The organism is Pseudomonas sp. EU05-FHT14B02 (genome assembly GCF_058791055.1).
This window is the reverse complement of the sequence record NZ_JBYTDD010000025.1, coordinates 57,672-114,044: the sequence shown is the minus strand read 5'-3', so window position 1 is coordinate 114,044 and position 56,373 is coordinate 57,672. Positions and strand designations below refer to the sequence as shown.

Annotated in this window: 49 protein-coding genes (1 of these 49 cut by a window edge); 36 read left to right on the top strand and 13 right to left on the bottom strand. The window is 60.2% G+C overall.

From position 1 onward, the window contains the following. Positions 1 to 109: 109 nt before the first annotated feature. The 5 genes from AC3WTM_RS21810 to AC3WTM_RS21790 all read right to left on the bottom strand — a co-directional run bounded on the left by AC3WTM_RS21810 (position 110) and on the right by AC3WTM_RS21790 (position 5,367). Positions 110 to 1,207 (bottom strand): polyamine ABC transporter substrate-binding protein, encoded by a 1,098-nt coding sequence (locus tag AC3WTM_RS21810; protein WP_102672779.1) that lies wholly within the window; start codon positions 1,205 to 1,207, stop codon positions 110 to 112. A gap of 183 nt (positions 1,208 to 1,390) precedes the next feature. Continuing rightward, positions 1,391 to 2,275 (bottom strand): ABC transporter permease subunit, encoded by an 885-nt coding sequence (locus tag AC3WTM_RS21805; RefSeq protein WP_102672778.1) that lies wholly within the window; start codon positions 2,273 to 2,275, stop codon positions 1,391 to 1,393. Continuing rightward, a complete protein-coding gene (locus AC3WTM_RS21800) occupies positions 2,272 to 3,186 on the bottom strand; it encodes an ABC transporter permease subunit (protein ID WP_090456173.1) in 915 nt (304 codons plus the stop codon). Before AC3WTM_RS21800 ends, AC3WTM_RS21805 begins: the two co-directional genes overlap by 4 nt. After that, positions 3,183 to 4,325 carry a polyamine ABC transporter ATP-binding protein gene (gene potA, locus AC3WTM_RS21795; protein ID WP_102672777.1) on the bottom strand — a complete coding sequence of 381 codons (1,143 nt, stop codon included), beginning with the start codon at positions 4,323 to 4,325 and terminating at the stop codon, positions 3,183 to 3,185. Before potA ends, AC3WTM_RS21800 begins: the two co-directional genes overlap by 4 nt. Positions 4,326 to 4,605: 280 nt before the next feature. After that, positions 4,606 to 5,367, bottom strand: coding sequence for a gamma-glutamyl-gamma-aminobutyrate hydrolase family protein (locus tag AC3WTM_RS21790; RefSeq protein WP_102672776.1), 762 nt, complete (start codon positions 5,365 to 5,367; stop codon positions 4,606 to 4,608). 283 nt (positions 5,368 to 5,650) lie between these two features. Here AC3WTM_RS21790 and AC3WTM_RS21785 point away from each other — a divergent pair, with 283 nt between their 5' ends. The 4 genes from AC3WTM_RS21785 to AC3WTM_RS21770 all read left to right on the top strand — a co-directional run bounded on the left by AC3WTM_RS21785 (position 5,651) and on the right by AC3WTM_RS21770 (position 10,936). Beyond that, positions 5,651 to 7,027: a glutamine synthetase family protein gene (locus AC3WTM_RS21785; RefSeq protein ID WP_008019695.1), complete on the top strand. Its 1,377-nt coding sequence runs from the start codon at positions 5,651 to 5,653 to the stop codon at positions 7,025 to 7,027. A 184-nt stretch (positions 7,028 to 7,211) separates the two neighbouring features. Then, on the top strand, positions 7,212 to 8,702 hold the full coding sequence (locus AC3WTM_RS21780) for an aldehyde dehydrogenase (RefSeq protein WP_102672775.1): 1,491 nt from the start codon (positions 7,212 to 7,214) through the stop codon (positions 8,700 to 8,702). Positions 8,703 to 8,754: 52 nt separating this feature from the next. Further along, complete coding sequence (locus AC3WTM_RS21775; RefSeq protein ID WP_102672774.1) at positions 8,755 to 10,038, top strand: NAD(P)/FAD-dependent oxidoreductase; 1,284 nt, start codon at positions 8,755 to 8,757, stop codon at positions 10,036 to 10,038. A 349-nt stretch (positions 10,039 to 10,387) separates the two neighbouring features. Next, complete coding sequence (locus AC3WTM_RS21770; protein ID WP_007975263.1) at positions 10,388 to 10,936, top strand: cupin domain-containing protein; 549 nt, start codon at positions 10,388 to 10,390, stop codon at positions 10,934 to 10,936. Between the two features lie 128 nt (positions 10,937 to 11,064). Here the strand turns inward: AC3WTM_RS21770 and AC3WTM_RS21765 are convergent, their stop codons facing one another. Both AC3WTM_RS21765 and AC3WTM_RS21760 read right to left on the bottom strand, forming a co-directional pair. After that, positions 11,065 to 11,772, bottom strand: a complete 708-nt coding sequence (locus tag AC3WTM_RS21765) for a CatB-related O-acetyltransferase (RefSeq protein WP_158247462.1) — start codon at positions 11,770 to 11,772, stop codon at positions 11,065 to 11,067. A 210-nt stretch (positions 11,773 to 11,982) separates the two neighbouring features. Next, the gene (locus AC3WTM_RS21760) at positions 11,983 to 12,276 is read right to left on the bottom strand and encodes a fructose-bisphosphate aldolase (RefSeq protein ID WP_102672773.1); all 294 of its coding nucleotides are present in this window, start codon (positions 12,274 to 12,276) and stop codon (positions 11,983 to 11,985) included. 648 nt (positions 12,277 to 12,924) lie between these two features. Here AC3WTM_RS21760 and AC3WTM_RS21755 point away from each other — a divergent pair. Beyond that, complete coding sequence (locus tag AC3WTM_RS21755) at positions 12,925 to 13,728, top strand: hypothetical protein (RefSeq protein WP_102672772.1); 804 nt, start codon at positions 12,925 to 12,927, stop codon at positions 13,726 to 13,728. A gap of 33 nt (positions 13,729 to 13,761) precedes the next feature. Here AC3WTM_RS21755 and AC3WTM_RS21750 read toward each other — a convergent pair whose 3' ends face one another. Both AC3WTM_RS21750 and AC3WTM_RS21745 read right to left on the bottom strand, forming a co-directional pair. Beyond that, complete coding sequence (locus tag AC3WTM_RS21750; RefSeq protein WP_102672771.1) at positions 13,762 to 14,505, bottom strand: hypothetical protein; 744 nt, start codon at positions 14,503 to 14,505, stop codon at positions 13,762 to 13,764. Between the two features lie 189 nt (positions 14,506 to 14,694). Continuing rightward, on the bottom strand, positions 14,695 to 14,931 hold the full coding sequence (locus AC3WTM_RS21745; protein WP_007982133.1) for a hypothetical protein: 237 nt from the start codon (positions 14,929 to 14,931) through the stop codon (positions 14,695 to 14,697). A gap of 341 nt (positions 14,932 to 15,272) precedes the next feature. Between AC3WTM_RS21745 and AC3WTM_RS21740 the strand changes: the two genes are divergently transcribed. The 3 genes from AC3WTM_RS21740 to AC3WTM_RS21730 all read left to right on the top strand — a co-directional run bounded on the left by AC3WTM_RS21740 (position 15,273) and on the right by AC3WTM_RS21730 (position 18,529). Next, entirely contained in the window at positions 15,273 to 15,719 is a 447-nt protein-coding gene (locus AC3WTM_RS21740; RefSeq protein ID WP_102672770.1) for an anti-virulence regulator CigR family protein, read from the top strand. Between the two features lie 120 nt (positions 15,720 to 15,839). Beyond that, positions 15,840 to 16,337 carry a hypothetical protein gene (locus AC3WTM_RS21735; protein WP_492587650.1) on the top strand — a complete coding sequence of 166 codons (498 nt, stop codon included), beginning with the start codon at positions 15,840 to 15,842 and terminating at the stop codon, positions 16,335 to 16,337. Between the two features lie 272 nt (positions 16,338 to 16,609). Then, complete coding sequence (locus tag AC3WTM_RS21730; RefSeq protein ID WP_102672768.1) at positions 16,610 to 18,529, top strand: tyrosine-protein phosphatase; 1,920 nt, start codon at positions 16,610 to 16,612, stop codon at positions 18,527 to 18,529. A 49-nt stretch (positions 18,530 to 18,578) separates the two neighbouring features. Here AC3WTM_RS21730 and AC3WTM_RS21725 read toward each other — a convergent pair whose 3' ends face one another. Then, positions 18,579 to 19,526, bottom strand: a complete 948-nt coding sequence (locus AC3WTM_RS21725; RefSeq protein WP_219736711.1) for an AraC family transcriptional regulator — start codon at positions 19,524 to 19,526, stop codon at positions 18,579 to 18,581. Positions 19,527 to 19,806: 280 nt separating this feature from the next. After that, positions 19,807 to 20,259, bottom strand: coding sequence for a hypothetical protein (locus tag AC3WTM_RS21720; protein ID WP_102672766.1), 453 nt, complete (start codon positions 20,257 to 20,259; stop codon positions 19,807 to 19,809). A gap of 382 nt (positions 20,260 to 20,641) precedes the next feature. Here AC3WTM_RS21720 and AC3WTM_RS21715 point away from each other — a divergent pair, with 382 nt between their 5' ends. The 27 genes from AC3WTM_RS21715 to AC3WTM_RS21585 all read left to right on the top strand — a co-directional run bounded on the left by AC3WTM_RS21715 (position 20,642) and on the right by AC3WTM_RS21585 (position 52,366). Then, positions 20,642 to 22,399: a SulP family inorganic anion transporter gene (locus AC3WTM_RS21715; protein ID WP_102672765.1), complete on the top strand. Its 1,758-nt coding sequence runs from the start codon at positions 20,642 to 20,644 to the stop codon at positions 22,397 to 22,399. A gap of 22 nt (positions 22,400 to 22,421) precedes the next feature. Beyond that, entirely contained in the window at positions 22,422 to 23,240 is an 819-nt protein-coding gene (gene ppk2, locus AC3WTM_RS21710; RefSeq protein WP_102672764.1) for a polyphosphate kinase 2, read from the top strand. Positions 23,241 to 23,712: 472 nt separating this feature from the next. Beyond that, the gene (gene tssB / locus AC3WTM_RS21705) at positions 23,713 to 24,216 is read left to right on the top strand and encodes a type VI secretion system contractile sheath small subunit (protein WP_102672763.1); all 504 of its coding nucleotides are present in this window, start codon (positions 23,713 to 23,715) and stop codon (positions 24,214 to 24,216) included. A gap of 33 nt (positions 24,217 to 24,249) precedes the next feature. Beyond that, on the top strand, positions 24,250 to 25,788 hold the full coding sequence (gene tssC, locus AC3WTM_RS21700; protein ID WP_102672762.1) for a type VI secretion system contractile sheath large subunit: 1,539 nt from the start codon (positions 24,250 to 24,252) through the stop codon (positions 25,786 to 25,788). 41 nt (positions 25,789 to 25,829) lie between these two features. Beyond that, positions 25,830 to 27,185: a type VI secretion system baseplate subunit TssK gene (gene tssK, locus AC3WTM_RS21695; protein ID WP_102672761.1), complete on the top strand. Its 1,356-nt coding sequence runs from the start codon at positions 25,830 to 25,832 to the stop codon at positions 27,183 to 27,185. Next, positions 27,182 to 27,865 (top strand): type VI secretion system protein TssL, short form, encoded by a 684-nt coding sequence (tssL, locus tag AC3WTM_RS21690; RefSeq protein ID WP_102672760.1) that lies wholly within the window; start codon positions 27,182 to 27,184, stop codon positions 27,863 to 27,865. The genes tssK and tssL overlap by 4 nt, the downstream gene beginning before the upstream one ends. Before the next feature lie 10 nt (positions 27,866 to 27,875). Then, positions 27,876 to 29,654, top strand: a complete 1,779-nt coding sequence (locus tag AC3WTM_RS21685) for an OmpA family protein (protein WP_102672759.1) — start codon at positions 27,876 to 27,878, stop codon at positions 29,652 to 29,654. Continuing rightward, entirely contained in the window at positions 29,620 to 30,111 is a 492-nt protein-coding gene (tssD, locus tag AC3WTM_RS21680) for a type VI secretion system tube protein TssD (RefSeq protein ID WP_102672758.1), read from the top strand. Before AC3WTM_RS21685 ends, tssD begins: the two co-directional genes overlap by 35 nt. Before the next feature lie 149 nt (positions 30,112 to 30,260). Next, positions 30,261 to 32,915: a type VI secretion system ATPase TssH gene (tssH, locus tag AC3WTM_RS21675; protein ID WP_102672757.1), complete on the top strand. Its 2,655-nt coding sequence runs from the start codon at positions 30,261 to 30,263 to the stop codon at positions 32,913 to 32,915. Between the two features lie 2 nt (positions 32,916 to 32,917). Then, positions 32,918 to 35,332, top strand: coding sequence for a type VI secretion system Vgr family protein (locus AC3WTM_RS21670; RefSeq protein ID WP_492587648.1), 2,415 nt, complete (start codon positions 32,918 to 32,920; stop codon positions 35,330 to 35,332). Positions 35,333 to 35,348: 16 nt separating this feature from the next. After that, complete coding sequence (gene tla1, locus AC3WTM_RS21665) at positions 35,349 to 36,119, top strand: toxin Tle1 chaperone Tla1 (protein WP_102672901.1); 771 nt, start codon at positions 35,349 to 35,351, stop codon at positions 36,117 to 36,119. Positions 36,120 to 36,167: 48 nt separating this feature from the next. Continuing rightward, on the top strand, positions 36,168 to 36,599 hold the full coding sequence (locus AC3WTM_RS21660; RefSeq protein WP_102672900.1) for a YceK/YidQ family lipoprotein: 432 nt from the start codon (positions 36,168 to 36,170) through the stop codon (positions 36,597 to 36,599). A gap of 54 nt (positions 36,600 to 36,653) precedes the next feature. Next, entirely contained in the window at positions 36,654 to 37,175 is a 522-nt protein-coding gene (gene tli1a, locus AC3WTM_RS21655; protein ID WP_102672899.1) for a Tli1a family immunity protein, read from the top strand. A gap of 22 nt (positions 37,176 to 37,197) precedes the next feature. Beyond that, a complete protein-coding gene (locus tag AC3WTM_RS21650; RefSeq protein ID WP_173677986.1) occupies positions 37,198 to 37,431 on the top strand; it encodes a hypothetical protein in 234 nt (77 codons plus the stop codon). Continuing rightward, complete coding sequence (gene tli1a / locus AC3WTM_RS21645; protein ID WP_102672898.1) at positions 37,355 to 37,858, top strand: Tli1a family immunity protein; 504 nt, start codon at positions 37,355 to 37,357, stop codon at positions 37,856 to 37,858. The genes AC3WTM_RS21650 and tli1a (AC3WTM_RS21645) overlap by 77 nt, the downstream gene beginning before the upstream one ends. Further along, positions 37,846 to 38,157, top strand: a complete 312-nt coding sequence (locus AC3WTM_RS21640; RefSeq protein ID WP_178081867.1) for a hypothetical protein — start codon at positions 37,846 to 37,848, stop codon at positions 38,155 to 38,157. The genes tli1a (AC3WTM_RS21645) and AC3WTM_RS21640 overlap by 13 nt, the downstream gene beginning before the upstream one ends. Positions 38,158 to 38,183: 26 nt before the next feature. Further along, positions 38,184 to 38,687, top strand: coding sequence for a Tli1a family immunity protein (tli1a, locus tag AC3WTM_RS21635; RefSeq protein WP_492574109.1), 504 nt, complete (start codon positions 38,184 to 38,186; stop codon positions 38,685 to 38,687). Then, positions 38,675 to 41,032: a T6SS phospholipase effector Tle1-like catalytic domain-containing protein gene (locus tag AC3WTM_RS21630; RefSeq protein ID WP_492574108.1), complete on the top strand. Its 2,358-nt coding sequence runs from the start codon at positions 38,675 to 38,677 to the stop codon at positions 41,030 to 41,032. The genes tli1a (AC3WTM_RS21635) and AC3WTM_RS21630 overlap by 13 nt, the downstream gene beginning before the upstream one ends. After that, positions 41,032 to 41,295 (top strand): PAAR domain-containing protein, encoded by a 264-nt coding sequence (locus AC3WTM_RS21625; protein ID WP_102672356.1) that lies wholly within the window; start codon positions 41,032 to 41,034, stop codon positions 41,293 to 41,295. Before AC3WTM_RS21630 ends, AC3WTM_RS21625 begins: the two co-directional genes overlap by 1 nt. A 140-nt stretch (positions 41,296 to 41,435) precedes the next feature. Further along, positions 41,436 to 42,428, top strand: coding sequence for a hypothetical protein (locus AC3WTM_RS21620; RefSeq protein ID WP_173677979.1), 993 nt, complete (start codon positions 41,436 to 41,438; stop codon positions 42,426 to 42,428). Continuing rightward, a complete protein-coding gene (locus AC3WTM_RS21615) occupies positions 42,415 to 45,798 on the top strand; it encodes an ImcF-related family protein (protein ID WP_102672354.1) in 3,384 nt (1,127 codons plus the stop codon). Before AC3WTM_RS21620 ends, AC3WTM_RS21615 begins: the two co-directional genes overlap by 14 nt. Continuing rightward, the gene (tssA, locus tag AC3WTM_RS21610) at positions 45,795 to 47,381 is read left to right on the top strand and encodes a type VI secretion system protein TssA (RefSeq protein WP_102672353.1); all 1,587 of its coding nucleotides are present in this window, start codon (positions 45,795 to 45,797) and stop codon (positions 47,379 to 47,381) included. The genes AC3WTM_RS21615 and tssA overlap by 4 nt, the downstream gene beginning before the upstream one ends. 28 nt (positions 47,382 to 47,409) lie before the next feature. Then, positions 47,410 to 49,173: a type VI secretion system baseplate subunit TssF gene (gene tssF / locus AC3WTM_RS21605; protein ID WP_102672352.1), complete on the top strand. Its 1,764-nt coding sequence runs from the start codon at positions 47,410 to 47,412 to the stop codon at positions 49,171 to 49,173. Continuing rightward, positions 49,137 to 50,234, top strand: coding sequence for a type VI secretion system baseplate subunit TssG (gene tssG / locus AC3WTM_RS21600; protein WP_102672351.1), 1,098 nt, complete (start codon positions 49,137 to 49,139; stop codon positions 50,232 to 50,234). Before tssF ends, tssG begins: the two co-directional genes overlap by 37 nt. Further along, entirely contained in the window at positions 50,215 to 50,751 is a 537-nt protein-coding gene (gene tssJ / locus AC3WTM_RS21595) for a type VI secretion system lipoprotein TssJ (protein ID WP_102672350.1), read from the top strand. The genes tssG and tssJ overlap by 20 nt, the downstream gene beginning before the upstream one ends. Positions 50,752 to 50,754: 3 nt before the next feature. Continuing rightward, positions 50,755 to 51,189, top strand: a complete 435-nt coding sequence (gene tssE, locus AC3WTM_RS21590; protein WP_102672349.1) for a type VI secretion system baseplate subunit TssE — start codon at positions 50,755 to 50,757, stop codon at positions 51,187 to 51,189. Between the two features lie 43 nt (positions 51,190 to 51,232). Further along, complete coding sequence (locus tag AC3WTM_RS21585) at positions 51,233 to 52,366, top strand: OmpA family protein (protein WP_256586124.1); 1,134 nt, start codon at positions 51,233 to 51,235, stop codon at positions 52,364 to 52,366. A gap of 66 nt (positions 52,367 to 52,432) precedes the next feature. Here the strand turns inward: AC3WTM_RS21585 and speF are convergent, their stop codons facing one another. Beyond that, the gene (gene speF, locus AC3WTM_RS21580) at positions 52,433 to 54,616 is read right to left on the bottom strand and encodes an ornithine decarboxylase SpeF (protein ID WP_102672347.1); all 2,184 of its coding nucleotides are present in this window, start codon (positions 54,614 to 54,616) and stop codon (positions 52,433 to 52,435) included. Between the two features lie 440 nt (positions 54,617 to 55,056). Between speF and AC3WTM_RS21575 the strand changes: the two genes are divergently transcribed. Further along, positions 55,057 to 55,845: a DeoR/GlpR family DNA-binding transcription regulator gene (locus tag AC3WTM_RS21575; RefSeq protein WP_102672346.1), complete on the top strand. Its 789-nt coding sequence runs from the start codon at positions 55,057 to 55,059 to the stop codon at positions 55,843 to 55,845. 104 nt (positions 55,846 to 55,949) lie between these two features. Here AC3WTM_RS21575 and AC3WTM_RS21570 read toward each other — a convergent pair whose 3' ends face one another. Further along, a protein-coding gene (locus AC3WTM_RS21570; protein WP_102672345.1) for an NAD(P)/FAD-dependent oxidoreductase crosses the window boundary here: on the bottom strand, positions 55,950 to 56,373 show its end. Its footprint extends 860 nt past the window's final position; 424 of the gene's 1,284 nt are visible here — the last part of the coding sequence; the start codon falls outside the window, past its right edge; it ends in the stop codon at positions 55,950 to 55,952.

Sequence of the window (56,373 nt, the reverse complement as noted above, 5' to 3'; positions counted from 1 at the left end):
AAGCCAAACACGCATCAAAACCAGTATTGCAGAAATGGGGGGATCCATAGATGTGGGAGCGAGCTTGCTCGCGATGGCAATGTCAGGCTCAGCAGATCAATTGAGTGAATTACTGGCCCAACTTCACCTTGGTCCAGCCACGGGTCATGATCCGCTGGACGGCAATCGGCTGGTCCGGCACGGCATAGAGCGTGGCCATCACCGCTTCCGGTGGGTAGGAGCCCGGATCGTTGCGGATCGCTTCATCGACCAGTGGCGTGGCCGCCGCGTTCGCGTTGCTGTAGCCGATGTTGTTGGTGATGTCGGCAATCACGTCGGGGCGCATCAGAAAGTTCATGAACAGGTACGCGTTCTCGACGTTGGCGGCATCGCGCGGGATGGCGAGCATGTCGTAGAAACTGGCGGCGCCTTCCTTCGGGATGCTGTAGTCGATCTTCACCTTGTCCCCGGCTTCCTGGGCGCGGGCCTTGGCCTGCAGCACGTCGCCGGAGTAACCGACGGCCACGCAGATGTTGCCGTTGGCCAGGTCCGAGATGTATTTCGACGAATGGAAGTACGCCACGTTCGGGCGAATCTTCATGAACAGCGCCTCGGCTTCGGCGATGTGCTGTTTGTCCCGATCATTCACCGGGTAGCCCAGGTAGTGCAGGGCGGTCGGGATCATTTCAGTCGGCGAATCGAGGAAACTGATGCCGCAGGCTTTTAGCTTCTCGGCGTTTTCCGGTTTGAACAGCAGATCCCAGGAGTTGGTCGGGGCGTTGGCGCCGAGCACTTCCTTGACCTTCTGCGGGTTGAAGCCGATGCCGATTGAACCCCACATGTACGGGATGGCGTGGGCGTTGTCGGGATCGCTCGCGGAGGCGTTTTTCAGCAGCACCGGGTTGAGGTTTTTCCAGTTCGACAGCTTCGACTTGTCCAGTTCCTGATAGACACCGGCCTTGATCTGCTTGGCCAGGAAGCTGTTGGACGGCACGACGATGTCGTAGCCGGATTTGCCCGCCAGCAGGCGTGCCTCAAGGGTTTCGTTGCTGTCGAAAACATCGTAGGTCACCTGGATGCCAGTCTCTTCCTCGAACTTCTTGACGGTATCCGGGCCTATGTAATCCGACCAGTTATAGACGCGCAGAACCTTGTCATTGGCCTGGGCGCCGGTGGCGATTGCGCCCAATAAGGACAGTGTCAGCAGAGTCCTGCCAAACATTTTCATCGGTACAACTCCATTTCTTTTTTATTCAAATACACATAGCAAACATTTGTCGCTGGAACGCTTGCGCGCTCCTTTGTAGGAGCGAGCTCGCTCGCGAAAAACTCAAGGACGCCGCGTTAATTCAGGTAGCCTGCGTCATCGTTGACGTCCATCGCGAGCGAGCTCGCTCCTACAGGGGCGGCCTCAGGCCGTCGCTTCTACCATTTGCTTTTTCGGTTGCTGCCAGGATTCGCTGGCGGTCTGGTCCATGGCTTCCTGGATTGCGCGCTTGCGGCTTTCTTCGGCACGGCGGCTGAAGTACCAGACCATGAAGGTCACGATCGACACTGCCAACAGGATCAGGCTGGCCACGGCGTTGATCTCGGGTTTGACCCCCAGACGGACCGCCGAGAACACTTCCATCGGCAGGGTCGTGGAACCCGGGCCGGACACGAAGCTCGCCAGCACCAGGTCATCCAGCGACAGGGCGAACGACATCATGCCGCCGGCCGCCAGTGACGGCGCGATCATCGGAATGGTGATCAGGAAAAACACCTTGAACGGCTTCGCACCCAGGTCCATGGCCGCTTCTTCAATGGACAGGTCCAGTTCGCGAAGGCGGGCGGAGACTACCACCGCCACATAGGCGGCACAAAACGTGGTGTGGGCGATCCAGATGGTGACGATGCCTCGCTCCATCGGCCAGCCGATCAACTGCGCCATGGCCACGAACAGCAGCAACAGCGACAGGCCGGTGATCACTTCAGGCATCACCAGCGGCGCGGTGACCAGGCCACCGAAAAGCGTGCGGCCCTTGAAGCGTGTGACGCGGGTCAGGACGAACGCCGCCAGCGTCCCTAGTGCGACTGCTGCAATTGCGGTGTAGCAGGCGATTTCCAGCGAGCGCACCACCGAGCCCATCAACTGGCTGTTGTCGAGCAAACCGGCGTACCACTTGATCGACCAGCCACCCCACACCGTCACCAGCTTGGAGGCGTTGAACGAGTAGATCACCAGAATCAGCATCGGCAAGTAGATAAACGACAGGCCGAAAATCAGCATGAACTTTGAAAATCCGAAGCGTTTCATCCCCGTGCCTCCATCTCTTTGGCCTGGCTGCGGTTGAACAGCAGAATCGGCACAATCAGGATCAACAGCATTACCACCGCCAGGGCGGACGCCACTGGCCAGTCGCGGTTGTTGAAGAACTCTTGCCACAACACACGGCCGATCATCAGGGTTTCCGGGCCGCCCAGCAGTTCCGGAATCACGAACTCACCGACCACCGGAATGAACACCAGCATGCAACCGGCGATGATGCCGTTCTTGGCCAAAGGCACAGTGATTTTCCAGAAGCTGTTGAAGGTGCTCGAACCCAGGTCCGATGCGGCTTCCAGCAGGCTTTGGTCGTGCTTGACCAGGTTGGCGTACAGCGGCAGTACCATGAACGGCAGGTACGCATACACCACGCCGATGTAGACGGCGGTGTTGGTGTTGAGGATCTCGATCGGGTGCGACGTCAGCCCGGTCCACATCAGGAACCCGTTGAGCAGGCCGTTGTTGCTGAGGATGCCCATCCACGCATAAACGCGGATCAGGATCGCGGTCCAGGTCGGCATCATGATCAGCAGCATCAGCACGTTCTGCGCTTCCTTGCTGGCCTTGGTGATGGCGTAGGCCATCGGGAAACCGATCACCAGGCACATCACGGTGCTGAAAAACGCCACCTTCAACGAACCCAGGTAGGCGGACAGGTACAGCTCATCCTCGCCCAGCAGGGTGTAGTTGCCGATGTTGAGCAACAGCTGGAATTTCTGCTCGGCGAAGGTGTAGATCTCCGAGTAGGGTGGAATGGCCAGGGCCGCTTCCGAGAAGCTGATCTTCATCACCAGGAAGAACGGCAACATGAAGAACAGGAACAGCCAGATGAACGGAATCCCGATGACGAACTTGCGCCCGCTGGGGACCCACCTCAGGAATTGCTGATTGAAGGTTTTCATGCGCGCAGTACCACGCCGCTGTCGTCTTCCCACCACACGTAGACCTGATCGTCCCAGGTCGGACGCGCACCACGGCGTTCGGCGTTGGCCATGAACGACTGGACGATCTTGCCCCCAGGCAGCTCGACGTAGAACACCGAGTGCCCGCCCAGGTAGGCGATGTCATGCACTTTGCCCGCGGACCAGTTGTAGCGGTTATCCGGCTTGACGGTGCTGACCAGCAGTTTTTCCGGGCGGATCGCGTAGGTGATCGACTTGTCCTGCACCGAAGTGCTGACGCCGTGACCGACGTAGATCTTCTGCTCCAGATCCGGGCTGTGGATGATCGCGTGACCTTCCAGGTCCTCGACCACGGTGCCGTCGAAGGCGTTCACGTTGCCGATGAATTCGCAGACCATGCGGCTGACCGGTGCTTCATAAATGTCCACCGGGCTGCCGATCTGGGCGATCCAGCCCAGGTGCATGATCGCGATACGCTGGGCCATGGTCATGGCCTCTTCCTGGTCGTGGGTCACCATCACGCAGGTCACGCCCACGCGCTCGATGATCTCCACCAGCTCCAATTGCATCTGCGAACGCAGCTTTTTATCCAGTGCGCCCATCGGTTCGTCGAGCAGCAGCAGCTTCGGACGCTTGGCCAGGGAACGGGCCAGGGCCACGCGCTGACGCTGGCCGCCGGACAGTTGGTGCGGCTTGCGCTTGGCGTACTGGGTCATGTGCACCAGGCGCAGCATCTCCTGCACCCGGGCGTCGATTTCGGCCGCTGGCAAACGGTCCTGCTTGAGGCCGAAGGCGATGTTCTGCGCTACCGTCATGTGCGGGAACAGCGCGTAGGACTGGAACATCATGTTGATCGGTCGTTCGTACGGCGGCATGTCGGTGATGTCGACACCGTCGAGCAGAATCCGGCCTTCGGTCGGGCGCTCGAAACCGGCGAGCATGCGCAGCAGGGTCGATTTGCCGGAACCGGAACCACCGAGCAGGGCGAAGATTTCACCCTGGTGGATCTCCAGGGACACATCGTCCACAGCGATGGTTTCGTCGAACTTCTTGGTGACGCGATCGATTTTCACCAACACCTTTTTCGGTGCCTGGTGACCCTCAAGAGCCTTCCTGTAGATGCTGGAGGCGTTTGCCATGTGAAACTCCCAACAGGTTTCAGTCGCCCGGCCAACACGGCCCGGCTTAATAGTGGATTGCAAACCCGTGAAGCCGGTTCGCGCTGGCCCCTTGTAGGAGCGAGCCTGCTCGCTCCTACAAAGATCTGCGCTCTCCCGTTCGGGTTTATTCGGCGCCGCCATCCTGGCTGCCTGGTCGTACTTGTTGTTATTGCAGTGTGTTGTTTTCGCGAGCAGGGCACGCACAAGCGCCTGCCCGCTCGCGTTGGGCAGTCAATCGTTGAATGTGGGTATCAGGTCGTCAGCTCGAGTGACGCAGCGCCGCCCGTTGTCGGCAGGCTTCGCCGAACGCCTGGAAAATACTCAAATAAGGAGGGTTGTTCAGGACCTGCCACTCCGGGTGCCATTGCACGCCGAGGGCAAAGGCCTTGCTGTGCTCGACGGAGATCGCCTCGATCAGGCCATCGGGTGCGACGGCTTCGGTGCGCAGGCCGGGCGCGAGGCGGTCGATGCCCTGGCTGTGAATCGAGTTCACCTGGAACACCGCAGGCAGCTCCAGCGCTTCGAACACACCGCCGGGCTGCACATTCACCTCATGGGCGGGTGCGTATTGCACGGCCAGGTCCGGATGGTTGGCCTCGCGATGGTCGAGCAAGCCAGGCAGTTCATGGACCTTCTGATGCAGGCTGCCACCGAACGCCACGTTCATTTCCTGGAAACCACGGCAGATACCGAGTACCGGTACGCCCGCTGCAATAGCGGCGCGGATCAGGGGAAGGGTGGTGGCATCCCGCGCCGGATCATGATCCGTGCCGGGGGCGCTGTCGGGGCCTTGATAGTGGAAGGGTTCCACGTTCGACGGCGAGCCGGTCAGCAACAGACCGTCGAGCTGCGGCAGCAGGTCATCGATTTCGGTCAGGTCGCCTAAGGAAGGAATAACGACAGGCAGCCCCAGCGCCGCAGAGCTGACAGCACGCAAGTACTTGTCGCCGCTGATGTGGTAGGGGTGCAGGCCAATCTGTTTGACGCACGCAGTAACGCCGATCAATGGCTTGAGTGCCATTTTTATCACCTCGAAGTTTCACACTTGAACGAGCTTTTCCGGAGCTTAGCCTTGTTGATTTTAATTAACAACTCTCATGTAAAAAATTCTAAACGCCGCACGTCCGATCTTCAGGGTTTGCGCGCGTTTGAGGGTGTATTTGGCACTCTCGTCCCCCTGAGAGGCCCGAAAATAAACGTTGAAAGGCCAGGTGTTCGCTATTGACTTCACTTTGCCTTTCGGATTGACTGGGCTCGTGAAAGGGCGGTGAACATAATAATTAACAGTAAAAAATAGGTGCATCATGTCGGTCCCTCTGCGTGCCGTTCAACTCAACGAAGCAAACGCATTCCTTAAGAAACATCCTGAGGTTTTGTACGTCGACCTTCTGATTGCGGATATGAACGGTGTGGTGCGCGGCAAGCGCATCGAGCGCACCAGTCTTCATAAGGTTTACGAGAAAGGCATCAACCTGCCGGCGTCTCTGTTTGCTCTGGACATCAATGGTTCCACGGTGGAAAGCACCGGCCTGGGTCTGGACATCGGCGACTCCGACCGGATCTGCTACCCAATCCCGGGCACCCTGAGCATCGAACCCTGGCAGAAGCGCCCGACCGCGCAACTGCTGATGACCATGCACGAACTCGAAGGCGAGCCATTCTTCGCCGACCCGCGGGAAGTGCTGGCCAATATCGTGCGCAAGTTCGACGACATGGGCCTGACCATCTGCGCCGCGTTCGAACTGGAGTTCTACCTGATCGACCAGGACAACGTGAACGGTCGTCCACAATCGCCACGTTCGCCGGTGTCCGGCAAGCGCCCGATGTCGACCCAGGTGTACCTGATCGACGACCTCGACGAATACGTCGATTGCCTGCAAGACATCCTCGAAGGCGCGAAAGAGCAGGGCATCCCGGCGGACGCCATCGTCAAGGAAAGTGCCCCGGCGCAATTCGAAGTCAACCTGCACCACGTGGCTGACCCGATCAAGGCGTGCGACTACGCGGTTCTGCTCAAGCGTCTGGTGAAAAACATCGCCTACGACCACGAGATGGACACCACCTTCATGGCCAAGCCGTATCCGGGCCAGGCAGGTAACGGTCTGCACGTGCACATTTCGATTCTCGACAAAGAAGGCAACAACATCTTTGCCAGCGAGGATCCCGAGCAGAACGCCGCGCTGCGACACGCGATCGGCGGTGTGCTCGAGACCCTGCCGGCGCAGATGGCGTTCCTTTGCCCGAACGTCAACTCGTACCGTCGTTTCGGCGCACAGTTCTATGTACCGAACTCGCCGAGCTGGGGCATCGATAACCGCACCGTGGCCGTGCGTGTACCGACCGGCTCCAAGGACGCCGTGCGCATTGAACACCGCGTGGCCGGTGCCGATGCCAACCCGTACCTGCTGATGGCATCGGTATTGGCCGGTGTTCACCACGGCCTGACCAACCAGATCGAACCGGGCGCCCCGGTGGAAGGCAACAGCTACGAGCAGAACGAGCAGAGCCTGCCGAACAACCTGCGCGACGCACTGCGCGAGCTGGACGACAGCGAAGTCATGGCGCGCTACATCGACCCGATGTACATCGACGTGTTCGTGGCGTGCAAGGAAAGCGAGCTGGCCGAGTTCGAGAACTCCATCTCCGACCTTGAGTACAACTGGTACCTGCACACCGTCTGACGGCGTTGGCGGCACACACAAAACCTGTATGTGCCGCCAGATCCTGTGGGAGCGAGCTTGCTCGCGATGAGGCCATCACATTCAACATGGATGGTGTCTGACCCACCGCTATCGCGAGCAAGCTCGCTCCCACAGGGATTGCGGTTCTTTTCAGATTCTTATTCCCCTGCGTCGAGTCACAACCATGACAAACACTCGCAGCGATTGGGAGCAGCGCTTCCAGTCCCTAACTATCGAAGGTCGCGCATTCATTGACGGCCAATACTGCGCGGCCGCCGGCGGCGCGACATTCGAATGCATCAGCCCCGTGGACGGTCGTTTCCTGGCGAACGTCGCCAGCACCGACGAAGCCGATGCCAATGCGGCGGTCGCCGTGGCGCGCCGCACGTTCGAATCCGGCGTATGGGCCAACCTGGCCCCGGCCGAGCGCAAGCGCATCCTGATCCGTTTCGCCGACCTGATTCTGGCGAACCAGGAAGAACTGGCCCTGCTCGAAACCCTCGACATGGGCAAGCCGATCAGCGACTCCATGAGCATCGACATTCCGGCGACCGCCAACGCGATCCGCTGGACCGCCGAAGCCATCGACAAGATCTACGACGAAGTCGCCGCCACGCCCCAGGATCAACTGGGCCTGGTGACCCGCGAAGCGGCCGGCGTGGTCGCGGCCATCGTGCCGTGGAACTTCCCGTTGATCATGGCCAGCTGGAAATTCGCCCCGGCCCTGGCGATGGGCAACTCGTTCATCCTCAAGCCTTCGGAAAAGTCCCCGCTGACCGCGATCCGCATCGCGCAACTGGCGCTGGATGCCGGCATCCCGAAAGGCGTGTTCAACGTTTTGCCGGGCTACGGCCACACCGTTGGCAAGGCGCTCGCGTTGCACATGGACGTCGACGTGCTGGCCTTCACCGGCTCCACGGCGATTGCCAAGCAGCTGATGGTTTACGCCGGGCAGAGCAACATGAAACGCGTCTGGGCCGAAGCCGGGGGCAAGAGCCCGAACGTGGTGTTCGCCGACGCGCCGGATCTGCGCGCGGCAGCACAGGCGGCGGCCAGTGGCATCGCCTTCAACCAGGGGGAAGTCTGCACTGCCGGTTCTCGCTTGCTGGTGGAGCGTTCGATTCGTGAGCAGTTCATTCCATTGTTGGTCGAAGCCCTTCAAGCCTGGAAACCGGGCCACGCCCTCGACCCTGCGACCACCGTCGGCGCGGTCGTCGACCAGCGTCAACTGGACAACGTACTGCGCTACATCGGCATCGGCAAAGAGCAGGGCGCCGAACTGATCGCCGGCGGCAGCCGCACCCTCGAAGACACCGGTGGCCTGTACGTGGAACCGGCGATTTTCGACGGCGTGACCAACGCCATGACCATCGCCCGGGAAGAAATCTTTGGCCCGGTGCTGTCGGTCATCACCTTCGACACCTTCGATGAAGCCCTGGCGATTGCCAACGACAGCATCTTCGGCCTGGCCGCCGGTGTATGGACCAGCAACCTGAGCAAGGCCCACACCTTCGCCCGTGGCCTGCGTGCCGGCAGTGTCTGGGTCAACCAGTACGACGGCGGCGACATGACCGCGCCGTTCGGCGGGTTCAAGCAGTCGGGTAACGGTCGGGACAAATCGCTGCACGCGTTCGACAAGTACACCGAACTCAAGGCGACGTGGATCAAGCTTTAACACCTTTTAAACGGCGGTCGCCAGCTCTCTGCGGCGGCCATCGGAGAACTGTATGAAACAAGCACATGTAAACAGCTACTACGCCGCCACCCGCAACTTCACCGGTGATTTCCCGGTGCTGGAAGGGGCGGTGGACTGCGACGTCTGCGTGATCGGCGCCGGCTACACCGGCCTGTCCTCGGCCCTGTTCCTCGCCGAAGCGGGCTACAGCGTGACCGTGCTCGAAGCGGCCAAAGTCGGTTTTGGCGCCAGCGGTCGCAACGGCGGCCAACTGGTCAACTCCTATAGCCGCGACGTCGATGTCATCGAAGAGCGCTACGGCGACAAGACTGCCGAAGTCCTTGGCAGCATGATCTTCGAAGGCGCCGACATCATCCGTCAGCGCATACAGCACTACGACATCCAGTGCGACTACCGCCCCGGCGGCATCTTCGCGGCGATGAACAAAAAACAACTCAAGGGCCTGGCCGAACAGAAGAAGAGCTGGGAACGTTACGGCAACAAGAACCTGAAAATGCTCGACGCGGCCGACATCAAGCGCGAAGTGGGTTCCGACGCCTACGTCGGTGGCCTGCTGGACATGCAGGGCGGCCACATTCACCCGCTGAACCTGGCCCTCGGCGAAGCCTCGGCCATCATCGGCCTGGGCGGCAAGATCTACGAGCAATCGGCGGCGGTGGAAATCACCTACGGCCAGCCCATCACCGTGCGCACCGCCAAAGGCGTGGTGAAGGCCAAGTACCTGCTGATCGCCGGTAACGCCTACCTGCCGCAGGGCCTGGACAACCGCGTGACCAGCAAGAGCATGCCGTGCGGTTCGCAGATCGTCGTCACCGAGCCGTTGTCGGAAAAACAGGCCCGAAGCCTGATCACCAACAACTACTGCGTGGAAGACTGCAACTACCTGCTCGATTACTACCGCCTGACCGCCGACAACCGCCTGCTGTACGGCGGCGGCGTGGTCTACGGTGCACGCGAGCCGGACGACATCGAACAACTGATCCGCCCGAAGATCCTCAAGACCTTCCCGCAATTGAAGGACGTGAAGATCGACTACCGCTGGACCGGCAACTTCCTGCTGACCATGTCGCGCATGCCGCAATTCGGCCGTATCGAGAAAAACGCTTATTACATGCAGGGCTACAGCGGCCACGGCGTCACCTGTTCGCACCTGGCCGGCAAACTGATCTCGGAAATGATCCGTGGCGACGCCGAGCGCTTCGATGCGTTTGCCTCGCTGCCGCACATGCCGATGATCGGCGGGCGTACCTTCTCGGCGCCGTTGACCGCCCTCGGCGCGGTGTACTACTCGCTGCGTGACCGTTTCGGGATCTAGGCTTTACCTCGCCGGCGGCATCTCCCCAAAGGGTGCCGCCGGCTTTTTAATACCAGAAACACCAAATCCCCTGTGGGAGCGAGCTTGCTCGCGATAGCGGTCTGATATTCGACATTGATGTTGACTGACCCACCACCATCGCGAGCAAGCTCGCTCCCACAGGTCTTGTGTCTTGACCCAGAATTATCATCAACAGGTTCTTTTTTTCAGCCGTTTATCGAACCTGCTGAGCATTACGAACAAACGTGATTTAATAGCCGCCTTTCACGTTTCCGGGACCGGAAAACGGCGTGATTCGCGCCTGCTCTCCACCCCCATTACCCTTAAGCGGTACGCACATAAGGCTGTCATGGACACGGGCTCACGACTCAAATTAGTACGCGAAAGCTACAAACTGTCCCAGCGCGAGCTGGCCCGGCGTAGCGGCGTCACCAATGCAACCATCTCCCTGATCGAACAGAATCGGGTCAGTCCCTCCGTCAGCTCCCTGAAAAAGTTGCTGGAGGGCATTCCCATGTCCCTTGCCGACTTCTTCACCTTCGATCAGCCGCCGCGCGAACACCAGTACGTCTTCCGCGCCAACGAACAGCCCGACCTCGGCCGCCATGGCCTGCGCCTGCTGCTGATCGGCGCGTCCGTGCCAAGCCGGCAGATGCGCTTGCTGCGCGAGCAATACGCGCCGGGCGCAAGCTCGGGCGAAGAGCCGATCGTGCATTCCGAAGGCGAGGAATGTGGGTTGGTGACACGGGGTACCGTGGAGTTGACCGTGGATGGCCAGGTGAGTGTGCTCAACGCCGGGGATGGCTATTACTTCCCGACGACGTTGCCGCACCGGTTTCGCAATATCGGGGCGGATGAGGCGGAAATCATCAGCGCCAACACGCCGGCGAACTTCTGATAACCGCTTTGCGGGCAGGGTTCATCAACAGCCAGCCGTTAAAACCCGCCTCTGATGCGGGTTTTTTATTATTCGGATTTGGTTATGGCCTGGCATCTTGACTGTGCAATGGTGGCCATTCCCGCTGTTCAAGACGAAATACTGCACCCTTTGCGGGTTATTTCGATCTGTTGGTAGTCGGCACGCGTTTCTTTCTGCAGGGTGGCCAACAGAGATAAAGTGGCTTGCGGATCATTGAGCGGTAATGTCTTGAGTACCTCGACATCAACATCCCACCACTTGCTGTTGATCAGCGCCTCAATCAATTCGGGTGTATGCCGATACTTGACAACTTTTGCCGGGGTGCCGGCAACAATGGCGTACGGTGGCACGTCATGGGCAACCAGGGCGCGGGTTGCGATGACAGCGCCGGTGCCTATGGTCACGCCTTCCAGGATCATCGCGCTATGGCCGATCCAGACGTCATGCCCAATCGTGATGTCCGCAACCTCCGGGTCGTAAACCAGCGCAGTGTCGGTATATTGAAAGGGATGTGAACTGAGCCAGTCCAACGGATGCGAGCTCTTTTGTTGGCCGATAAAACAGCTGCTGCCAATGGAGCAAAACCTGCCAATGGATGAGACCGCCGAAAGGACGCAGTCACTACGGATATAAGTATGCGCACCAATTTCCAGCTTTCTTGACTCTATGACCACATGCCCAAGCGTCACGCCTTCTTCTATGGTCACTGTCGATCTTTTGTGCAGCGACAATAAACCGCCCGCCACTTTGCATTTGTGTTTGCGGATCCATCTTTTCCAGTAACTATTTCGCAAATAACTAATTATTGTTTTCATGAACAGCTGTCTTGGATATGCGTTATAGGGCATGGCCTGGCCCCATGGGCCAACGACCGAGTCTAAATGAATCGGCTGGGGAGATGGATTTTTTAGACGTTACTCAAAAACGGTTTTTGTGCGTCTCAGTCTGCTGATGGCTGCTGTAGACAACTGAACGGTGGCCATTGAAAACCCGCAGAAATGCGGGTTTTTTGTGCTTGAACAATGTCACTGCTTCTTCGGCCCCTCAAATCCCCGCTGCTCAATCACGCCAAACACATCCCGCACATCCTGAAGCAGGATCCGCGAAATGTTGGTGACGGTGTTGATGTCGTTTTCGGCGTAGTCGGGGAGGCTGGTGCAGGCCATGAGGTTGAGGTATTGCAGGACGGCGTTGAGGCGTTCGGCGGCGCAGTTGTGGAGTTCGCGCAGCGGGGCGTCGCTGTCGATGAGGAGGACGGGGTAGCTGGTAGCGATTTGTTTCATGGGGGTGAAGCGGGGATCCGGACTGTTAGTCGTCATAAGTAAAACTTCCTCGTATCTGTAAGAAGAGCTACTCCCGGTCGCTGCGATTCGAAAGGGGTGGTAGCTATGTGCGGGTTCGCAGACCGAGGATACGAGGAACCCGGCAGACCCGAAGATCTCCCACACACAGCCACCATAAAGCGACATGCGGGCGCAGATGCGACCGTCATCGGCTTGATTGACTGCAAGGTTACTACACGTATCTACAGGGCTGCGAAACCCTGTCGCCAACTCAAGTCAGCGACGGGCGCACATTAGGTGTCGATCTCCTGCGCTGCAACCGGCCTGTAGGACGCCAAATGACCCCTGTGGCGAGGGAGCTTGCTCCCGTTCGGCGGCTCTGCCGCTGTAAAAACGGGCACTGCGGTGCATCTGAGGAAATGAGTTGCAAAGGATCAGGGCCGCTTCGCAGCCCAGCGGGAGCGAGCTCCCTCGCCACAAAGGGACAAGTCCTACAAATTTTCCAGACGTCAAGATTGAACGTTCGTCGGATGGCGGGTTGCTACCATCGCAATTGCCTGCCGATATCAACACGGCTGCTACGCTTGGTCGTTGCAGTGCCCGAGTTCCATTCCTGCTCACGCTGCAAGGGTAATCACGGAGTGCGACATCCATTCCTGTCGGCAACCTGCACGGAGGCAGGCGATGGTGATCAAAAGCATGGCCGATTCGACTGCGGCGGGGAGTCCCGTGCCGCTCGATCGGGAAGAAATCGAGCGGGTGCTGGCGCTGTTGCTGGTCAGCCCGTTGTTTGCCAAGTCCAGGCGCATGGGCAGTCTGTTGCGCTTTCTGGTCGAGCACGACCTTCAGGCTTGCAATGCGCCGCTGACAGAGCACGCCATCGGCATCGCGGTGTTTCGTCGTGACCCGGCGGTGTATTGCACGGGCGACGATCCGGTGGTGCGAGTGCAGGTGGGGCGCTTGCGGCGCAAGCTCGCAGCGCATTACGCCGGCAACGGCCAGCAGGACCCGGTGCGCTTGAGCATTCCACCCGGGTGTTATCGCTTGACCTATCAGCGGCTGCGGCCCAAGAGCGTCGGCACTCGCCATCCTGTGGTCCAGATCCAGCCGTTTACCTGCCTCACCCGCGATGGCGATGACTTTACCCGGGGCTTGTGCGAGGAGTTGAGCTGTCGACTGTTCGAGTCGTTCGAGCAGGCGCAGACCGGGACCAATCATGTGTTGATGCGGGTGGCACGCAACAGCGAGCCGGTACCGGACTTCAAGCGTGGCGGGCGTTACAGCTATTGCCTGGAGGGCAGTGTGCGGGTCGAGCCTTCGCGGGTGCGAGCGTCATTGCGTCTGGTGGATGTGGCGCAGGGGCGGATTCGCTGGTCGGCGCAGTTCGATCGTGATCGACCCCATGGCATTGCCACCCAGGAGGACCTTGCGCAGTCGATCTGTCGCTCGCTGACGGGCTACTTCGCCACGGCGGGCAAAGATGAGTGAAGGGGCAACCGCAAGGTTGCCCCGGCATGACGGTTACACGGTTTTCCACTGACCGCCTTCGTAAAGGCGACCTGCGGTGTTATCGAACGTCAGGTCGATTTCGATCGCCTTGGAGCGTGAGGTACTGAACATGGTGCTGGTCTGTACGTTCTGTTCGAACCACACGAGGATGGTTTCCACCGGCGTCAGTACGGTATTGCCGGTGACCACCTGGTTTACGGCCACGTAGATCGGCGTACTGACCTGGTTGCCATCGATGCCGGTGGACAACTGGTTGACCCCCGGATGAATCGGCGCGTAGTCGTTCACGAAAGTCAGGGAAATGTCCGGGCCACCGGTTACCGCCGGGCTCAGCAGACCGCTTTCATCGAGTGTCGAGGTTTGCCCCAGGCCAATGTTGACGATGTTGGTTGAGACTTTGACTTGCACGTTTTCCTTGAACACGTTGGAGGCAAACAGCTGATACTGCGGCGTCCAGCTGAACTCGTTATTGCTCAGGTAAGCGTCATAGGACTGCCAGACCACGTTGTAGTCGGCGTCACCCACCTTCTTGGCAAAGCACAGCTTGTAGCCCGACTTCTTCAGCAGCGTCAGGTCACCGGCGGCGATTTCGATGGTGACGGTTTTTTGCGAAGCCGCCAGGGCCGACCTCAATACCCGGCCGTAATCCGACGCCTTCAGTTGCGTTGGTGTTGCACCCATGATCGACTTGACGGCTTCTTGCACATCATTGTGAAGCTGCTGGCTCTGTTGGCTGACAGCGATTGATTTGCTCATGGTTTCCCTCTTCCTTGGTGGTGTGTTGGGCAATCAATGGGTTGCTGGCGCCTGGCGCTGCAGTCCATTGACGGCTTCACTCTAGGGGCGAGGGGCAGGGCGGCTAAGTGTCTTGGTGTTACAAGCGGGTATCGAGGGTGTATCAGGGCCGAGTCAGCGGGGCAGCCGATCGGCCGCCCCGCTTTGACCTCAGGCGGCCTTGGCATCGGCCCAGACGAAGTTCCAGCTGGTGCGTTTGCCCTTGGCGATCTCGATCAGCTTGTTCTCGTACACCGTATGATTGACCACGCCGGTGTAGGTCAGGGTGCGGGCGGCATTGGTCCCGGTGACCTCGCCCGGCTTGCCGCCCGACTCGACCATGGCTTTTTTCATGTCGGCTTCCGACGGGGCGCTGCTCTGGTTTTTTTCCACTTTGACGAAACTCATGATTCACCTCTTCCGTGATGGGGGGATCGGTGCCAGCGCGGGCCGACAAGTCGACGACCCTGTTCCACACCGACGGCCATACTCTATTGGCCAGTTCGACGTCGCAGAAGTGACAACTGCGGCGCTGAGGTAACAATCGGGAAACAGCGCCACGTGTTGTAGTATCTGCGACGTATCAAGCGTGGATTCACATCGAAGAAGGTTGCGGCGAATGCCCGGACGTGAAACCTGGCTTCGAGCGGATGAGCGCAGACGGTTCATGGCTCTGTATCTCGATGGAACCAACTACGTCAATAGCGTCTAAATTTCAGGGAACATTTCCCACCACGAAGGAGCGACTCATGTTCAGGTCTCGATCTTTGATTGCAGCACTCACCTGTTTGACCCTGATCAGCGGCTCGGTGACGGCGTTGGCTGATCCCGGTAACGGCCAGGGTAACGGGAAGGCCAACCATGGCAACCAAGGCAGTCATGGCAACAAGAACAAGAATTCCGGTGGTGGGGACTGGAGCAATGGCCCGAGCATCAACCGCGGCAGCGTGCTCCAGATCATTGGCGTGAACACGGGCTACTGGAGCCCCGGGCCTGATTTGCCACCGGGTATTCAAAAGAACCTTGCCCGAGGCAAGCCACTTCCACCCGGCATCGCCAAAAAACTGGATGGTCGGCTGGTCGGCAGGCTACCCCATTACGATGGCTACGAATGGCAGCAAGTCGGTACGGACTTGATCCTGGTTGCGCTGGCCACCGGGCTTGTCTATGAAATTCTCGACGGTGCGTTTGATTAACGTGTAGCAGGTTGTATTCCCGTTGAACGAGGCTGCTTCAGCCGTCTGTCGTGGCACTTGAACTGTTCCAGGGATATCGCGTCATACGTAACGCGATATCAACCTCCTACGGAAGCAATCATGCTTTTTAAAAACAAGAGTCTCGTTGCTGTAATGTCATGCGCCATGATGCTTGCAGCCGCTCCGTTACTCCCTGATGGCCTGTCGATCATGGGTTCCGCATACGCGAAGGATGGCGGTGGCGGTGGCGGTGGCGGTGGAAACGGTGGCGGTGGCGGAAACGGCGGTGGTAATGGCGGCGGAAACGGCGCAGGTCACGGCGGCGGTATGGGGGGCGGACACGCCGGTACAGGCCACTCCGGCAGTAACGGCCGCGGCAACGGGCACGACAGCGACCATGCCGGAAAATCCGTGCGCGACCATGGCCTGAGCGGGAACCACTACGGTAGTGAGCGCAACGATGATAACGGTCATGGCACGACGACCTCAGGCATCGCCCATTCCAAAGATACTCGCGGCATCTCCAAGGCCAGGGCTATTTCGGCCTCGACGCCAGGTGAGCACAACACCAAGGGCTTGAGTAAAGCCGGGCAGTCGACCTCGAAAAAAACCCATTGAGTTCGCGGCGACAGATCAGTTTCTGAAAAGCAAAAAAACCCGCTGGAAGGCGGGTTTTTTAATATCTGGAAATTGACCACCGGCCACCACACACCGCGTTCCCCGCCAGGCACATCACTCACAATCAGCCCCCCAGCGGGCATTACGCGGACAGAAAACGAGCCGCCTGGACACATCGCGCAGTGATTTTCGTTCGCGGGCGATTTGTCATGTTCAGTGCCATTTCATTGTAGATATTAGTCAGCCCAACGCGATTTCAATGAGGCTGCACTGTGTTCCAACGACTTGTGTGTTCGCTGTCTGTTTTGAGCCTGTCCATCGCTGCCGCCCAGGCGGCCGAGACTGTCCCCCTCAACACTCCTCGCCTGAAGAGCATCGATAACCTGCGCGATGTCGCCGGTCTCACCACCGCGTATTCCACGGCCAATGGCGGCACCATGCGTGGCGGGGTGTTTTACCGCTCCAACGCGCTGACGCCATCGGCGGCGGATCTGGCAACCCTTAACGGTATGGGCATCAAGGCGGTCTACGATCTGCGCACGCCAACCGAAATCGCCGCCACGCCCGACACGATGCCCACGGGTGCGACGTACACCAACATCGATATCATCGGTGGCTCCACGTCGGGTGCGAACATCACCAACGTTGCGTTTCACAGCGCCGCCGAAGCCACCGCCATGATGCAGGACACCAACCGTGATTTCGTCCGCAACCCAGGGATGCGCAGCGAGTTCAACCAGCTGTTCAATGAACTGGCCACGGTCGACGGCGCCGCGCTGTTCCATTGCACCGCCGGCAAGGACCGTACGGGTTGGACCGCCGCTGTGCTGCAAAGCATCGCCGGGGTCGACGATGCCACCATCATGAGCAACTACCTGGCGACCAACGACTACACCGCCGCGCGCATCAAGGCGACCCTGGCGGCGTTGCCACCGAGCCTGGCGACCATCTATGGGCCGCTGATCGGTGTGGAGGCCAGTTACCTGCAAGCCGGCCTGGACGAGGTGACCGCGCAATACGGCACGATGGATAACTACCTCAAGCAAGGCCTCGGCCTGTCCCAGGAAACCCTCTACGTACTGCGCGGCAAGATGGTGTTCTACAACAGTCTGCCTGGCGCAGCGAACCTGGCCGGCAACGCCGCGGCCGGCGCGCAGTTGTTGCAGCAACTGCAGAACAGCAACCTGTCGGGCACCTACAGCGCCTACAACTACTACCTGCAGTCGGCCATCGATGCCCGCAACCTCGGGGGCGTGGAGTCCACCGTCGGCGGTCAGGTGCACGCCGACGCCGCGAGCTACCTGCTGCGTCAGGGCGCGATGATCGAACAGGCCGCCGCGCCGTTCACCAGTGGCATCGACCTCAAGGCCGGGCAGTATCGCCTGTGGAGCACCGCCCTGGCGGGGTACCTGGGCACGGATGGTTCGTCCCACGCCTCCAGCAGCAACGAGCATAGCCAGGGCATGATGATTGGCCTGACCCAGCGCTTTTCCGAACAGCTCAGCGCCCATGCCGGCTTCGGCTACAGCAGCGGCAATGTCGGTGGTGCTGGTGGCGAGGCCGATACCGACCTGACCTTCTTCAGCGTCGGCGCACGCTTCGCACCGAACGGTCTGGAACGTGGCCTGTTTGTGGATGCCAATGCCAGCGCCGGCTATCTCGATTACGAGAGCAAGCGAGAACTCGGCGGCGGTCTGGGCACGGCCAGGGGCGACAGCCATGGCAACCTCACCGGCGCGACCCTGGCACTCGGTTACCGTGTGCCGGTGAACGGCGTGACCCTCGAACCGAGCCTCGGTGTGCGGGTTAGCCACGTCAACCTGTCGGGCTTCCAGGAAAAGGGCAGCGAACTGGCCCTGGACGTCGACGGCATCCACGAGACCCGCAAGAGCGCGGTGGCCAACCTCAACGCATCCTTTGCACCTGTCAGCCTCGGTGCCTGGCAAGTGGTGCCGGGTGTGCAAGTGGGCTACGAGCATGTGTTGGGTGACCATGAAGTCGACAGCGAAGGGCAACTGCTGGGCCTGGATATCGAACAGCAAGCCGCCTTCGACAACCGTGACCAGTTCACCGGTGGCGTCAACGTCATGGCCAACCTTGGTCCGTGGAGCGTAGGGGCGCAAGTCGGCGCCAGTGGTGGCGGTGACAGCCACGGCTTTAATGGCGGCTTGAAGGCCAGCTATCTGTTCTGACGATCAGTCAAGGCAATCTGTGTGGGCGAGCAGGCTCGCCCACACATCCTCAATTGGTCGCCATGGGTCGCGTTCGCCGGCCTTTTCTCACGTCTGCGGGACTGATGCCGTAGGCACTCTGGAAATACTGGCAAAACCGGCCGACATTGCTGAAGCCGTGTTGCAAGGCCACGTCTGTCACCGACGGCGCCCCCCCTTGGGACAGCGCGGCAAAGGCGCGCTCCAGGCGTACCTGGCGCTGATAGGCGACGATCGAGGTGCCCATGAAACGCTGAAAACCCTCCTGCAATGCGCGCAGGCTGACGTTGGTCAACTGCGCCAGCTCGGTGCCGCTGGCCAGGTGGTCGGGATGCGCCTGAATGTACTCGACGGCCAGCTTCACATGCCGTGGCGCTATCAGCGGGGAAGGGCGCCGGAGGGCTTCGGTGAAGTTGTGGGGCCAGGCTTCCAGCACCGCATCGACCAGCATTTCGCGAAGCCGCGAAGGCATCAGCGAACCGGTGTTGATCAGCAGGTCGAACTCGGTGCCCGTGGCCAGTTCAATCAACGCCCGGATGCCCTGCAAGGCTGACACATTCAGGTCCACCACCGGCTCGAAATGCACCTTTTGCAGGATAGGCTTGCCCAGCAGCGTCGACAGGCGCTCGGTAATCAGCCGACGGCTGATCGAAATCCCGTGCTGCGCATGATTGTCGACAAAGTGCGCCGAGCGGACCTCGGCCTTGTCGATGGCCAGGCCGATCTGGGCGAAGCCAACCGACTCGGTGACGTGGTTGAAGATGATCTTGCCGGCGGTGGGGATGACGAACGTGATTTCATCAAGGGGGGCGGGAAATGCCACCGTGAAGTCACCGTGAAAGTGCATGCGACGAAAGCTGACACCTTCGTGTCTGCCGTAGACCCCGCCGATGCTGATGCTTTTTGGCGGCTGCGCAGAGTCGGAGTAAAGGTTGCCGAACAGGTTCAAGAACAACGCGCCAAAGTCGTCACAGCTCATGTCGTTGGACCTGATGATGATTTGCTTGCGCGTCGTGCTTGAGTACACCTGTAGTGTCACCTTGAGCGGTTGGGCAAAGCCCGGTACGGGGAACTGCCGATCGGAGTTCGAACGGATGCGGTTCGGGAAAGCGCTAGGACGTTATCAGTGACTAATGACAGGTTTGTTAACGGTTGTTGCCACTATCGTCGCCGGCTCCGTTCACCCGACGCCACCGCTCGCACTGGACAACGGGTGGCACGAGCGGTACCGGGGCGTGGGCGGACTGCAATGGCCGCGGCTATTTCACCGGTTCTGTTGCCTTGATATCCCCGCAAAAAATATCGACGTTGCCATCGGTCGAAGCCGTTCGCACGACCACCGAATACTTGCCGTCAAGCAGGGTTTGCAACGGCACAGGCGCGGTTCTGGTAAAAGACCAGCCGCGTACGGGTTGGCGTTCGGTGTTGACGGTGTCGTTCATCGCGTAGGCGACTGACCCGGGTTGCTGGCAGGTGCCGTTATTGATGAAAGAGTAAAGACGCAGGGGCAGCGTAACCCCCATTGGAGCACCGCTGATGAAGAAACTGAGCCCGGTTTTCTTGTCCCAGTCGGTCAAGGTGACGGTGCCGATCTGACCGGCGTTTTGCCGGGTGGCGACCAGGTCAACGTTCACGCCGTGGGTCGATGAAGTGGTGCAGCCGAAAAGGCTTGCCGCAACCACGAGTGCTGCCAGTGAGGTTTTGAGCTTCATTGCCAAACTCCTGAGTTGAAGAACTGCAATGGGGAGAATTAGCGGGTATAGCTCATTTATCGCTTTCATGACGTCGTCCATACGAGGCTTCCCTTTTCAGGGAGGACGTGTTTGAGGTATTCGAGCTCAATCAACGAATCCCTTCATCGCCGCGCAAACCGGCTACATTTGTAATCTACCGAGCCCGATTGCCCGGACGTTTGCCGGTGTATTCAATCCATGCCCCACCCTTGGAATTTCCTCAACCTGAGCTGATTGCCCGCTGGCACACGCGCTTCGATGCCTTTGAGGGTTTGCAATGGTTGCGCGTGCAGTTAAAGGATTGTGCGGTCAGTCGAGCCCACTCATCATCCGCATGGAAGATTTGCCACTGGAGTGACCGATGAATCAACAAGGCAGCCATCCGCAAGAGCGGATTCCAGGCACTCCACAGCGGAGAACCTTGCGCAGCCTGTTGATCCCGGAGTGGCTCGGCAGCTACCGGCCAGACTGGCTGCGCAGCGATGTGGTCGCCGGGCTGACGGCAGCGGCCGTGGTCATTCCCAAGGCGCTGGCGTACGCCACCATTGCCGGCCTGCCGGTGCAGGTCGGGCTGTACACGGCGCTGGTGCCGATGGTGATCTATGCCGTGCTCGGCACGTCGCGCCCGCTTAGCGTCAGCACCACGACCACCCTGGCCATTCTCGCCGGCTCCGCGTTGGGCCAGATCAGCCCCGATGGCGATGCGGCGACCTTGCTCGCCGGTTCCGCCACGCTGGCCCTGATGGTGGGGGCGATCCTGATTGTCGCGGGGCTGCTGCGCCTGGGTTTCGTCGCCAATTTCATTTCCGAGCCGGTACTGGTGGGTTTCAAGGCCGGCATCGGCGTGGTCATCGTGCTCGACCAATTGCCCAAGCTGTTGGGCACGCACATCGACAAAGGCGGCTTCCTGCACAATTTGGTGGCCACGGTCCAGAGCGTCGGCCATGCCTCGCTGCCGACCGTGGCGGTTGGTGTGTTCATGGTTCTGCTGCTGGTGGGCATGAAGCGTTTTACGCCCCGGCTGCCCGCACCTTTGATTGCGGTGGCGCTTGGCATCATCGGCATGAGCCTGTTTGGCCTGGAACGCTTTGGTGTGTCCGCCGTGGGCGTGGTGCCGATCGGGTTGCCCGCACCGACCCTGCCGGTTTGGTCGATGGCCGAAACCCTGTGGTCCTCGGCCATGGGTATCGCGCTGATGAGTTTCACCGAAACCATCGCGGCGGGACGCGCTTTCGCCCGCAGTGACGAGCCCGCGCCACAACCGAATCGGGAACTGCTGGCCACCGGCGTTGCCAACATCGGTGGCGCGTTTCTCGGGGCCATGGTCGCCGGTGGCGGGACCACCCAGACGGCAGTGAACCGCCTGGCCGGCGCACGTTCGCAACTGGCCGCACTGGTCACCGCTGCACTGGCATTGGGCACGTGCCTGTTGCTGGCACCGCTCATTGGCCTGATGCCCAATGCCACGCTCGCCGCCGTGGTGATCGTGTATTCGGTGGGCCTGATCGAGCCGGCTGAATTTCGCGAAATCCTGTCGGTTCGCCGTACCGAATTTGCCTGGGCCGTGGTGGCCATGATCGGCGTGATATTGCTCGGCACGCTGCAAGGGATCGTCGTGGCGATTATCGTCTCGTTGCTGGCCTTGGCCTACCAGGTCTCGGACCCACCCGTGCACGTACTGGGGCGCAAGCCCGGCACCAATGTCTATCGCCCGCAGGCCACCGATAACGCAGACGACGAACACTTTGACGGGTTGCTGTTGCTCAGGCCCGAAGGACGGGTGTTCTTCGCCAATGCCGAGCGCATCGCCGACAAGATCCGACCGCTGATTGACGAGGCAAACCCCAAGGTCGTGGTTCTGGACCTGCGCAGTGTGTTCGACCTGGAATACACCGCGCTGAAAATGCTCACCGGCGCGGAGCAGCGCATGAGTGAGAAAGGCATTTCACTGTGGCTGGTGGGCATGAGTCCGGGCGTACGGGACATGGTCATCAAGGCACCCCTGGGCCATGTGCTGGGCGAGTCGCGCATGTTCCTGAACCTGGAAGAGGCGGTTGAACATTATCAGCGCAGTCGACGCGCAATGAACGTGTCCGGGGGAACTCCGGACGCTATGTGACGCATTGAAGGAGGTAACAGGTATGGCAAAGAAGAAGGCGGCAACCAAAAGCAAACCGGTCGAAAGCGGCAAGCTCAAGAACAAGGATTATCTCGAGGAACTGGCACGGCTGCATGTCGAGATGGTCAAGCTGCAGGAGTGGGTGCAGCACACGGGCGCCAAGATTTGCATCATCTTCGAGGGCCGTGATGGCGCCGGTAAGGGTGGAACCATAAAGGCGCTGACCGAACGGGTCAGTCCGCGGGTGTTCCGGGTGATAGCCTTGCCGGCACCGACCGACCGGGAAAAAAGCCAGATGTACCTGCAACGTTATCTGCCGCACCTGCCGGCGGCCGGTGAAGTGGTGATCTTCGATCGCAGCTGGTACAACCGCGCCGGTGTCGAGCGGGTCATGGGCTTTTGCAGCAAAGAGCAGGTGCGCACCTTTCTCACCGTGGCGCCGCGAGTCGAGCAGGCGCTGGTCGAATCCGGAATCATCCTGATCAAATACTGGCTTGAAGTGAGCCAGGAAGAACAGACCCGACGCCTCAAGGCGCGTATCACCGACGGGCGCAAGATCTGGAAACTGTCACCCATGGACCTCAAGTCCTATAACCGCTGGTACGACTACTCCCGTGCCCGGGACGACATGTTCAAGTACACCGACACCAAATTCGCCCCTTGGCGGGTCGCCAACTCCAATGACAAGCGGCGGGCGCGACTGAACATCATCAGCGATGTGCTGGGCAGCATTCCTTACGAGGATGTACCGCGGGCAAAAGTGAAACTGCCCAAACGCCAAAGTCCCGGAAACTATCGGGATCCGAACTATCCGTTCAAGTACATCGCAGAGAAATTCTGAAGTCTGCCTGGTCTGTGCTGCCTGTTCCCGGTCCTGGATCGGGCGCAGGCAGTCCTGACATCCCCCCCCGTGGTTTTCCTGGAAAACCGTATCGACTGGTTTCACCGCGACTGCATTGGGTCGCCTTCAAAGCACGCCAACAGGCTATTTGTAGGACGATTCTTAAATAGCGTAGGGAAATTACTTTTTATAGTGAGAGTAAGTTCCCGGTGCGGTGTGCGTTTGGTCTTTATATGCTTGTCGTGGGTAGTATGACTTCGTACGATAGTTCACCATTGCCTCCTGAAAGTTTTAAGCTTTTGTTTCATTGATTGCACTTTCACTTCAGAAGGTTCATTTTTTTGCGGCCGAGAAAAGGTCGCGAGTGATGGCTGTTAGTTTATCTGGATATGTCAATGCAATGGCTGAACCAGATTTTTGTAGTTGATTATTTGTAACTGTGCATGCAGTTACAAATATCCATGGAGGATTTATGGCTTCTGGTAGTTTTCAAAATGAAGTGCCCAAGGCTCGGGTCAACATCAAACTCGATTTGCATACTGGCGATGCACAGAAAAAAGTCGAATTGCCGCTCAAGTTGATGGTGATGGGCGACTACAGTAACGGCAAGGAACAGCGGCCGTTATCGGAGAGAAACAAAGTCGCAATCGACAAGAATAACTTCGATAGCGTATTGGCCGAGTTTTCTCCCGAGATCAAGCTGGCGGTGGCCAATACCCTGGTGGAGGATGCCAGTGAAGCTGCGGTCGATCTGAGTTTCCGGAGCATGAAGGATTTCGAGCCAGAACAGGTGGCTCGGCAAATTCCGCAACTGCGCGCACTGCTGGCCATGCGTAACCTGCTGCGCGACCTCAAGTCCAACCTTCTGGACAATGCCACCTTCCGTCAGGAACTGGAGCGCATCCTCATGGACGAGGCACTGAGTGACGAACTGCGAGGCGAGTTGGCTTCGCTGGCTTCGGAACAAGTTCGTTAATTCACCTCGTCTTGTTTAAAGGAAAGTTTAAAAATGTCTATCGAGCATTCTCACGCGCAGTCGCGCGGCACTACAGTGTTGCCTGAAGAAAACCAGGGTGTGTATGGGGCGTTGTTTGGCAAGATCAATCTGAGTCCGGTAAAAGTTCTGGGCGAAATTGAGGTGTTTCAAAGTTCTGAGGCACTGTCGGACGTTTCTGTCGATGAACGTGTGACAGCCGCTGTCAGTGTTTTTCTGAAGTTGATAAAGCAGTCTTCGCGCAAAGTCCGGCGTCTGGACAAGACACTGCTGGACGAACATATCGCGTCGCTGGATGCACAGATCAGCCGTCAATTGGACGCCGTGTTGCATCACCCGGATTTCCAGCGGGTCGAGTCAACCTGGCGCGGGGTGAAATCGCTGATCGATCAGACCGATTTTCGCCAGAACGTGCGGATCGAACTGCTGGATATCAGCAAGGATCACCTGGTCCAGGATTTCGAAGATGCACCGGAGATCGCGCAAAGCGGTCTGTACGTGCATACCTATACCCAGGAGTACGACACACCGGGCGGTGAGCCGATTGCCGCTGCCATTTCCAACTTCGAGTTCGACCGCAGCCCGCAGGATATTGCCTTGCTGCGCAATATTTCCAAAGTCTCGGCGGCAGCGCACATGCCCTTCATTGGCGCCGTCGGCCCGGCCTTCTTTGGCAAGCGCTCGATGGAAGAAGTGGCCGCCATCAAGGACATCGGCAATTACTTTGATCGTGCCGAATACATCAAGTGGAAAGCGTTCCGCGACAGCGACGATGCCCGTTACATCGGTTTGCTCATGCCCCGTGTGCTGGGCCGTCTGCCGTATGGCCCGGACACCGTTCCGGTGCGCAGCTTCAACTACATCGAAAGCGTCAAGGGGCCGGACCACGACAAGTACCTGTGGACCAACGCCTCGTTTGCCTTCGCTGCCAACATGGTCAAGAGCTTCATCGCCAACGGCTGGTGCGTGCAGATCCGCGGTCCGCAGTCGGGTGGCGCGGTCACCGACCTGCCGATCCACTTGTACGACCTGGGCACTGGCAATCAGGTGAAGATTCCTTCGGAAGTGATGATTCCGGAAACTCGCGAATTCGAGTTCGCCAATCTCGGTTTTATCCCGCTGTCGTACTACAAGAACCGTGACTATGCGTGCTTTTTCTCGGCCAACTCCACGCAGAAACCGGCGTTGTACGACACCCCGGAGGCCACCGCCAACAGTCGGATCAATTCGCGCCTGCCGTACATCTTCCTGCTGTCACGCATTGCCCATTACCTGAAGCTGATCCAGCGCGAAAACATCGGCACCACCAAGGACCGGCGTCTGCTGGAGCTGGAGCTGAACAAATGGGTCAGTGGGCTGGTGACCGAGATGAAGGACCCGGGCGACAACTTGCAGGCTTCGCATCCGCTACGCGCTGCCAGGGTGAGCGTCGAAGACATCGAGGACAACCCGGGTTTCTTCCGCGTCAAGTTGTATGCCGTGCCGCATTTCCAGGTGGAAGGCATGGACGTCAATTTGTCGCTGGTTTCGCAGATGCCCAAGGCAAAAGCCTGAGTCCTGTTCACACCCAAACCACTGCGTAGGGATTCGACCTCATGAAAATCGACCGCCCCTTGTGGGCCGCGGGGGCATTGCTGTCCCCGCAGCAATTCCAGCAGCAGGCGCTCTGGGAAGCCTGGGCCAACGAGTGTCTGGCTCGTCTGACGCTGGTGCACCCTTGGGGCGTCCAGGACGTCGGGTTTGACCTGGAAGCACTGCGCCTGGGCAAGCTCAAAGCCACGCACCTGTGCCTGCGCATGCCCGACGGCACCTTGATCGACACCCACCATGTCGATCGGCTGCCCCTCGGGCTGGAGCTGTCGCGCCTGCTGTCCGACGATATTCAGGCGGCGACATTGCTCCTGGCCTTGCCACTGGAACAGGCCAATGGCAATAACTGCCTGTTCGACGCCGACAAGGCTGATCGACCCACCCGTTATCGCCAGGACTGGCGTCAGGTGCAGGATATTTACGCCGATGAGGTGCAATCGATCGGCGTACTGGAACACGTGCTGAGCCTGCGCTTCGATCACGACGAAAACGGCGATTACCTGACCTGCCCGATCGCGCGCCTGGTGCGCGACGGGCAGGGCGCATGGAGCCTTGACCCTGATTATCTCCCGCCGCTGCTCAGTTTCGCGGCGCACCCGGGGCTGCTGACGCAACTGGATAACCTGTTGGCCCAGTTGTCCTCCAAGCGTCAGCGGCTGATGGGCATGCGGCGCGAAAGCAACCAGCGAATGGCCGACTTCGCCGTGGCCGACGTGTCGTTATTTTGGTTGCTCAATGCCTTGAACACCTACCAGCCGGTATTGGCCGATTTCAAGGCCTGGCCTGCGCGGCACCCCGAGCAGGTCTATCTGGAGCTGACAAAGCTGGCCGGCAGTCTGCTGACCTTTTCCCTCGAGCACGATGTCGAGCAAATTCCGCCTTACCGCCATGAACACCTGGAAAGCGTATTCCCGCCGCTGTTGCGCATGATCTCCACATTGCTGGAGGCCAGTCTGCCTTCGCGCGTCATCGCCCTGACACTGGAAGAGAGCGCCGCCAACCGTTGGCAGGTGCGGCTCGACGACGCCCGTCTGCGTGAGCGCGACAGCGCCGATTTCTACCTGTCGGTGCGTTGCCGCCTGCCAGCCGCGCAGTTGCAGAGCCAGTTCCCGCGTCTGTGCAAGATCGGCACTCCGGACGAAGTCGATCAACTGGTCAACGCCGCGCTGGATGGTGTGCCGTTGCAGTCCCTCAGCCATGTGCCAGCGGCCATCCCCCTGCGCCTGGAAAACCAGTACTTCGCTCTTGATCTCAATCACGCCAAGGGGCAAGCCATTCTGGACCAGGGCATCTGTGCCTTCTACGTCCCGAGCACCCTGTCCGAGGTGAAACTTGAACTGTTCGCGGTACTGCGCGCATGAACCTGATCGAAACAGAAAAGCAGACCGCAATGGCGGTAGATATCGACGCGTTGTTGCAAGACAGCTACTTGCTGGTGGTCGAGTTGCGGCAAGGGGCCTCGGCGCAGAACAGCGATGAGATCAAAGCGCTGTGCGTGAAGCAGGTCGAGCACGTTCGCCAACGGCTCATGGATGCCGGACAGGCACAACGCAGCATCGACCATATCAGCCACGCTCAATGCGCACTGCTGGATGAAACCATGCTCAACCTTGCCGACAACGATGCTCGTTCCAAGTGGGCCAGTGAACCTCTGCAAGCCAGGTTTTTCAATCGCCACCAGGCCGGGGAGTTCCTGTACGAGGATATGCGCGAGGTGCTGCGCGAACCTGCGCCGGACCTGCATGTGCTGACGGCTTTCCAGCGGATATTGACCCTGGGTTTTCGCGGCCGTTATCGCGATGTGAATGACCCCGAGCGTGAGCAACTGCTGGCCGACCTGAATGCGCGGGTCGCACCGCTGAAACTGCGTCAGACATTGACCGCACCTGCCAGTGCCAGCCATGGACTAACGGCGCTGCGCTGGTTGCGCTCACCGCTGGTCAACGTCCTGGCTGTCGGCCTGTTGCTGGTCGGTATCTGGTACGGGCTCGACCAGCTTTTGGGTGGTCTGGTCGCGACGTTGCTATCCGCAGAAACCTGAGGTGGGGCAAATGACGCTCAAACTCAAACAAGGGCTTTGGCTGTGGGCGGGGGCACTTGCCCTGATGCTACTGGTCATCATCCCGCTGGGTGGATGGGGCCGTGTCACCGTGGCCATGATCGTTGTCGGCTGCGTTGCGCTCGCTTGTGTCCGGGCCGCGCGTCAACGGCAATTACTCGGCTCGGTCGATAACCTGACGTTACCACCGGCGGCGTACCGTCATCCGGTGGTAATGGTGTGCGGTGATGGCTTGGCCGGTCTGTTTGGCGGGTCTTGCACCGACCATCCGGCGTTGCGTTTGACCGAGCAGGGTTGTTACCTGCGGGTCTCCCGTGCGGAACAGTTGCCAGGACTGATCGACACTGTCATGGCCTTGCGTCCCGAGTGGGGCGGGCAGCTCAGCGTTATGTTCATTGTCAACCCGGGCGAGCACAGCGATGCGGCGGTATTGGCCGGGCAAGTGCGCACGTTCAGTTATCAGGCCGGACTGATTCGCAAGCGTGGCATCGCGCTGCCGCTGATACTCGTCAGCTACCTGCAATCGTCGGCAAGCAAAGAAGCCTGGTTCAGTTGGGAAGCAGGCCAGGGCCATTGCAACATTCGTCAGGCGGGTGCCTGCCTCATGCCGAATGACTGGCATCGGCTGCCGGCTGATAACGCAACCTGCACGCTTCGGTTACAGGCCAGCATCCAGCTCAACAGTGCGGCTGCCTGGCTGGATGAGTATGTCCTGCCGCACTTCGCTACTCGTGAAGATCGCCTTCCTGCTGGCCTGCCGCTGGTCTGCGCCAGCACCTTCGTATCGACACTGCCCGGCTACATGACCGGCAACCTGTGGCAACAATGGCTGCGGGGCAAGACCGGGCTTCTGGACACCGATGCGCAGGTGCAAGCGCTGGATGCGCCGTTGCCGTTCCCTGATCCCTTGCTGAATCTGCTGCCGGTGCAGGCCCGACATTTACCGATGCGTCGCGCAAGTGTGATCGCGTTGTGGCTGTTTGCAGTCGCCGCCATTGTCGCCCTGACCAGCTCGGCCTGGCAGAACACCCTGCTGCTGCGTCAGGTCAGCGATGACCTGCTGCGTTATGCGTCCATTGCCCCGACGGAACGTCGCGATCAACCCGAGTTCGCCCTGCGGGAGGAGGCGTTGAGCGTGCTGCGCGAGGACGCCGTGCGCCTCGACAGTTACTACCGCCAGGGCGAGCCCCTGGCACTGGGCCTTGGCCTGTATCGCGGCGAACAATTGCGCGCCGGGCTGCTGTCGACCATCGCCAACCACAGGCAACCGTCGGTAGCCCCGATGCCGGCGCGAACGGCGCGAACCGTGCGCCTGGACAGCCTGTCGTTGTTCAGCAGCGCCAGCGCCCAACTCAAGCCTGAATCGACCAAGGTGCTGATCGACGCCCTGGTCGGCATCAAGGCCCAGCCTGGCTGGCTAATCGTTATCGCCGGGCATACCGATGCCGTGGGCAGCGACGAACACAATCTGCAGTTGTCCCGTGCCCGCGCGGCAGCGGTGCGTGAGTGGATGCAACGCATGGGCGGCATTCCCGACAGCTGTTTCGCCGTGCAGGGCTTTGGCAAGAGCCAGCCCATCGCCAGCAATGACACCGAGGCGGGGCGTCAAGCCAACCGTCGCGTCGATATCCGTCTGGTACCGGAAGTGGGGGCCTGCGCGCTTCCCACGGCCGGGGCCGACGTACACCCCCCTGTCGCAAACGCGGCATTTTTGGTTCTGAGAAAAGGAGCTTCACATGGCAACTCCCATACACCTGTGGCTGACAGATGACGGCGGCGCGGACGTTAAAGGTTCGTGCAGCGTACAAGGGCGCGAAGGCAGCATCGAAGTCGTCAGTCAGGATCACGACGTGTCCGTCCCTACCGACGACAACACCGGCAAGTTGACTGGCGCACGGATCCATGCGCCTTACTCGTTTACCAAGTTGGTCGATGCTTCCACCCCCTACCTTTACAAAGCGGTAACCACTGGCCAGACCTTTAAAAAGGCTGAATTCAAGTTGTATCAAACCAACGAGGCCGGTCACGAAGTCGTGTTCTTTGTCACCACGCTTGAAAATGTCAAGGTGGTAAAGGTTGCTTCGAAAATGCACGACATCAAGGATCCGACGAAAGAGAAGTACGACTATCTGGATCAGGTTGAGTTGCGCTACGAGAAAATCACCTGGCTCCACAAGGACGGCAACCTCAAACACGACGACTCGTGGAACGAACGTTCCAGCGCATAACCCTGGACGGCCAGCAGGCAGCCTCTGCCTGCTGGCGCCGGTGTGCTGGGCTGAGCGCCCGTTCGCGGACGTTCACCCCAGCCCATCCTGACCCTTTCCCTTGGCACAACCGACCATAGGCTGGACCTCCAGCACAAGGACGTACCCCCATGACACACAACTCCACGCGCTTGCTTCGCCGCCTCAATCCTTACTGCGCCCAGGCGCTCAGTGCGTCGGCCTCGTTGTGCCAAAACCGTGCCCATGGGCGGATCAGTATCGAACACTGGCTGCTCAAGTTGCTGGAGCAAGGCGAGGGCGACCTGACGCTCATCGCGCGCCGTTATGAATGGGACATGGATGCACTTTGGCGCGGTTTGCTTGACCATCTCGACACGCTGCCGCGCAGCGTGCAAAGCAAACCGCAGTTGTGCGGCAAGTTGCAGAAGCTGATCGAGAACGCCTGGCTGCGAGCCTCGCTGGAAGGCCATGACAACCTGCGTTCGGCACACCTGCTCGGCGCGTTAATGGACAGTCCGGACCTGCTGGCTTGCGAAGCGGCCTGGCCAATACTGAGCCTCAGCGAAATCCAGTTGCAGCAGTTGTTTGTCTTGCTCGATCAACACTCCGAGGAACGCCCACAGGTACAACAGCAAAGCGCCCTGGACCCGCTCCCGGCGACGCCACTCCCCGACAGTGCCGCGCACGATGCCTTGCAAGCGGTGCTGGACAGGTTCACTCAGGACGTCACCGCGAAGGCGCGGGCAGGGCAGATCGACCCGGTATTCGGACGTGACGATGAAATCCGACAGGTCATCGACATCCTCAGCCGCCGACGCAAGAACAACCCGATCCTGGTCGGGGAGCCCGGCGTGGGCAAGACGGCTCTGGTCGAAGGCCTGGCCTTGCGCATCGCCGAAGGCAACGTTCCGGACAGCCTCAAGTCGGTCAGTGTGCGCACCCTTGACCTGGGGCTGTTGCAGGCGGGCGCCGGGGTAAAAGGTGAATTCGAACAGCGCCTGAAAAATGTCATCGACGCCGTACAGCAGTCGGCCAATCCGGTGCTGCTGTTCATCGACGAAGCCCACACCCTGATCGGCGCCGGCAACCAGGCAGGCGGGGCGGATGCCGCGAACTTGCTCAAGCCAGCCCTGGCCCGTGGCGAACTGCGCACCATCGCCGCGACCACCTGGAGCGAATACAAACAGTACTTCGAACGCGATGCCGCGCTGGAACGGCGATTCCAGGTGGTCAAGGTCGACGAGCCGGACGATGCCAGCGCCTGCCTGATGCTGCGTGGCCTCAAGGCGCGTTACGCCAGCCATCACGGCGTGCACATTCAGGACGCGGCGGTGCAGGCCGCAGTCAGCCTGTCGCGGCGTTACCTCACGGGCCGCCAGTTGCCGGACAAGGCCGTCGACCTGCTCGACACCGCCAGTGCACGCGTGCGCATGAGCCTCGACTGCGAACCGCAGGTGCTGGTCCGACTCAAGGCCCGGCACGCCGCCTTGGCGCTGGAGCAGCAAGCGCTGGAACAAGATGCGCAACTCAATGGCAGCGCCGCCAGCGAACGTTCGACGCAGATCGTCGAGCAACAGGCCGAACTGCAACAACAGCAAAACGATCTGCTGGACCAATACCGTCACGAACTCGACCTGACCCGGCAATTGCTTGACGCACGGCAGGCCGAACCGCTGCGCCGTGACCTCTGCGCGCAGCTACAACAACGATTGCTGCAGGCTCAGGGCAGTCAGCCGATGCTGTCTCTGGATGTCGATGCACGCAGCGTCGCCGAAGTGATTGCCGACTGGACCGGCGTGCCACTGGGCAGTCTGCTCAAGGACGAACAGGTCGGCCTGCTGACCCTGGAACAGCAATTGGCCGAGCGGGTGATTGGCCAGGAACATGCCCTCGTTGCGCTGGCCCAGCGTCTGCGCGCGGCCAAGACCGGCTTGACCGATGAACAGGCGCCGCTGGGTGTGTTCCTGCTGGTTGGCACCAGCGGCGTCGGCAAGACCGAAACCGCGCTGGCCTTGGCGGACTGCCTGTTCGGCAGCGAAAAGTCGCTGATCACGCTCAACCTTTCCGAGTACCAGGAAGCCCACACCGTCAGCCAGCTCAAAGGTTCGCCACCGGGTTACGTCGGTTACGGCCAGGGTGGCGTGCTCACCGAAGCGGTGCGCCAGCGCCCCTACAGCGTGGTGTTGCTGGATGAAGTGGAGAAGGCTCACCGGGACGTACTCAATCTGTTCTATCAAGTGTTCGACCGTGGCTTCATGCGCGATGGCGAAGGGCGCGAAATCGACTTCCGCAATACCGTCATTCTGATGACCTCCAACCTTGGCAGCGATGAACTGCAAAGCGGTCTGCAGGTACACCCCGACGCCTCCGACAGCATGCTGCACGAGTGGCTGCGACCGATTTTGCGCGAGCATTTCCAGCCGGCCTTGCTCGCACGCTTTCAGACCCTGATCTACCGCCCGCTGCTGGCCGACGCGCTCAAACGCATCGTCGGACTCAAACTCGCCCGGGTCGCCAGGCGTCTGCAACACCACTACGGCCTGACCTGCCAGATCGACGATGGACTCCACGCCGCGCTGGTCGCCGCCTGCCTGCTGCCCGACACCGGTGCACGCAACATCGACAGCCTGCTCAACCAGCAGATTCTTCCGGTCCTCAGCCAACAGCTCCTGCAGCGCCAGGCCGCGAAGCACAAAACCCTCGGCGTGACCTTGGGCTACAGCGACGAGGAGGGCATCACGTTGCAATTTACCGACGCACAGCACGCACAGGACGCATCGCCATCCACTGACACGGAAGCCTGACCATGAGCACTGTACTGCGCACCTTCTTCGACCACAGCCGCCACAAACTGCACATCGACGGCCTCGACACCACCCCCGACGTCCTCGCCTTCAAGGGTGAAGAAGGCCTCAGCCAGCCGTTCACCTACACCGTCGAATTCACCGCCAGCGACCTCGACATCGGCGCCGAGCAACTGCTCGGCCAATACGCCCGATTCAGCCTGCACGCCGCGCCGTCACAGGTGCCCCTGATGGCGTGGGAAGTCCCCAACATCAAGCCGCTGCGCACCTTGCACGGCAGGATCAGCCACTGCCGACGCCTGTCCGGCTCGGTCGACGAAGCCCGCTACCAAGTCACCCTGCAACCGCGCCTGGCGCTGCTCGCCCGCGGCCAACAACTGCGCCTCTACCAGCAGCAATCCGTCCCGGAAATCGTCGAAAGCATCCTGCGCAGCCGCCACGCTTTCCTCGGCCAGGACTTCTTCTTCCGCCTGAACCGCGAGTACCCGCGCCGCGAACAGGTGATGCAGTACAACGAAAGCGACCTGGCCTTCATCAGCCGCCTGCTGGCCGAGGTCGGCATCTGGTACCGCTGCACCAGCGACGAACGCCTGAACATCGACGTCGTCGAATTCTGCGACGACCAGCGCGGCTACCAGTTCGACGTCGCCTTGCCAATGCGCTCGCCGTCAGGCTTCAGCAGCCGCGGCGAGGACGCCGTCTGGGCCCTGCAAACCCGCCACCAGGTGGTGGAACAGCAAGTCAGCGTCCGCGCCTATCACCCCCGCGACGCCCGCGCCCATCTCGACGGCGAGGTCGATCAGACCCGTGGCGAACCGACCACCCATGGCGCCCCCCACACCTACGGCGAGGCCTACCACTACGCCGAACCCTACACCGTGCTCGGCAACGCCTACCATCAGGACGAAGACCTGCAAAGCGAGAGCGGCTTCTTCTACGCGCGCCTGCGCCACGAACGCTACCTCAACCAACAGACCCACCTCAGCGGCACCAGCAGCAGCGCCACCCTGGCCCCCGGGCAAGTACTGAACATCAGCGGCGGCGCACCCCAGGCCTTCGCCCCCGGCGCGGTGATCACCCGGCTCACCACCCGCGCCGCCCGCGACCGCAGCCTAGAAGTCAGCTTCGAGGCCATGCCCTACGCCGAACGCCTGTGCTTCCGCCCGCCGGTCCCGGCCAAACCACAAATCGCCGGCACCCTCCCGGCCCGCGTCACCAGCCCCAAGGCCAACGACCCCTACGCCGACATCGACCTGGAAGGCCGCTACCGGGTCAAATTCCTCTTCGACCGCGACACCTGGAAAACCGGCCAGGAAAGCAAATGGCTGCGCCAGGCCCGCTCCTACGCCGGCGACACCCACGGCCTGCACCTGCCACTGATCGCCGGCACCGAAGTGGCGATCGCCTTCGAACAGGGCGACCCGGACAAACCCTACATCGCCCACGCCCTGCACGACGACCAGCACCCGGACCACGTGACCCTCGGCAAACGCGACTACACCCGCAACGTCCTGCGCACCCCGGCCAACAACAAACTGCGCATGGAGGACCGGCGCGGGGAGGAGCACGTCAAGCTCAGTACCGACTATGGGGGCAAGAGTCAGCTGAATCTGGGGCATCTGGTGGATGCCCAGAAGCAGAAGCGGGGGGAAGGGTTTGAGCTGAGGACGGATGACTGGGGGAGCCTGCGGGCGGGCAAGGGGTTGTTCATCAGTGCCGATGAACAGACCAAAGCCTCGGGCGATATGCTCGACATGGGCCCGGCCACCCGCCAGATCGAAGGCGCCCGGCAGCAAATGGCCCAGTGGCAGGAAATTGCCCAGGCCCATAACAGTCGACCACCTGCCATCGAAGGCCTGCACCAACTACAAGCAGACGCCAAAGACCTGTCCGCCCCGGCCATCCTCCTCAGCGCCCCTGACGGCATCGGCGCGGTCACCCCGGTCAGCCTGCTGCTCGATAGCGGCGACGCCATGTACCTGCAAAGCCAGGACGACATCAACCTTGCCGCCGAGCAGCACCTGTCGGCACACGCCAAAAAAAGCATTTCGCTGCTCGCCCAGCGAGAAGGCATGCGTCTGGTGTCCGGCGAGGGTCCACTGGACATCGAGTCCCATGGCGGCCCGATGAACCTGTTCGCCCAGCAAGACATCTCCGTGCAATCGGTACAGGGGCGTCTGGATTTGTTGGCCGAAAAAGGCATCAGGCTCGGCACCGGAAATGTGGGGATCCATCTCGACCCGAACGAAGGACTCCTTTTCGAAAGCCACACCAAAATTCGCTACAGGGGGCAACACATCTGGGAGGGGCCTGGCGGCCAGCGTATCCCGTTGATGGTGTTGCCCAAGTCGGTGTGCGAAGAGTGCCTGAAAAAGGCCCGGAACAAAGCCATCGGTCTGCTGATGCGCCAAGGTTGATTAAGGAGACGTACAGATGAAAACGCCTATCCAATGGCTGGAGCAGATCGAACAGGTGTGCGCCTCAACCGAAGTACAGGAAGTCGACGTTTTGCTCGATCAGGCTGATTGGAGCCATTGCGCGGTTCCCGGGTTGCAGGCACTGAGCCCCAAGGCGCCATGGTTCTCTTTGTTCACGGGTACGCCGGAAGAAAAGCTGCTGGACCAGGCACCGCTGTTGATGCGCCTGGACCTGGCCATTTGGCAACACAAGGCCTGGCTGGAGGAGCTGATCGAACACGGCGCGTCCGAGGCTCGCCTGATGGTCTTGGTCACGTCCCTGCGGTTTCAAGAACTGAGTCAAGCCTTGCAAGCGCTCTTTCAAATGCAGTGGGGCGGGCAGGCCGGCTTGTTGCGTTTTTACGATCCGCGAATCTTTCCCCTGCTGCTGAACACCATCCTCACCAGCGAACAGCGCGCCGAGTTCCTGCAAGTCGCCTGCTGCTGGGGCTGGCTCGATCGCGAAGACCAGCCGCAATGGCTGCCAGGCACTCGCCTGAGGAAGCAGAGCGGCATCGAAGTCAGTCCCTTCGTGGAGCTCAGTGATGAGCAATGCGCACTCATTGGTTGCATCGGCGACGCTCAACAACTGCTCAATGGCGGTGAGTTTGATTATCTGGAGGGTACTCAGGAACAGCGTTTCAACTTGCTGTACTCAATGATCCTGCAAGCCGGCAAGCAAAGTTATTTTGGTGATTTGAGCGACTACGTTCGGCAGAACTTGCCTGTTTCGAGTGTGCAGGTTTGATAGCTATTTAATTCTCGTGGCGCGTTATAGGAATAAAAGGCGAAGGAGATGAACGTGCTGAAACGCATGATGTTTATGCCGTTGTTGGGTGTTGTTTTTTCTATTGTTGGCTGCGGCACGTTGATAGAGCGAGACGCGTCATCGCAGAAAAACCATGGCTCGAACTATTACTATCCGGCCATTCAATATGATTGGGCCATGCTCACGCTCGAAGGCCGCGGAGGTTACGACTACACACCTGTAGTTTGTTATCTGAGTGTCGCGTGCCCCTTCATTATTGTGCTAGGTATGCCCGTGGACTTCGTTGTCGACACGTTGTTATTGCACAGCGACCACAAGAGAAAACTGATCGCTGATCGGGAGTTCGAAGGCTACCTGCTGGATAAATACTGCCAGGCCGATAACGGGCTCCCGGATAAGGAAAGGCTTCAGTTCTATGATCTTGACGTAAATGCCTGTCCAGCCAGAGCGGTGCTTTAGATTCATCGGGATTTTTCCCATGCTGCCTGAAATGAAATAAGGGAGTAAGCGGTAATGGAGATACCTTTGAGAAAAACTATGAAGCGATGGTTGTTGGGCTTGCTTGGATTGGCATTGGTTGGATGCTCCACGGCGGACAATGAAATGGCGGGTGGGAACATACAAGCTGTCAATCATACGTTGAGCAATATTAACTGGCTCTCGGTTAACGGCTATCGGGCCAACGGTGGAGGGGGGCGTTCTTGTTGCATCATCATGCCGACTAAATGGCGGCCAGGTTTGAAGGTGAATATTGAATGGGAAGTCGACCCTGAGCCTTTTGCAAAAATAAAACGAAAAACAACTGGGTTTGGATTTGATGAGGATGCGTGGGCTGCGCATGAGGCGAAGTTTCAGCGCTACAAAACAACTGTGGATATTCCTGAATGGCCGGGAACAAAGTCATGCGACCTTAAAGTGCATTTTTTAACTTGCAATCAAGTCAAGGTGACGACCTCTTGCTGGGCACCAAGCTCGCCTAACTATCCGATTCAAGAAGCTAGGGAGATGAAGGAGCCCGCTGTATGTCCGAAATGAAAAACAACTCAGAAGCTAAAGCGTGGGCGCCCCCAGTTTTTCGGCTACGGGGCGTTTGCCTGGTGATGTTGTGATCGTGACTGACGATTACAAAAAGCTGCATGGGAAAGAATCCCGTAAGGGCTTTTTCCCTTGCAGCCTGAAATTGCATAAGGGAGTGAGCGGTGAGGGAGATAATTATGAAAAAAATAAGGGTGCGATGGTTGTTGGGCTTGTTGGGGCTGGCGTTAGTTGGATGTTCCACGGCGGACAATGAGATGGCGGGAGGTAATCTACAAGCGGTTAACCATACTCTGAATGGGATTAATTGGTTTTCCGTCAATGGGTACAGGGCTCACGGTGGCGGTGGAAGTTCGTGCTGCATTGTTATGCCGCTTAAATGGCGCCCTGGATTGAAAGCCAATATCGAATGGGAAGTTGATCCTCAGCCTTTTGCTGCCTCGCCACCTCTCGGGACTGATGAGTTTAGAGAGTTTATGAAGAAGCATAAAGCTAATTATCGGCGCTACAGCACCACTGTGGACATTCCTGAATGGCCAGGAACGAAGCGCTGTGGTCTGTCCGTGCACTTTTTGACTTGTAATGAAGTCAAGGTAACCAGTTCGTGCTGGTCGTATTACTCACCAAACTACCCCATTAAAGAACCACTGGATATGAAGGAGCCCGCCGTATGTCAAAAGTAAAGAATAATTCAAACGCTAAGGTATGGGCTCCTCCAGTCTTTCCGGTGGAGGGACGGTTGCCTGGTGATGTTGTGACGGTGACAGCCAATTACAAAAAGCAAACCGCCGAGGAGCATGCTCATCATCGAAACGTCAACTCCAAAGGGCAGTCCCAGCGACTAAGTTGTTGCCATAGCCTGCACATCAGTTTGTTCTTCGATGGAAGAAGAACAACGAGAGCGAAAAAAATAATCACCAGAAAGTCTGCATGGGAAAGATTCTCATGCGGAATTTTTCCAATGCAACCTGAAATTAATTAAGGGAGTGATCGGTGACGGAGATGCCTATGAAGAAAACAAGAGTGCGATGGTTGTTGGGCTTGTTTGGACTGGCGTTAATTGGATGCTCCACGGCGGACAATGAAATGGCGGGGGGGAATCTACAGGCGGTTAACCATACCCTGCATGGGATTAATTGGTTTTCCGTTAATGGGTATCGAGCTCACGGCGGAGGTGGAAGTTCATGTTGTATTATTTTGCCGACAAAATGGCGTCCGGGATTGAAGGCTAATATTGAATGGGAAGTTGACCCAGAGCCTTTTGCGGAATCGCCTCCTCTCGGAACCAATGAGTTCAGAGAGTTTATGAAGAAGCATAAAGCTAAATATCAGCACTATAGCGCCACAGTGGATATTCCAGAGTGGCAAGGAACGGATTCGTGTGGTTTAAGCGTACATTTTTTAACTTGCAATAAAATCAAGGTCACGACTTCGTGTTGGGGATACGGATCACCCAATAACCCAATTAAAGAACCCAAACAGATGAAGGAGCCAGCTGTATGTCCAAAGTAAACAATAATTCAAACGCCAAGGTATGGGCTCCGCCGGTTTTTCCAGTGGAGGGGCGTTTGCCCGGTGATGTTGTGACGGTGACTGCCAATTACAAAAAACAAACCGCCGAGGAGCGTGGTCACCAGCGAGGCGTCAATTCCAAAGGGCAGTCCCAGCGGTTCGATTGTTGCCACAGCCTGCACATCAGTCTGTTCTTCGATGGCACTAACAATAACGAGCTCAACGACACAAAGAAAAATCACCCGAGCAATATCGCCAAGCTCTTCCATGCGTCGATTCAAGATGATGATGCGAAGGCGGAAGGCTACTTTTCTTATTACATGCCCGGTGTCGGCACACCGTTTCCGGAAATTGGCGAACTCGATTACAGCGAAAATGGGCTGACGTTCGCGACGGGTGGTGAAGATCGGATCAACTGGGCGTTGGTACAGGTGGTTAGTGCATTGTCCTATGCACTGAAAAACAAAGAAGAAATTAAGCGTACAGACGCCAAGGGCCTGGTCAAAGAAATGAGCACCTGGCGGGGCCCTCTGATGAGTGTCCTGGGTGATGGCAAGCGACGGCGAGTCATGAACGGGCTGCTAGGACCCTTGGAAGCTTGCAAAGAAAAGTCCCGGCTACCCAAGGTGCTGGGAATCAAACTGTACGTATACGGCTTCTCGCGCGGCGCGGCTGAGGCACGCACCTTCGTGACCTGGCTGAGCCAGCTGTTCGATACGCCAACCGGCGCGGCGCTTCCCGAGCAACGTTTGATCGGTCTGCCGGTCAGCGTCGAGTTTCTCTGTGTGCTGGACACCGTCGCCTCGGTCGGCATCGCCCACGCGGCGCCTTTTTTTGCCGGGCACATGGACTGGGCCGATGACAGTCAGTTGCTGCCTGACACCGCGAAATTTCCGAAGTTCGTTAAATGCTGCCGGCACTTCGTCGCGGCCTTCGAGCAGCGCTCGTGCTTTCCGCTGGACTCGATCCGCAACGAGGACGGCCGGTACCCGCTCGACACCTTCGAAGTGGTCTACCCCGGTGTGCATTCCGATGTCGGGGGTGGTTATCCGCAGAATGACCAGGGCAAAGCCCGAGGCGGCACCAATGAGCTGGTGTCGCAGATCGTCCTGCATGACATGTATGCCGAGGCATTTGCGGCTGGTGCACCACTCAAGGTACCGGAAGCAGTGTTACCAAAAACGTTGCAGGACCAAAAGGCGTGGCGAATATTGGGATTAGATACGAAAGAGGAGTTCGACATCAATTCGCAAGTAATCGAACGCTTCAACGCCTGGCGCCACACCCTCCCAGGCATCACCACCGACACCCCCACCAACACAAAACCCTGGGAGTACAAACCACTGCCACTCGGCATCACCGTGGAAGAAACCCTCGCCGATCAACTGGGCTGGATCACCGGCTGGCGCATCGGTCGTTATGCCAATGACCCGTTGCAGAACAACGACAGCTACAAGCATCAGCCGTTTTTCATCCAGGCCAACGAAATCACTGGCTACGAGACCGAACAACAACGCGAGGCCTACGAAAAGCAGAAAAAAATCATCTTCGCCGATCGGCTGAAAGCGCCCGAGGCGGCCACGAACCACCCCGGCCCGCCCATCTACGAACCGCAGATCGACAAGACCCAGCTCAGCGAGGCGGCTGCGGAATTCAAGCGCGACTACAGAGGCTTCGACCGCAAGCAAACCAGTGCGGCCGGTACGATCACCGATGTGATCTTGCGCGACGCCATCTATCTGCTCAACGAAAACGATGAATTGCAAGACCACGCCGCGATCAGGGCCGCAGGTGATCTGCGCACCAAACAATTGTTCCGCGATGACCGAGGCACGCCCAGCACCGACCCGCGCATGGCGCTGGTGGTCGCGCTGTTCGATGACCAGATACACGACTCCCGCGCCTGGTTCATGCATGACGCGTTGAAATCCCGTGAGCTGTGGGCCGGTTATTTCTTCTATCGCATGACGTATTTCGGCAATGCCAACAGCCGGGACCTGGCACCGGTGGTGGTGGCGGGACGAATACTGGGCGTGGCGATGCTCGCCGGTGCAACGGTCTACGGCATCAAGCGCGGTGGGGTGCTGGGCGGCGTTGGCGGGCTGGCTGCTGGCATCGGTGGCGCCACCATCGGCTATCAGGTGATCGACAAGGCGCGGGGTGTGGCGCTGCCGTTCCTGCCGGAGGCCGCGCAGTTGCTCAAACCGACGGCTCATATCGGCCAGGTGGCGGCTGAGCTCAAGCAGCAGATTGCCGAGGAAAACTATGCGCAGATGATCGATCGAACCACCGCCATGTTGCGCGAGGCGGGCAGTTTGTTCGAACTCTCCGGGGAGGACGTGTGATGTTGCCTCTGGTACGCATGGGCGACTCGCTCAGCCCTTTCGGTGGTGAAGTGCTTGAAGGTCACTACGAGGCCTTCGGTATACCGGTGGCCTGCGTGGGGGATCAGGCCCGCTGCGATTTGCACGGCCTGACACGCATCAAGGAGGGCACCTCGATAGCGACCATGGACGACACGCCCATGGCGCTGGATGGGTGCCAGTGTGAATGCGGCTGCCAACTGGTCAGCTCCCTTGCCGCTTCGTCAATGATGTCGGCGCCATGAATCGGGCGCCGCAATACCCGGACGTTATCGAACCTCGCGAGCCCCGTTGGCGACGCTGGTGGCTGGCTTTGCTGGTGCTCTGGGGGTTGCAGTCGGCGGTGTTGTTGTCGTTATGGCCAGAGGATCAGCCACGGCTGGAGCTGTGGTTATGGAGTGCCGTGCTGCCGATGTGCTGGGCGTTGGCATTGGCGCTGCGTGTGCTGGGGTGGCAAATCGGCCTGTTCAACCGCGATGTGTATCGGCGCACGGTTAATGCCGCTGTGCAGCGCTGGTGGGGGTGGCGGTGCCTGGGTCTGCCGGTGGAGCAAGTGTTGCTGCTGGGGCCCGTGGGCGATGAGCAAACCCATTACCACGGTTTGATGGCCGGTGCGCCCGCACCCAAGCCATCGAAGCCCGATGGCGCCGCACAACCCATGTTGTGCTACCCGGTGGCGCTGGGCTCGTCCAGTGAGCGTGCTCCGGCGTTGGCCCGACGCCTGGCGCGGATGACCCTTGAACTCCCCGAGTTGAAAGAACGCTGGCCGTCGTTGCGAGGGATCGCCTGGATCGGGGATGAGGCCAGTCAAAGCGCCTATTTGAAGGCAGTGGCCAAGGGCGGCGTGGTGTTGCCCCAAGCGCGCATGCCTTTGGCTGACCTGACCGATCTGGACACGCTCATTGATGCGTTTCACCACGACTGTCGCGATGAGGCGGATTGGGTGCTCTGCGCCGGGGTGGTATCGGTGCCGAGCGCTGACGAGCCGGATCTGCCCGGTGAAGCAGGATTTCTCTGGTTGGTGAGCCATCAGGGCCGGCAGTTATTGCACAGGGGCGAGTACCTGTTGCGCGAGCCCGATGAATCGCCCGCTGAACTCTGTGTGCAGCTACAGCGCTACGCCGGGCTGGACGCGGCACCGCCGGATTGCCTGGCGCTGGATAAAACCAGTCAGGGCGCTTTCGTGGCAGGCGGCTGGCAGTCTGCCGAACATCAATTGTCAGGGCACTGGGGCGTATTGGCGCAGCTGGCGCCCTTCATCGGCATGTCCCTGGCGTTGTTGCAGGCAAGGGAGGCCGGACAGCCCTGTGGCTGGCTGAGCCAGGACGGAAACAATCGATTGGCTATTGGAATGGCGGTGCCTCATGGCAGTGATTAAGCAAGCGAGCGAAGGCTCTCTGAAGAAGGTGGGACTGGGTTATCTGCTGGTGTTGACGGTACTGGTGGTGTTCGGTTGTCTGCTGTACGACTTGAGCCGCGAGTATTTCGGCTGGCCTCGACTGTCACTCAAATCGTTGGCGCTGTGGGGGGCCGGGACCTGGTTTGCCTTGTGCTGGTTCTGCCCGGTGGTACTGCTGGCGTGGGATCGATTGGCAGTCAATCAATCGAGTCGAGTGGTTGGCGCAACGGGCGCGATGGCGACTTCGCCGTTGAGCAAAGAGGACGCTTCAGCGAATGACTCATGGGTGCCGGGGCTAAGGAAATACCTCCTCGAAAATCACAACCTGCTCTGGCGCCATAAATTCCGCTTGCTGCTCATGGTTGGCGAACCCGATCAGATCGACGCCATCGCTCCAACCCTCAGAGATAAAAAATGGCTCGCAAGCCACGACACCATCCTGCTCTGGGGCGGCAGCGCACAAAGCCAACTGGACCAGTCATGGCGCACACGCTGGCATGGCTTGACCCGCTGGCGCCCGCTGGACGGTGTGGTCTGGGCGCTGAACTCAGCGCAAAGCGCCGACACCGCCGCCATGGACGTCGGCGCGCGTCATTTGCAAGAACTGGCCAGCCAACTGCGCTGGCAACTACCGCTGCACCTGTGGCAGGTCTGCGACAGTAAATGGAAACAGGACAAGCGCCCGACCCAACCAGTCGGTTGCCTGTTGCCGTCACCTGCCACGACGCAGGCCCTGGAAACCTCGCTGGATAGCCTGCTCGATCCCCTGCGTCAGGAAGGCTGGAGGCAGATGTGCGACTCTGTGGACAACGATTTCCTGGTGCGCCTGGCCCGCGATCTGCAGGTCGAGGGCATTGCCCGCTGGCGTCAGGCGCTGGGACCGTTGTGGCGTGTGTTTGACCGTGTCGTGCCGTTGCGCGGCGTGTGGTTCAGCCTGCCGTTGAAGGGTGGTAAGGAAAGTACCGATAACCTTTGGCATGTCACGCCGCCCTGGAACGGCGTGCTCGGTGACAAAGCCATGTACCGTCGTCGCCTTGGCTGGGGCGCCGTGCGCATTGGCTACGCAACGGCGCTGGCCCTGATCGCCGTTTGGGGTGTCGGCCTGTTGCTGTCGTTCGCCACCAGCCGCGTGCACATCACCCAGGTGCAGACCGCCATCACGTCGATGCAACAGGCGCAAAGCGCCGACCAACAACTGCTGGCCCTGCACCAGATGATGCTCGAACTGGCGCGCCTGGATTACCGCGCCGCCCACGGCGCTCCGTGGTATCAGCGTTTTGGCCTGAACCAGAACGATGCGCTGCTGGCCACGCTGTGGCCGCGTTATGTCGAGGCCAATCAGCGTCTGCTGCGCGACCCGGCGGTGGCCCAGTTGCAGGCGCGGCTCGACGCGCTGATCAAGCTGCCGCCGGACAGTCCCGAACGCGCCCGGCGCGCTCCGGCGGCCTACGCCCAACTCAAGGCCTACCTGATGATGGCGCGCCCGGAAAAAACCGACCCGGTGTTCCTGGCGCAGGTCTTGACCGACGCGCAACCGCAACGCGCCGGGTTCTCGCCGGGGCTCTGGCAAGGGCTGGCGCCGGCCTTGTGGGCGTTTTATGCCGAGCAACTGGCCGGGCATCCAGACTGGCGCATCAAGGCTGATCCGAAGCTGGTCGCCCAGGCCCGGCAGGTGCTGCTCGGCCAGTTGGGCCAGCGCAATGGCGAAGCCAGCCTGTACCAGAGCGTCCTCGACAGCGCGGCCAATCACGCGCCGGCGTTGAATCTGCAGCAGATGGTCGGCGACACCGAGGCCTCGGCTCTGTTTGCCACTTCGGCCGAAGTCCCAGGCGTGTTCACCCGCCAGGCCTGGGAAGGCCAGGTGCGGCCGGCCATCGACGCCATCGCCGAGGCGCGCCGCGAAGAGATCGATTGGGTGCTCAGCGACAATCCCGCCAGCCTCGCTGCCGAGTTGAGCCCGGAGCAACTGCGCGAGCGTCTGACCGAGCGTTACTTCCAGGACTACGCCAACGCCTGGCTGGACTTCCTCAACCGCCTGCGCTGGCAACCGGTCGACAGCCTGGGCGAGGTGATCGACCAATTGGCGCTGATGAGCGACGTGCGCCAGTCGCCGCTGATCGCCCTGATGAACACCCTGGCCTACCAGGGCCAAGCCGGTGTCCGTGGCCGGGCCCTGGCTGATTCGTTGCTGCAGTCCGCGCAGCAATTGCTCGCTCAGGACAAGGTGCCTGCGATCGATCAATCCGTGCCCGGCACCGGCGGTCCGCTGGACGCCACGTTCGGGCCGTTGCTGAGCCTGCTGGGTAAGGACGCCGAGAACAATAGCGAGCGCCTCAGTCTGCAAGCCTTACTCAACCGCGTCACGCGGGTGCGCCTGAAGCTGCAACAAGTGAGCAACGCGCCGAACCCGCAGGCGATGACCCAGGCCCTGGCGCAAAGCGTGTTCCAGGGCCACAACGTCGACCTCACCGACACCCAGGCCTACGGCAGCCTGCTCGCCGCCAGCCTCGGCGCCGAGTGGGACGGGATCGGCCAGACGCTGTTCGTGCAGCCGCTGGAGCAGGCCTGGCAACGGGTGCTGCAACCGTCGGCGGCGGGGCTCAACAGCCAGTGGCAACGGGCGATCGTGCGCGACTGGCACAGTGCCTTCACCGGTCGCTACCCCTTTGCCGCCACCGCCAGCGATGCCTCGCTGCCGATGCTCGGGCAGATGATCCGCGCCGACTCCGGGCGCATCGAGCAGTTTCTGCAACAGCAACTGGGCGGCGTGCTGCGCAAGGAAGGCAGTCGCTGGGTGGCCGATACCCGGCACAGCCAGGGCCTGCACTTCAACCCGCAGTTCCTGAGCGCGATCAACCAGCTCAGCCACCTCGCCGACGTGCTCTACACCGATGGCGGCATGGGCTTGAGCTTCGAGCTGCGGGGCAAACCGGTGCGCGACGTGGTGCAAACCACCTTCATCCTCAATGGCGAGAAACATGAGTACTTCAACCAGAAGGAAAGCTGGCAACGCTTCAGCTGGCCGGGCTTCAGCCATCACCCGGGCACCCGTCTGAGCTGGATCAGCGTGCACGCCAACGAACGCCTGTTCGGCGATTACGAAGGCACCTGGGGCCTGATCCGCCTGCTCGAACAAGCCCGGGTCACTGCGCTGAACGACAGCGACAGCCAATACCGCATGCAGCTCAAGGCCCCAGATGGCCTGGATTTGACCTGGCACCTGCGCACCGAACTCGGCGCGGGGCCGCTGGCGTTGCTCAAGCTGCGCGACTTCAAGCTGCCGGCGCAGATCTTTCTCGGCGAGGGCACAGACGCGCAGCCCTATGCGCAGAACGGGAGTTACCCATGAGCCTGCTCAAATTGATCACCCGCTGCCTGGGCGAACGTGATCCTCTGTCACTTGCCCGCACCGAAGCCGATCACTGGCAATCCTGGTTGCAACCCATCAGCACGCAGTCTCCGGTCGGCGAGGATCCGGGGTACGACGATGATTTCCAGTACATGCGTGAAGAGGTCAACAAGCTCTCTGGCGCGGATGTCGACGAGGTGATCCAGCTGGCGCAGAAGCTGATCAGCCAGCGCTGCAAGGATCTGCGCGTCGCCACTTATTACCTGTGGGCGCGGCTGCAGAAGGAGGGTGAGACGGGGTTGGCCGATGGCCTGAGTCTGCTGGCCGCGCTGGTAGAGCGTTACGCCAGCGACGTGCTGCCCACGCGGTCCAATAGCCGCAAGATGGCCCTGGAGTGGTTGGCCAGTAGCAAGGTGCTGGACAGCCTTTCGCTGTACCCGGAAGTGGTCAAGGCCGAGGCGGAGCGCACGGTGGCGGCGCTGGCCTGGCTGGAGCGTGGGCTGGAAGCCTGGCCGCCGGATCAACGGCCGCAACTGGGCGCGCTGTATGGGGCATTGTCTGCGCGATTGGCGCAGTCCGGCGGGGTGGATGCCGTGGTACCGCAGAACAGTGCCAGTCATGAGTCCAGTAGCCAGACTTGCGCACCGGGCGCCCCGGTCATCAAGTCCGGGCGCGATCTGCTGGACAGTGGACGGGCCCTCGCCAGTTACCTGCGCGACCAGCCACAAGGCTGGCTGGCGGCGCACCACCTGATGAAGAGCCTGCGTTGGGATACCTTGCACCAGGCACCACTCCAGGACGCCAGCGGCATGACGCGCCTGGCACCGCCCCGAGGCGAATCCAGGGCACAACTCAAACGCCTGTATCTGCAACAGAGCTGGAGCGAATTGCTCGATCAGGTCGAGCGGACGTTCGCCGAGGGCGTCAACCATTTCTGGCTGGACCTGCAGTGGTATCTGGTCCAGGCCCTGAGCAAACAACCGGCGCCACAGGACGGTTGGGCTGACATCGTCAAGCGCGACCTGGGCATGTTCCTCGAGCGTTTGCCGGGGGTGGAAGTGTTGAGCTGGAGCGACGGTACGCCTTTCGCCGACGAGACGACCCGCGAGTGGATCAGTCAGCACGTCAGCGGCAATCAGTCTCGGCAGTGGCTGCCCGCATCGGCCCCGCCTGCGGTGTTTGCCGATGTAGAGATTCTGTCCCTGGAGGCCGAGGCGCTGGCGCAGGCCGACAGCGACGGCGTCGAGCATGCGCTGGCCTGGCTGGCCGCCCGCCCCGGCATCCACACCGGACGCCAGCGCTGGCTGCTGCGCCTGCTGATGGCGCGAGTGGCCGAGCAATGTGGCAAGAGCGACCTGGCCATGCATCTGCTGGGTGAACTGGATGCCACGGCCCAGCGCCAGGCGTTGGCGGACTGGGAGCCGGAGCTGAATTTCGAAGTCAAGGCACGCCTGCTGAAGCTGACGCGCTTGAAGGCGCAGCGCAGTGATGCCGACAAGACCACGCTGGGTCGGCGCATGGAGGCGTTGCTCGCGGCGCTGGTCGCCATTGATCCGGTACGCGCCGCGGTGCTGTGCGGTTGAACCTCATTTATCAGGATTTTTTTAGAGCATGGACAATTTGACACTGCGTTATTTCGACGCCGAGATGCGCTACCTGCGCGAAGCCGGCCAGGAGTTTGCGCAAGCTTTTCCGGATCGGGCGGCGCAGTTGAACCTGGACAAACCGGGTGCGCGCGATCCCTATGTGGAACGCCTGTTCGAAGGCTTTGCCTTCTTGATGGGGCGCTTGCGCGAGAAGCTCGACGACGATTTGCCGGAGCTGACCGAAGGTCTGGTCAGCCTGTTGTGGCCGCATTACCTGCGCACTATTCCATCGCTGTCCATTGTCGAACTGGCGCCTGAACTGGCACAGATGAAGCGCAGCGAGGTGATCGCGGCCGGCTTTGAAGTGCTGTCGCAGCCCATCGGGCCGCAACGCACCCGTTGCCGCTACACCACCACCCAGGACCTGATGCTGCAACCCATCGACCTGGAGTCGGTGCGCCTGGCCCACGAGCCCGACGGACGCTCGATCCTGCGCCTGCGTTTTGCCCTTGGCGCCTTGAGCGACTGGAGCGAGGTCGACCTGAGTCGCCTGCCGCTGTATCTGAATGCCGATGCGCCGTTGGCTAGCGCGCTGCATCAGGCACTGACCCTCAATGCCCAGGCTTTGTATGTGCGCTTGCCGGGGGAGGCGTCGCGCTATCCGCTGGCTGGCCATTTCGCGCCCAAGGGCTTTGCCGATGAGGACCGCTTGTGGCCCAAGGGCGACAGCGCGTTCAGCGGCTATCAGTTGCTGCTGGAATATTTCACCTTCCGCGAGAAATTCATGTTCGTGACTCTCCATGGCTTGGACCAGGTAAGCATCACACCGGGCATGCCTTGGCTCGAACTGGAGGTGGTCCTGCGTGAAGCGTGGCCGCCAGCGTTCAACCTGAGTGCCGAACACATTCGCCTGCATGCGGTGCCGGTGATCAATCTGTTCAGCCTGGAAGCCGATCCGATGGCGCTGGATCCGTTGCAGACCGACTACCTGTTGCGCGCCATGCGCTTGCAGGACGGCCATACCGAAATCTACTCGGTGGATCGGGTCACCGTATCGAAGACTGCCGAGCGCCATGACTATGTACCGTTCAGCAGTTTTCGCCACAAGGGCGGAATGTTGCGCGACGAGGCGCCCGAGCGTTACTTCCATACGCGCCTCAAGCGTGGCGCCAATGGCCTGCACGATACCTGGCTGATCCTGGGTGGCGACGGCTTTGAGCAGGATCAGTTGCAGGAGAGCCAGAGTCTGTCTTTGCAATTGACCGGTACCCACGGCCAACTGCCGCGCAAGGCGTTGCAAAGCACTTTGCTCGATACGCTGGTCAATGGTGTCCAGAACGGATTGCGGGTGCGCAATCTGAGCGCCCCGACCTTGCCGTGCTATCCGCCGAACCGGGACCGTTTCCACTGGCGGGTGCTCAGTCACCTGGGCTCGAATTTCCTGCCGATGCTCGATAACGCCGAAGTTCTGCGCGGCACCCTGGCGCTTTACGACTGGACGGACAGCGAACTGAACCGTCGACGCCTGGCGGCCATCGTCGAGGTCAAGCATCACCTGGTGCAGCGTTTCGAAAAAGGTTTTCTGCTGCGTGGCGTGGACATCGAAGTGACCCTTGACGCCAATGGGTTTTCCGGCGAAGGCGACATCAGCCTGTTCGGCGAAATGCTCCATCGCTTCTTCGCGCTGTACGCCGACATTCACCTGTTCAACCAGCTCACGCTGATCCTTCAACCTACTGGAAAGTGCCTGCGATGGAACGAGAACCACAGTCAGCGTATTCCCGGCTGAAAGCCAGCGGATTGCTCGAGGCGCTGGACGGGCGTGTGGCCGAGGCCAATCTGTATCGTTTCTGCCAGTTGCTCGAACAGGCCCTGCCGGATCACCCGCCACTGGGAAGCACGAACCACCCGGCGGATGACCCGGTACGGTTTCGTCCCGACCCCGGCATGGGATTTCCCGCCAGTGAACTGAAGGCCATCGAAACCGACGCCAATCAACCGCTGCGCCCGGCGACGGTGCGTACGCGCCTGTTGGGGTTGTACGGTGTGGACTCGCCGTTACCGACGGCGTTTGTCGACGATATTGCCCAGCGCCGCGAGGGGCATGAAGCGCTGCAAGCCTTCCTCGATATTTTCAACCACCGGATCTTCACCCAGTTCTACCGGATCTGGCGCAAGTATTCGTACCCGGCCACCTTCGAAGCGGGCGGGAGCGATGTGACCTCACAGTGCCTGCTAGGCCTGGTCGGGCTGGGGATTCCCGGCACGGCCAAGCGCATCGCCACACCGGTTTCACGGTTTCTTGCGCTGCTCAGTGTGATGCGTATGCCCACCCGTAACGCCGAAGGCATCACTGCGTTGGTGACGCTGCTCGCACCCGGGACCCAAGCCATGATCACGCCGCACTGGCCGCAGAAAATTCCCTTGGCGCAGCCGGCGAGCTTGTCCGCGAACCATCCAGTGAGTCTGTCCCAGGGCACCCCGCTGGGGAGTAGCGGATACGACGCCAATAGCCAGTTGCATCTGGCGTTGTTCACCCGGGATCAGGACGAGGCACGCGGCTGGTTGCCCGATGGCCAGTTGTACAACGATCTGCTGGTGCTGCTGCGGGTGTACCTGGGCTGGCGTTGCACCGCGAAGCTGCAGCTATCGCTGCCCGTGCGCAGCCTGCCGCAACCGGTGTTGGGGCGGGCGCCAATCCTGTTGGGGATGACCGGCATGCTGGGCTCGGGCGGTGATACCTGGCAGGGCGCGGAGCACGACACGATCACTATCAATCTGGGCCGCTATCAAGGCCTGTCGAAGAACACTCGGAACAGGGAAACACAGCATGTCGCGTACCGTTGGTAATTCATTGATGCTGGCCACGCTGGCTGTACTGCTCGCCGGTTGCGGGGCGACTCAGTCAGTCACAGACAGCACAGCATCCGCCACCCGCTCGATTTTCTACAAGCAGGTGAAAACCCTGCACCTGGACTTCAGAGCCCGCAGCGCGATCAATACCGATGCCAGGGACATGAATGCAATGTCGGTCCCGACGCTGGTGCGGGTCTACCAACTGAGCGAAAGCAAAGCGCTGGAGAGGGCCTCCTACGACAGCTTGCTCGGCAGTGACGAGCAAGTGCTTGGCGGCGAATTACTGGACACCCGGGCATTGGTGATCAAACCGGGCGAGGGCGCGCAACTGAGTGTGCCGTTGGACAAGGACGCGCGCTTCGTCTCTGTGGTGGCACTGTTCCGCGACCCCGATACGCAGATGAATACCTGGCGCCTGATCTTGACCCGCGATGACCTCGACCCGGAACGGGCACGAATCATAGAATTGGGGGACAACCGATTGACCTTGCGCGTGTTGTCCCGGGAGTAACCGATGACCGAATTGAATCCTTCGCTTTATGAAACGCTGTTGCAGAACTTCGACGGTGACCTGGACCTGCATCAGGTCAGCGAAGAGGACCAGCACACGCTGTCGGTACTGGATAACCTGCAACGCATCCTCAACAGCCGGGCCGGTGCGCTCGCACACCTGCCCGATTACGGCCTTCCCGACATGGGCCAGATCCTGCAAGGCTTGCCTGGCTCGGCCCATGGGCTGATGGGGACCATGCAGGACACCTTGATCAAGTACGAGCCGCGCCTGGCGACAGTGCACATCGAGCTGCTCGAGCAGACTCTGCCGGGTCATCTGGAGTACAGCCTCGACGCGCTGCTCAAAAGTGGCGAGCAGGTCACCTTCGGCACCACCATGGCACTGGAAGGCAAAGTCCTGGTGCGACATTTGAAACGACAGCAATGGTTGTCGTAAACGTGAACCTGTTAGGCAAGGGAGGCTGACGGTGTTATTTGAAATGCGTATTCGGTTGGGCGGTGATCCGCGCGGTTTCGGTGAGTTCGTGGCACTGCGCGAAGAGTTGGCGAAACTGAGTCATCCGGCCTGTCCCGACGTGGACTGGGCCAAGGTGGAGCAGTGGTGCCTGACGTTGTTCGAGCAGAACGGGGCGGACCTGCAAACGGCGGTCGCGTTTGCCTTGGCGCGTAGCCAGCGCAACGGCCTGGAAGGCATGGTGCAGGGGGTGGCGCTGATCGAAACGCTGTGCTGCCAATGGTCGGCCTGTTGGCCGCCCATGGCGTCGGTTCGCCTGGATATCCTGACCTGGCTGTTCGTGCAATGGCAGTCGTTGCTGCGCAACAGGGCGCTGGGCGCGCAAAACTTCCCGACGTTGCTTCAGCTGGACACCGAACTGGCGCGTTTGCAGCAGCGTCTGGAGCAACAACTGCAACCCCCTCTGGTCGCCTTGCACGCCCTGCGCCAGCAGATCGAAAGCCTGGTCCAGCGTACGCAGCGCAGCAGCGTTTCGCTCGGTACCCTATCGCTGCCACCGAGGGAACCGGCATCGGCGTTGTTGATGCCCATGGTGATTTTGCCAGCCAACCCTATGCCTGAGATGCAGCCGGCGAAGCGTCGCGTTGCCCGGTGGCTGTGCGCCGCGGCCGCCATGCTTGGCCTGGCCAGCGGCGCTTGGTGGTTGGGCACCACCGGTGCAGTCGAGCAGCGTTTTACGCAGCTGTTTGAGCCAGCACCAACGTTTGTCGGGCCCGTGCGCCTGGACAGCCTGTCGCTGTTCGACGCCGGTAGCGCCGAGCTAAAGCCGGGCTCGACCAAGATCCTGATCAGAGCCCTGGTCGACATCAAGGCCCAGCCCGGTTGGCTGATCGTCATTGGAGGGCATACGGATGGCCGTGGTAACCCGCAGCAGAATTTCCAGCTGTCCCACGCGCGTGCCTCTGCTGTACGTGACTGGATGCAACGCATGGGCGACATCCCCGACAGTTGTTTTGCGGTCCAGGGCTTTGCCGCCAGCCAGCCGGTCACCAGCAATGACAGCGAGTCCGGGCGCGCGGCCAACCGACGCGTCGAAATCAGTCTGCTGCCCCAGGCGGGAGCTTGTGAGCAAGAGACGCTGGGCGCGCGTCCTGCATAAGCGTGGGAATCGATGCAAAAGCAGGCGCTGCCGCAGGCTCGAGCGGCGGCAACGCTTGCAGCGGGGTCAGGCCTTGATCACGTACCCATACGCCCGGGTACGACCGCCTTCCTGCTTCAGGTACACGCCCTGCAGCTCCGGCGTGAACCCGGGCAAGCGGTTAATGCCTTCCTCCAACGCCAGGAAGTACTTGAGCACCGCGCCTCCCCAGATTTCACCTGGCACAACGCACAGCACCCCTGGCGGATAAGGTAACGCTCCTTCGGCCGCAATGCGCCCGTCGGCGTCCGCCAACGCCACCAGTTCGACGTTGCCGCGGATGTACTCGATTTGCGCTTGCTGCGGGTTCATGGCCTTTTTCGGGAAGTGTTCCTTGCGGAACATGTCCTTCTGCAATTGCTGCACATTGTGGTGGCGGTACAGGTCGTGCATTTCCTGGCAGAGCTGGCGAATGGTGTAGTTGCGATAGCGCTCCTGGTGCTGCGCGTAGATGGCTGGCAGCACCCGGCTCATCGGCGCGTCATCGCTGATGAAGCGTTCGAAGCGGGCGATCTGCGCGGCCAGGTGGGTCATCTTCGCCCAGTCTTCGGCCGGGGTGAGCAGGAACAGGATGGAGTTGAGGTCGCATTTCTCCGGAACGATGCCGTTCTCGCGCAGGAAGTTGGCCAGGATGCCGGCGTGAATGCCGAAGTCGGTGTAGCTGCCATCCACCGGGTCGATGCCCGGCGTGGTGAACAGCAACTTGCACGGGTCGATGAAGTACTGCTTCTCGGCGTAGCCGGCAAAGGCGTGCCAGCGGTCCTTGGGATGGAACTCGAAGAAGCGGATGTCATTGGCAATGTCTTCGGTTGGATAGTCTTCCCAGGCGCGCCCTTCAATGGTATCCGGCACGAACGGTCGGACCATGGTGCAGGCTTCGAGGATCAACTTGCGCGCCTCGATGCCGAACTTCACGCAGTCTTCCCACAACCGCAGGCCACTGCGGCCCGAGTGAATGCGCGCATTCACATCCAGCGAGGCGAACAGCGGGTAGAAGGGGCTGGTGGACGCCTGGGCCATGAACGCGTTGTTGAGCCGGTGATGGTTGCAATAGCGCGCCTGGCCTTTGATGTGGCGGTCCTTCTTGTGCACCTGGGAGGCCTGGGAAAAACCGGCCTGCTGTTTGTGCACCGACTGGGTGACGAAGATGCCCGGGTCGTTCTCGTTGAGGTCGAGCAACAGCGGCGAGCAGTCTTTCATCATCGGGATGAACTGCTCGTAGCCGACCCACGCCGAGTCGAACAGGATGTAGTCACACAGCTTGCCGATGCGGTCGACGACTTGCCGGGCGTTGTAGACGGTGCCGTCATAGGTGCCCAGTTGAATGATCGCCAAGCGGAACGGCCGTGGCAGTTGCGCCTTGTCCGGGGCGACTTCGGCGATCAGTTCGCGCAGATAGTCTTCGTCGAAACAGTGGGCGTCGATGCCGCCGATGAAGCCGTAGGGGTTGCGCGCGGTTTCCAGATACACCGGCGTGGCGCCGGCCTGCAACAGCGCGCCCTGGTGGTTGGATTTGTGGTTGTTGCGGTCGAACAGCACCAGATCGCCGGGGGTCAACAGGGCGTTGGTCACCACCTTGTTCGACGCCGAAGTGCCGTTGAGCACGAAGTAGGTCTTGTCGGCGTTGAACACCTGCGCGGCGTGTTTCTGCGCCAGCAGCGCCGGGCCTTCGTGGATCAGCAGGTCGCCGAGTTTGACGTCGGCGTTGCACATGTCGGCGCGAAACAGCGTCTCGCCGAAGAAATCGAAGAACTGCCGGCCGGCCGGATGCTTGCGAAAGAACTGGCCGCCCTGGTGGCCGGGGCAGGCAAAGGTCGCGTTGGCCGCCTCGGTGTAGTGTTTGAGCGCATCGAAGAAGGGTGGTAGCAGGCTTTCTTCGTAGGCCTTGGCGGCGGTCTCCAGTTGGTTGCCGTGGTATTCGACGTTGCTGGGCGACAGGTCGAAGATGCCGTTCACTTGCAGCAGCACGTCATTGAGATGTTTGTAGACTTCCCGGGGTCGGGTGCTGGTGCCGGGGGACGGCACCAGGAAAATCGGAATATCAAAACCGGTGCGCTGAATGGTGTCGAGGCATCCGGCCAGCACGTCATTGACCGAAACCACAGCCACGGCGACGTCGGTGAAGTCGGTTTGACTGAGCGGGACCACCTCCCGGGTGTTCAGGAAACATTCGGAGGTGCCATCGCTGGCGGCGATTTTCAGAGCTTTCATGGGTGGTGTCTCCTGGCGGGCACTCATTTGTCCGCGGCTTTTTAGAGAGCAACTTCCGAGGGAGCCTTCCAGTTCCCCTGATCGGAAATCGTGTCACCACTGGTTATAGAGCATATTCCTGATCTGTCAGGCGTTTTACCGCGACCTTGCACAACTTGACGTCTCAGACCTGTCGGTCAGGCGTGAACCAGCGCAATCGTGAACGAGACCACGATCATGCACGCAAAAGCAAAATTGATATTCATGAGGTTTCCATCCGAAACATGAGTGACGGCGCCATCTTGAACAGGTCACAGCAAAATAAAAAATTCGGCGTAATGATTTGAAAGATCGAAAAAAATGATACTTGGAGGTGTTTGCCCGGCCGCCCGTTTGTGTTTGTCCGGCGCTTTGGCTAATCTCGCTGAAACGCGCAATTACACGCATAACCGAGCAAAAACATGCACGACAACCATTCCGCTGCCGAACTTCCATCCGTACGCCGGCAAAAAATCCTGTTGATCCTCGAACGAGACGGCAAGGTCATGGCCTCGGAGTTGAGCCAGCATTTCGCGGTGTCCGAAGACACCATCCGCCGGGACCTGGCGGAACTGGCCAGTGTCGGCCTGGTGCAGCGGGTACACGGCGGGGCGTTGCCGCGTCCCAAGGACACGGGCAAGGACTATTTCACCCGGATCAGTGAAACCGATGAGGTGAAAACCCATCTGGCGCAATTGGCTGCACGACAGGTGCAAGACGGTCAGATCGTGGTGTTCGATTCCGGCACTACCACCTTGCAGATCGCGCGTTCGCTGCCGGCGGACATCGCCATTACCGCGATCACCGCGTCGCCGATGACGGCCATCACCTTGTCCGAATACAAAGGCATCAAGGTGATTCTGGCGGGCGGCCAGCTCAACCCGGCGACGATGTCGGCCAGCGGCCACGAGACCCTGCGGCTGCTGGCGGGCATCAAGGCCGATCTGCTGTTTACCGGGGTTTGCGCGATACACCCGCAGGTGGGCTTGAGCTCACTGCATTTTGATGAAGTGCCGGTGAAACAGGCGATGCTCGACTGTGCTTCCCACGTGATTGCCGTCACCACGGCGGACAAGCTCGGGGCGGTGGAACCCTTTGTCGTCGCACCTTGTCAGCGCGTGCACACGCTGATCACCGAGCAGCATGTGGCGTCAGGCAGTGTCGAGGACTACCGGGCGTTGGGGGTCGAGGTGGTGCAGGCGCAGGCTTGAGTGTTATTTGCTGTTAGATGTATTGAATGTACCGGCCCCATCGCGGGCTTGCCCGCGATGGGGCCAGCAAAAACAACACCAATGCTGAATGCTCAGCGAACGGCTCAGCGCAATCGCTCAAGCATCTGGTAGTACCACATGCCGGCAGCGAGCATCGGGTTGCCGAGCAGGTCGCCCATGGGCACGCGGATGTGCTGGCAGGCGGCGAAGGTGTCGAACTGTTCCAGCTGCCCGGTGATCGCCCGGCCCATGATTTCACCCATGATGTGGGTGGTGGCGATGCCGTGGCCGGAGTAGCCCTGGCAATACCAGACGTTGTCCGACAGCTTGCCCAGTTGTGGGATGCGGTTGATCACGATGCCCATCGCGCAGCTCCACTGGTAATCGATGGCCACGCCTTTGAGCGCCGGGAAGGTCTGCTCGATGCACGGACGCAGCTCGGCGGCGATGTCCCGCGAATCCTTGCCGCTGTAGTTGGCGCCGCCCCCGAACAACAGGCGACCGTCAGCGGTGAGGCGGTAGTAGTCG

What these genes read in the sequence shown, in the direction of transcription:
- AC3WTM_RS21810 (WP_102672779.1), bottom strand. Translation starts at nt 1,207, where the DNA reads ATGAAAATGTTTGGCAGGACTCTGCTGACACTGTCCTTATTGGGCGCA.
- AC3WTM_RS21805 (WP_102672778.1), bottom strand. Translation starts at nt 2,275, where the DNA reads ATGAAACGCTTCGGATTTTCAAAGTTCATGCTGATTTTCGGCCTGTCG.
- AC3WTM_RS21800 (WP_090456173.1), bottom strand. Translation starts at nt 3,186, where the DNA reads ATGAAAACCTTCAATCAGCAATTCCTGAGGTGGGTCCCCAGCGGGCGC.
- potA (WP_102672777.1), bottom strand. Translation starts at nt 4,325, where the DNA reads ATGGCAAACGCCTCCAGCATCTACAGGAAGGCTCTTGAGGGTCACCAG.
- AC3WTM_RS21790 (WP_102672776.1), bottom strand. Translation starts at nt 5,367, where the DNA reads ATGGCACTCAAGCCATTGATCGGCGTTACTGCGTGCGTCAAACAGATT.
- AC3WTM_RS21785 (WP_008019695.1), top strand. Translation starts at nt 5,651, where the DNA reads ATGTCGGTCCCTCTGCGTGCCGTTCAACTCAACGAAGCAAACGCATTC.
- AC3WTM_RS21780 (WP_102672775.1), top strand. Translation starts at nt 7,212, where the DNA reads ATGACAAACACTCGCAGCGATTGGGAGCAGCGCTTCCAGTCCCTAACT.
- AC3WTM_RS21775 (WP_102672774.1), top strand. Translation starts at nt 8,755, where the DNA reads ATGAAACAAGCACATGTAAACAGCTACTACGCCGCCACCCGCAACTTC.
- AC3WTM_RS21770 (WP_007975263.1), top strand. Translation starts at nt 10,388, where the DNA reads ATGGACACGGGCTCACGACTCAAATTAGTACGCGAAAGCTACAAACTG.
- AC3WTM_RS21765 (WP_158247462.1), bottom strand. Translation starts at nt 11,772, where the DNA reads ATGAAAACAATAATTAGTTATTTGCGAAATAGTTACTGGAAAAGATGG.
- AC3WTM_RS21760 (WP_102672773.1), bottom strand. Translation starts at nt 12,276, where the DNA reads ATGACGACTAACAGTCCGGATCCCCGCTTCACCCCCATGAAACAAATC.
- AC3WTM_RS21755 (WP_102672772.1), top strand. Translation starts at nt 12,925, where the DNA reads ATGGTGATCAAAAGCATGGCCGATTCGACTGCGGCGGGGAGTCCCGTG.
- AC3WTM_RS21750 (WP_102672771.1), bottom strand. Translation starts at nt 14,505, where the DNA reads ATGAGCAAATCAATCGCTGTCAGCCAACAGAGCCAGCAGCTTCACAAT.
- AC3WTM_RS21745 (WP_007982133.1), bottom strand. Translation starts at nt 14,931, where the DNA reads ATGAGTTTCGTCAAAGTGGAAAAAAACCAGAGCAGCGCCCCGTCGGAA.
- AC3WTM_RS21740 (WP_102672770.1), top strand. Translation starts at nt 15,273, where the DNA reads ATGTTCAGGTCTCGATCTTTGATTGCAGCACTCACCTGTTTGACCCTG.
- AC3WTM_RS21735 (WP_492587650.1), top strand. Translation starts at nt 15,840, where the DNA reads ATGCTTTTTAAAAACAAGAGTCTCGTTGCTGTAATGTCATGCGCCATG.
- AC3WTM_RS21725 (WP_219736711.1), bottom strand. Translation starts at nt 19,526, where the DNA reads ATGAGCTGTGACGACTTTGGCGCGTTGTTCTTGAACCTGTTCGGCAAC.
- AC3WTM_RS21720 (WP_102672766.1), bottom strand. Translation starts at nt 20,259, where the DNA reads ATGAAGCTCAAAACCTCACTGGCAGCACTCGTGGTTGCGGCAAGCCTT.
- AC3WTM_RS21715 (WP_102672765.1), top strand. Translation starts at nt 20,642, where the DNA reads ATGAATCAACAAGGCAGCCATCCGCAAGAGCGGATTCCAGGCACTCCA.
- ppk2 (WP_102672764.1), top strand. Translation starts at nt 22,422, where the DNA reads ATGGCAAAGAAGAAGGCGGCAACCAAAAGCAAACCGGTCGAAAGCGGC.
- tssB (WP_102672763.1), top strand. Translation starts at nt 23,713, where the DNA reads ATGGCTTCTGGTAGTTTTCAAAATGAAGTGCCCAAGGCTCGGGTCAAC.
- tssC (WP_102672762.1), top strand. Translation starts at nt 24,250, where the DNA reads ATGTCTATCGAGCATTCTCACGCGCAGTCGCGCGGCACTACAGTGTTG.
- tssK (WP_102672761.1), top strand. Translation starts at nt 25,830, where the DNA reads ATGAAAATCGACCGCCCCTTGTGGGCCGCGGGGGCATTGCTGTCCCCG.
- tssL (WP_102672760.1), top strand. Translation starts at nt 27,182, where the DNA reads ATGAACCTGATCGAAACAGAAAAGCAGACCGCAATGGCGGTAGATATC.
- AC3WTM_RS21685 (WP_102672759.1), top strand. Translation starts at nt 27,876, where the DNA reads ATGACGCTCAAACTCAAACAAGGGCTTTGGCTGTGGGCGGGGGCACTT.
- tssD (WP_102672758.1), top strand. Translation starts at nt 29,620, where the DNA reads ATGGCAACTCCCATACACCTGTGGCTGACAGATGACGGCGGCGCGGAC.
- tssH (WP_102672757.1), top strand. Translation starts at nt 30,261, where the DNA reads ATGACACACAACTCCACGCGCTTGCTTCGCCGCCTCAATCCTTACTGC.
- AC3WTM_RS21670 (WP_492587648.1), top strand. Translation starts at nt 32,918, where the DNA reads ATGAGCACTGTACTGCGCACCTTCTTCGACCACAGCCGCCACAAACTG.
- tla1 (WP_102672901.1), top strand. Translation starts at nt 35,349, where the DNA reads ATGAAAACGCCTATCCAATGGCTGGAGCAGATCGAACAGGTGTGCGCC.
- AC3WTM_RS21660 (WP_102672900.1), top strand. Translation starts at nt 36,168, where the DNA reads ATGAACGTGCTGAAACGCATGATGTTTATGCCGTTGTTGGGTGTTGTT.
- tli1a (WP_102672899.1), top strand. Translation starts at nt 36,654, where the DNA reads ATGGAGATACCTTTGAGAAAAACTATGAAGCGATGGTTGTTGGGCTTG.
- tli1a (WP_102672898.1), top strand. Translation starts at nt 37,355, where the DNA reads ATGAAAAAAATAAGGGTGCGATGGTTGTTGGGCTTGTTGGGGCTGGCG.
- AC3WTM_RS21640 (WP_178081867.1), top strand. Translation starts at nt 37,846, where the DNA reads ATGTCAAAAGTAAAGAATAATTCAAACGCTAAGGTATGGGCTCCTCCA.
- tli1a (WP_492574109.1), top strand. Translation starts at nt 38,184, where the DNA reads ATGAAGAAAACAAGAGTGCGATGGTTGTTGGGCTTGTTTGGACTGGCG.
- AC3WTM_RS21630 (WP_492574108.1), top strand. Translation starts at nt 38,675, where the DNA reads ATGTCCAAAGTAAACAATAATTCAAACGCCAAGGTATGGGCTCCGCCG.
- AC3WTM_RS21625 (WP_102672356.1), top strand. Translation starts at nt 41,032, where the DNA reads ATGTTGCCTCTGGTACGCATGGGCGACTCGCTCAGCCCTTTCGGTGGT.
- AC3WTM_RS21615 (WP_102672354.1), top strand. Translation starts at nt 42,415, where the DNA reads ATGGCAGTGATTAAGCAAGCGAGCGAAGGCTCTCTGAAGAAGGTGGGA.
- tssA (WP_102672353.1), top strand. Translation starts at nt 45,795, where the DNA reads ATGAGCCTGCTCAAATTGATCACCCGCTGCCTGGGCGAACGTGATCCT.
- tssF (WP_102672352.1), top strand. Translation starts at nt 47,410, where the DNA reads ATGGACAATTTGACACTGCGTTATTTCGACGCCGAGATGCGCTACCTG.
- tssG (WP_102672351.1), top strand. Translation starts at nt 49,137, where the DNA reads ATGGAACGAGAACCACAGTCAGCGTATTCCCGGCTGAAAGCCAGCGGA.
- tssJ (WP_102672350.1), top strand. Translation starts at nt 50,215, where the DNA reads ATGTCGCGTACCGTTGGTAATTCATTGATGCTGGCCACGCTGGCTGTA.
- tssE (WP_102672349.1), top strand. Translation starts at nt 50,755, where the DNA reads ATGACCGAATTGAATCCTTCGCTTTATGAAACGCTGTTGCAGAACTTC.
- AC3WTM_RS21585 (WP_256586124.1), top strand. Translation starts at nt 51,233, where the DNA reads ATGCGTATTCGGTTGGGCGGTGATCCGCGCGGTTTCGGTGAGTTCGTG.
- speF (WP_102672347.1), bottom strand. Translation starts at nt 54,616, where the DNA reads ATGAAAGCTCTGAAAATCGCCGCCAGCGATGGCACCTCCGAATGTTTC.
- AC3WTM_RS21575 (WP_102672346.1), top strand. Translation starts at nt 55,057, where the DNA reads ATGCACGACAACCATTCCGCTGCCGAACTTCCATCCGTACGCCGGCAA.